This is a genomic window from Nocardioides glacieisoli (assembly GCF_004137245.1).
GTDB lineage: Bacteria > Actinomycetota > Actinomycetes > Propionibacteriales > Nocardioidaceae > Nocardioides > Nocardioides glacieisoli.
In genome coordinates this window covers 1-56,342 of the sequence record NZ_SDWS01000001.1, presented here as the reverse complement: position 1 = coordinate 56,342, position 56,342 = coordinate 1, and the positions used below count along the sequence as shown (strand labels likewise).

Annotated in this window: 54 protein-coding genes and 3 tRNA genes (1 of these 57 running past the window's edge); 28 read left to right on the top strand and 29 right to left on the bottom strand. The window is 69.7% G+C overall.

All coding sequences use genetic code 11. The features are described from left to right. The 4 genes from EUA06_RS00290 to EUA06_RS00275 all read right to left on the bottom strand — a co-directional run. Window positions 1-116, bottom strand: partial view of a single-stranded DNA-binding protein gene (locus tag EUA06_RS00290; protein ID WP_165354200.1) — the beginning only. Its footprint begins 286 nt before the window's first position; the window shows 116 of its 402 coding nt (coding positions 1-116); the start codon lies at window positions 114-116; its stop codon lies off the left edge, out of view. Between the two features lie 148 nt (window positions 117-264). Next, complete coding sequence (locus tag EUA06_RS00285; RefSeq protein WP_129473022.1) at window positions 265-1,920, bottom strand: YfjP family GTPase; 1,656 nt, start codon at window positions 1,918-1,920, stop codon at window positions 265-267. Window positions 1,921-1,962: 42 nt separating this feature from the next. After that, window positions 1,963-3,765 (bottom strand): dynamin family protein, encoded by a 1,803-nt coding sequence (locus EUA06_RS00280; protein WP_242497887.1) that lies wholly within the window; start codon window positions 3,763-3,765, stop codon window positions 1,963-1,965. Next, window positions 3,762-4,880 (bottom strand): PrsW family intramembrane metalloprotease, encoded by a 1,119-nt coding sequence (locus EUA06_RS00275; protein WP_129473021.1) that lies wholly within the window; start codon window positions 4,878-4,880, stop codon window positions 3,762-3,764. The genes EUA06_RS00280 and EUA06_RS00275 overlap by 4 nt, the downstream gene beginning before the upstream one ends. A gap of 104 nt (window positions 4,881-4,984) precedes the next feature. Here EUA06_RS00275 and EUA06_RS00270 point away from each other — a divergent pair, with 104 nt between their 5' ends. Then, window positions 4,985-6,385 carry an aminopeptidase P family protein gene (locus tag EUA06_RS00270; protein WP_242497886.1) on the top strand — a complete coding sequence of 467 codons (1,401 nt, stop codon included), beginning with the start codon at window positions 4,985-4,987 and terminating at the stop codon, window positions 6,383-6,385. Between the two features lie 53 nt (window positions 6,386-6,438). Next, window positions 6,439-7,509: a methyltransferase domain-containing protein gene (locus EUA06_RS00265; RefSeq protein ID WP_242497885.1), complete on the top strand. Its 1,071-nt coding sequence runs from the start codon at window positions 6,439-6,441 to the stop codon at window positions 7,507-7,509. A 10-nt stretch (window positions 7,510-7,519) separates the two neighbouring features. Here the strand turns inward: EUA06_RS00265 and EUA06_RS00260 are convergent, their stop codons facing one another. Together EUA06_RS00260 and EUA06_RS00255 are read right to left on the bottom strand one after the other, a co-directional pair. Further along, window positions 7,520-7,741, bottom strand: coding sequence for a hypothetical protein (locus EUA06_RS00260; RefSeq protein WP_129473019.1), 222 nt, complete (start codon window positions 7,739-7,741; stop codon window positions 7,520-7,522). Window positions 7,742-7,945: 204 nt separating this feature from the next. Then, window positions 7,946-8,545, bottom strand: coding sequence for a hypothetical protein (locus tag EUA06_RS00255; RefSeq protein WP_129473018.1), 600 nt, complete (start codon window positions 8,543-8,545; stop codon window positions 7,946-7,948). 271 nt (window positions 8,546-8,816) lie between these two features. On the opposite strand from EUA06_RS00255, the gene EUA06_RS00250 reads away from it, so the two are divergent. Both EUA06_RS00250 and EUA06_RS00245 read left to right on the top strand, forming a co-directional pair. After that, complete coding sequence (locus EUA06_RS00250) at window positions 8,817-10,226, top strand: dicarboxylate/amino acid:cation symporter (RefSeq protein ID WP_129473017.1); 1,410 nt, start codon at window positions 8,817-8,819, stop codon at window positions 10,224-10,226. Between the two features lie 84 nt (window positions 10,227-10,310). Next, window positions 10,311-10,386: transfer RNA gene (locus EUA06_RS00245), tRNA-Arg, on the top strand. Between the two features lie 279 nt (window positions 10,387-10,665). Here EUA06_RS00245 and EUA06_RS00240 read toward each other — a convergent pair. From EUA06_RS00240 to EUA06_RS00230, 3 genes are read right to left on the bottom strand one after another with little or no spacing between them, the layout of a single operon-like run. Further along, on the bottom strand, window positions 10,666-11,691 hold the full coding sequence (locus tag EUA06_RS00240; RefSeq protein ID WP_207208146.1) for an adenosine deaminase: 1,026 nt from the start codon (window positions 11,689-11,691) through the stop codon (window positions 10,666-10,668). Between the two features lie 25 nt (window positions 11,692-11,716). After that, window positions 11,717-12,496, bottom strand: a complete 780-nt coding sequence (locus EUA06_RS00235) for a DsbA family protein (protein WP_129473016.1) — start codon at window positions 12,494-12,496, stop codon at window positions 11,717-11,719. After that, window positions 12,462-13,025 (bottom strand): MauE/DoxX family redox-associated membrane protein, encoded by a 564-nt coding sequence (locus EUA06_RS00230; RefSeq protein ID WP_242497884.1) that lies wholly within the window; start codon window positions 13,023-13,025, stop codon window positions 12,462-12,464. The genes EUA06_RS00235 and EUA06_RS00230 overlap by 35 nt, the downstream gene beginning before the upstream one ends. Window positions 13,026-13,097: 72 nt before the next feature. Between EUA06_RS00230 and orn the strand changes: the two genes are divergently transcribed. Both orn and EUA06_RS00220 read left to right on the top strand, forming a co-directional pair. Next, window positions 13,098-13,742 carry an oligoribonuclease gene (gene orn, locus EUA06_RS00225; protein ID WP_129473015.1) on the top strand — a complete coding sequence of 215 codons (645 nt, stop codon included), beginning with the start codon at window positions 13,098-13,100 and terminating at the stop codon, window positions 13,740-13,742. 60 nt (window positions 13,743-13,802) lie between these two features. Next, window positions 13,803-13,878: transfer RNA gene (locus tag EUA06_RS00220), tRNA-His, on the top strand. A gap of 54 nt (window positions 13,879-13,932) precedes the next feature. Here EUA06_RS00220 and EUA06_RS00215 read toward each other — a convergent pair. From EUA06_RS00215 to EUA06_RS00200, 4 genes are all read right to left on the bottom strand, one after another. Next, on the bottom strand, window positions 13,933-15,003 hold the full coding sequence (locus EUA06_RS00215; protein ID WP_207208145.1) for a MerR family transcriptional regulator: 1,071 nt from the start codon (window positions 15,001-15,003) through the stop codon (window positions 13,933-13,935). Between the two features lie 70 nt (window positions 15,004-15,073). Continuing rightward, window positions 15,074-16,177 (bottom strand): FUSC family protein, encoded by a 1,104-nt coding sequence (locus EUA06_RS00210; RefSeq protein ID WP_129473013.1) that lies wholly within the window; start codon window positions 16,175-16,177, stop codon window positions 15,074-15,076. A gap of 52 nt (window positions 16,178-16,229) precedes the next feature. Beyond that, complete coding sequence (locus EUA06_RS00205) at window positions 16,230-16,496, bottom strand: metal-sensitive transcriptional regulator (protein ID WP_129473012.1); 267 nt, start codon at window positions 16,494-16,496, stop codon at window positions 16,230-16,232. After that, on the bottom strand, window positions 16,496-16,894 hold the full coding sequence (locus EUA06_RS00200) for a DUF302 domain-containing protein (RefSeq protein WP_129473011.1): 399 nt from the start codon (window positions 16,892-16,894) through the stop codon (window positions 16,496-16,498). The genes EUA06_RS00205 and EUA06_RS00200 overlap by 1 nt, the downstream gene beginning before the upstream one ends. A 98-nt stretch (window positions 16,895-16,992) precedes the next feature. Between EUA06_RS00200 and EUA06_RS00195 the strand changes: the two genes are divergently transcribed. Genes EUA06_RS00195 through EUA06_RS00175 form a run of 5 tightly spaced genes read left to right on the top strand, consistent with a single transcriptional unit; the run spans window position 16,993 to window position 21,949 of the window. Beyond that, the gene (locus tag EUA06_RS00195; protein ID WP_129473010.1) at window positions 16,993-17,307 is read left to right on the top strand and encodes a rhodanese-like domain-containing protein; all 315 of its coding nucleotides are present in this window, start codon (window positions 16,993-16,995) and stop codon (window positions 17,305-17,307) included. Continuing rightward, entirely contained in the window at window positions 17,307-18,674 is a 1,368-nt protein-coding gene (locus EUA06_RS00190; RefSeq protein ID WP_129473009.1) for an MBL fold metallo-hydrolase, read from the top strand. Before EUA06_RS00195 ends, EUA06_RS00190 begins: the two co-directional genes overlap by 1 nt. Then, window positions 18,671-19,498 (top strand): sulfite exporter TauE/SafE family protein, encoded by an 828-nt coding sequence (locus tag EUA06_RS00185; RefSeq protein WP_129473008.1) that lies wholly within the window; start codon window positions 18,671-18,673, stop codon window positions 19,496-19,498. The genes EUA06_RS00190 and EUA06_RS00185 overlap by 4 nt, the downstream gene beginning before the upstream one ends. Before the next feature lie 32 nt (window positions 19,499-19,530). Beyond that, a complete protein-coding gene (locus EUA06_RS00180) occupies window positions 19,531-21,711 on the top strand; it encodes an MMPL family transporter (protein WP_129473007.1) in 2,181 nt (726 codons plus the stop codon). A gap of 55 nt (window positions 21,712-21,766) precedes the next feature. Next, the gene (locus EUA06_RS00175; RefSeq protein ID WP_129473006.1) at window positions 21,767-21,949 is read left to right on the top strand and encodes a hypothetical protein; all 183 of its coding nucleotides are present in this window, start codon (window positions 21,767-21,769) and stop codon (window positions 21,947-21,949) included. Between the two features lie 20 nt (window positions 21,950-21,969). Here EUA06_RS00175 and EUA06_RS00170 read toward each other — a convergent pair whose 3' ends face one another. After that, window positions 21,970-22,371: a MerR family transcriptional regulator gene (locus EUA06_RS00170; RefSeq protein WP_207208144.1), complete on the bottom strand. Its 402-nt coding sequence runs from the start codon at window positions 22,369-22,371 to the stop codon at window positions 21,970-21,972. Between the two features lie 65 nt (window positions 22,372-22,436). On the opposite strand from EUA06_RS00170, the gene EUA06_RS00165 reads away from it, so the two are divergent. Continuing rightward, the gene (locus EUA06_RS00165; protein ID WP_242497883.1) at window positions 22,437-23,942 is read left to right on the top strand and encodes a SulP family inorganic anion transporter; all 1,506 of its coding nucleotides are present in this window, start codon (window positions 22,437-22,439) and stop codon (window positions 23,940-23,942) included. A gap of 18 nt (window positions 23,943-23,960) precedes the next feature. Here the strand turns inward: EUA06_RS00165 and EUA06_RS00160 are convergent, their stop codons facing one another. Then, window positions 23,961-24,887, bottom strand: a complete 927-nt coding sequence (locus tag EUA06_RS00160; protein ID WP_129473005.1) for a universal stress protein — start codon at window positions 24,885-24,887, stop codon at window positions 23,961-23,963. A 118-nt stretch (window positions 24,888-25,005) separates the two neighbouring features. Between EUA06_RS00160 and EUA06_RS00155 the strand changes: the two genes are divergently transcribed. Both EUA06_RS00155 and EUA06_RS00150 read left to right on the top strand, forming a co-directional pair. Further along, window positions 25,006-26,574: a phytoene desaturase family protein gene (locus EUA06_RS00155; RefSeq protein ID WP_129473004.1), complete on the top strand. Its 1,569-nt coding sequence runs from the start codon at window positions 25,006-25,008 to the stop codon at window positions 26,572-26,574. A 67-nt stretch (window positions 26,575-26,641) separates the two neighbouring features. Next, window positions 26,642-26,714 (top strand) — tRNA-Lys (locus EUA06_RS00150). A 122-nt stretch (window positions 26,715-26,836) separates the two neighbouring features. Here EUA06_RS00150 and EUA06_RS00145 read toward each other — a convergent pair. From EUA06_RS00145 to EUA06_RS00135, 3 genes are all read right to left on the bottom strand, one after another. Next, complete coding sequence (locus EUA06_RS00145) at window positions 26,837-27,982, bottom strand: site-specific integrase (protein ID WP_129473003.1); 1,146 nt, start codon at window positions 27,980-27,982, stop codon at window positions 26,837-26,839. A 158-nt stretch (window positions 27,983-28,140) separates the two neighbouring features. Then, complete coding sequence (locus tag EUA06_RS00140; protein ID WP_129473002.1) at window positions 28,141-28,386, bottom strand: helix-turn-helix transcriptional regulator; 246 nt, start codon at window positions 28,384-28,386, stop codon at window positions 28,141-28,143. Between the two features lie 110 nt (window positions 28,387-28,496). After that, the gene (locus EUA06_RS00135) at window positions 28,497-28,793 is read right to left on the bottom strand and encodes a hypothetical protein (protein WP_129473001.1); all 297 of its coding nucleotides are present in this window, start codon (window positions 28,791-28,793) and stop codon (window positions 28,497-28,499) included. A 149-nt stretch (window positions 28,794-28,942) separates the two neighbouring features. Here EUA06_RS00135 and EUA06_RS00130 point away from each other — a divergent pair, with 149 nt between their 5' ends. From EUA06_RS00130 to EUA06_RS00120, 3 genes are all read left to right on the top strand, one after another. Beyond that, window positions 28,943-29,164 carry a helix-turn-helix domain-containing protein gene (locus EUA06_RS00130; RefSeq protein ID WP_129473000.1) on the top strand — a complete coding sequence of 74 codons (222 nt, stop codon included), beginning with the start codon at window positions 28,943-28,945 and terminating at the stop codon, window positions 29,162-29,164. Between the two features lie 13 nt (window positions 29,165-29,177). After that, window positions 29,178-29,675, top strand: a complete 498-nt coding sequence (locus EUA06_RS00125; RefSeq protein WP_129473697.1) for a Clp protease N-terminal domain-containing protein — start codon at window positions 29,178-29,180, stop codon at window positions 29,673-29,675. A gap of 136 nt (window positions 29,676-29,811) precedes the next feature. Next, window positions 29,812-30,045: a hypothetical protein gene (locus EUA06_RS00120; protein ID WP_129472999.1), complete on the top strand. Its 234-nt coding sequence runs from the start codon at window positions 29,812-29,814 to the stop codon at window positions 30,043-30,045. Window positions 30,046-30,112: 67 nt separating this feature from the next. Here EUA06_RS00120 and EUA06_RS00115 read toward each other — a convergent pair whose 3' ends face one another. Continuing rightward, window positions 30,113-31,147 carry a metallophosphoesterase gene (locus EUA06_RS00115; protein WP_129472998.1) on the bottom strand — a complete coding sequence of 345 codons (1,035 nt, stop codon included), beginning with the start codon at window positions 31,145-31,147 and terminating at the stop codon, window positions 30,113-30,115. Window positions 31,148-31,313: 166 nt separating this feature from the next. On the opposite strand from EUA06_RS00115, the gene EUA06_RS00110 reads away from it, so the two are divergent. Further along, on the top strand, window positions 31,314-32,573 hold the full coding sequence (locus EUA06_RS00110; protein ID WP_207208143.1) for an esterase-like activity of phytase family protein: 1,260 nt from the start codon (window positions 31,314-31,316) through the stop codon (window positions 32,571-32,573). Between the two features lie 137 nt (window positions 32,574-32,710). After that, complete coding sequence (locus EUA06_RS23320) at window positions 32,711-32,956, top strand: helix-turn-helix domain-containing protein (protein WP_422879739.1); 246 nt, start codon at window positions 32,711-32,713, stop codon at window positions 32,954-32,956. 238 nt (window positions 32,957-33,194) lie between these two features. On the opposite strand, the gene EUA06_RS00100 is transcribed toward EUA06_RS23320, so the two are convergent. From EUA06_RS00100 to EUA06_RS00070, 6 genes are all read right to left on the bottom strand, one after another. Then, complete coding sequence (locus tag EUA06_RS00100) at window positions 33,195-33,899, bottom strand: arsenate reductase ArsC (protein WP_129472995.1); 705 nt, start codon at window positions 33,897-33,899, stop codon at window positions 33,195-33,197. An 11-nt stretch (window positions 33,900-33,910) separates the two neighbouring features. Next, window positions 33,911-34,627 carry an arsenate reductase/protein-tyrosine-phosphatase family protein gene (locus tag EUA06_RS00095; protein WP_129472994.1) on the bottom strand — a complete coding sequence of 239 codons (717 nt, stop codon included), beginning with the start codon at window positions 34,625-34,627 and terminating at the stop codon, window positions 33,911-33,913. A 47-nt stretch (window positions 34,628-34,674) separates the two neighbouring features. After that, a complete protein-coding gene (locus EUA06_RS00090) occupies window positions 34,675-35,148 on the bottom strand; it encodes a 4'-phosphopantetheinyl transferase family protein (RefSeq protein WP_129472993.1) in 474 nt (157 codons plus the stop codon). Further along, a complete protein-coding gene (locus EUA06_RS00085) occupies window positions 35,145-36,443 on the bottom strand; it encodes a M1 family metallopeptidase (protein ID WP_129472992.1) in 1,299 nt (432 codons plus the stop codon). Before EUA06_RS00085 ends, EUA06_RS00090 begins: the two co-directional genes overlap by 4 nt. Continuing rightward, window positions 36,440-40,333: a Pls/PosA family non-ribosomal peptide synthetase gene (locus tag EUA06_RS00080; RefSeq protein ID WP_129472991.1), complete on the bottom strand. Its 3,894-nt coding sequence runs from the start codon at window positions 40,331-40,333 to the stop codon at window positions 36,440-36,442. The genes EUA06_RS00085 and EUA06_RS00080 overlap by 4 nt, the downstream gene beginning before the upstream one ends. A gap of 314 nt (window positions 40,334-40,647) precedes the next feature. Then, window positions 40,648-40,983 (bottom strand): hypothetical protein, encoded by a 336-nt coding sequence (locus EUA06_RS00070; protein WP_129472990.1) that lies wholly within the window; start codon window positions 40,981-40,983, stop codon window positions 40,648-40,650. Window positions 40,984-41,205: 222 nt separating this feature from the next. On the opposite strand from EUA06_RS00070, the gene EUA06_RS00065 reads away from it, so the two are divergent. The 3 genes from EUA06_RS00065 (at window position 41,206) to EUA06_RS00055 (ending at window position 45,248) form a co-directional block, all read left to right on the top strand. Beyond that, a complete protein-coding gene (locus EUA06_RS00065; RefSeq protein WP_129472989.1) occupies window positions 41,206-41,529 on the top strand; it encodes an STAS domain-containing protein in 324 nt (107 codons plus the stop codon). Between the two features lie 162 nt (window positions 41,530-41,691). Then, on the top strand, window positions 41,692-44,226 hold the full coding sequence (locus tag EUA06_RS00060) for a glycerophosphodiester phosphodiesterase family protein (RefSeq protein ID WP_129472988.1): 2,535 nt from the start codon (window positions 41,692-41,694) through the stop codon (window positions 44,224-44,226). A gap of 98 nt (window positions 44,227-44,324) precedes the next feature. After that, the gene (locus EUA06_RS00055) at window positions 44,325-45,248 is read left to right on the top strand and encodes an endonuclease/exonuclease/phosphatase family protein (protein ID WP_129472987.1); all 924 of its coding nucleotides are present in this window, start codon (window positions 44,325-44,327) and stop codon (window positions 45,246-45,248) included. A gap of 81 nt (window positions 45,249-45,329) precedes the next feature. On the opposite strand, the gene EUA06_RS00050 is transcribed toward EUA06_RS00055, so the two are convergent. Then, the gene (locus EUA06_RS00050; protein ID WP_207208142.1) at window positions 45,330-45,962 is read right to left on the bottom strand and encodes a TetR/AcrR family transcriptional regulator C-terminal domain-containing protein; all 633 of its coding nucleotides are present in this window, start codon (window positions 45,960-45,962) and stop codon (window positions 45,330-45,332) included. A 126-nt stretch (window positions 45,963-46,088) separates the two neighbouring features. On the opposite strand from EUA06_RS00050, the gene EUA06_RS00045 reads away from it, so the two are divergent. Then, on the top strand, window positions 46,089-46,832 hold the full coding sequence (locus EUA06_RS00045) for a DUF4386 domain-containing protein (RefSeq protein WP_207208141.1): 744 nt from the start codon (window positions 46,089-46,091) through the stop codon (window positions 46,830-46,832). Window positions 46,833-47,006: 174 nt separating this feature from the next. Here the strand turns inward: EUA06_RS00045 and EUA06_RS22850 are convergent, their stop codons facing one another. Next, on the bottom strand, window positions 47,007-47,921 hold the full coding sequence (locus tag EUA06_RS22850; protein ID WP_129472986.1) for a DUF480 domain-containing protein: 915 nt from the start codon (window positions 47,919-47,921) through the stop codon (window positions 47,007-47,009). Window positions 47,922-47,945: 24 nt separating this feature from the next. Beyond that, entirely contained in the window at window positions 47,946-51,023 is a 3,078-nt protein-coding gene (locus tag EUA06_RS00035) for a lamin tail domain-containing protein (RefSeq protein WP_129472985.1), read from the bottom strand. Window positions 51,024-51,703: 680 nt separating this feature from the next. Here EUA06_RS00035 and EUA06_RS00030 point away from each other — a divergent pair. The 4 genes from EUA06_RS00030 (at window position 51,704) to EUA06_RS00015 (ending at window position 54,616) form a co-directional block, all read left to right on the top strand. Continuing rightward, on the top strand, window positions 51,704-52,504 hold the full coding sequence (locus tag EUA06_RS00030) for a helix-turn-helix transcriptional regulator (RefSeq protein WP_129472984.1): 801 nt from the start codon (window positions 51,704-51,706) through the stop codon (window positions 52,502-52,504). A 129-nt stretch (window positions 52,505-52,633) separates the two neighbouring features. Beyond that, window positions 52,634-52,846 (top strand): hypothetical protein, encoded by a 213-nt coding sequence (locus EUA06_RS00025; protein WP_129472983.1) that lies wholly within the window; start codon window positions 52,634-52,636, stop codon window positions 52,844-52,846. A gap of 94 nt (window positions 52,847-52,940) precedes the next feature. After that, window positions 52,941-54,212, top strand: coding sequence for an IS256 family transposase (locus tag EUA06_RS00020; protein ID WP_129472982.1), 1,272 nt, complete (start codon window positions 52,941-52,943; stop codon window positions 54,210-54,212). Next, a complete protein-coding gene (locus EUA06_RS00015) occupies window positions 54,209-54,616 on the top strand; it encodes a VOC family protein (protein WP_129472981.1) in 408 nt (135 codons plus the stop codon). The genes EUA06_RS00020 and EUA06_RS00015 overlap by 4 nt, the downstream gene beginning before the upstream one ends. Window positions 54,617-54,923: 307 nt before the next feature. Here EUA06_RS00015 and EUA06_RS00010 read toward each other — a convergent pair whose 3' ends face one another. Then, entirely contained in the window at window positions 54,924-55,304 is a 381-nt protein-coding gene (locus EUA06_RS00010; protein WP_129472980.1) for a DUF6281 family protein, read from the bottom strand. A 135-nt stretch (window positions 55,305-55,439) separates the two neighbouring features. Here EUA06_RS00010 and EUA06_RS00005 point away from each other — a divergent pair, with 135 nt between their 5' ends. After that, a complete protein-coding gene (locus EUA06_RS00005) occupies window positions 55,440-55,760 on the top strand; it encodes a hypothetical protein (protein WP_129472979.1) in 321 nt (106 codons plus the stop codon). Window positions 55,761-56,342: the final 582 nt, after the last annotated feature.

Genomic DNA, 56,342 nt, shown 5'->3' with positions numbered 1-56,342 from the left:
TAGCGGGTGGGGGTGCAAGCCATCCGGAAGGACGCGACGTGACGGCCCGCCGCGACCTCGCGGAGGGTGATCTCGCCGCCGATCCAGCCGGCGAGGGTGATCTGGGTGTCGTACATGGGAACGTCTCCTCGAGGAGGCGGCGGTGGGTCCGCCGCGATGACCTCAAGGCTCGGCACGACGACCGACATCCGCAGCCCGCACCGGGGTGGCGCTGTGGACGACGCCCGATCAGGCCCCGCTGTGGACGGTTCGTGGCCCGTGGTGTCAGCGCAGGGCCACGGCGAGCCCGTCGCGGACCTCGCCGTAGGACTCCAGCTCTGCCTGGATCGGCGCGACCACCATCTCCTGCGACACCGCGGAGATCGCGTCGCGCAACCGCTTGTCGGCCTTGCGCGCCCGCGACCGGGCGGTCAGGGCCACCAGCCACCGGCACACGAGCGCGAGCAGGAGACCCAGGCCGATCCCGCCGAGCAGCAGCAGGGTCGGGAGCGGGAAGCTCCCCACCTCCGGCGTCGGCGGCTCGGGCAGCCGGGCGTAGGAGCCGAACGCCAGCAGCGCGAGCCAACCCGCGCCGACGACCGCTGCGATGATGAGGACGTACTGCAGGACGCGGACGAGCCCCGCCCACGCCGGGATCTTCACGGCGCCGAGGTCGGTGGACGACACGGCCGTGTCGAGCCGGTCGCCGAGGTCGGGCAGCCGCGAGACGGACGCGGCGCGCACGGCCTGCGCCCACGACGGGGCCATCCCCTCGCCGACCTGGTCGGCCAGGGCGCGCACCTCGGTGTCGACGCGTGCCCGCTGCACGCCGGTCGCCTTCGGGACGGAGGTCCGCGAGGCGCCGGTCAGCTCCTTGCCGGCCGCACCCAGGTTGAGGTGGAGCCGCTTGAGCGGGTCGGGCTTGAGCCGGGAGAACCAGGCGGTCACCGGCCAGCCGGTGGCCCGGTTGGCGCGCATCCGCGTGGAGTCCTCGACGGCCCTGACGACCGTCGGCACGCCGGCGGCCTCGGCGAAGGCGTCGTCGAGCGCGGCGACGCGCTCCTTGGACAGGGTCGGCGTCTTCCCGCTGCCGGTGGCCTCCTGGAGGCGTTCGGCGGCAGCCCGCACGTCGGCCTCGAGCCGTGAGCGGGTCACCTTCTTCTCCGCGACGCGCTTGGCCACCAGCGCCCGCAGCTCGTCGACGCCCCAGCCGTGGCGTGCACTGATCGGCAGCACCGGCACCCCGGTCAGGCCGTCGGCCTCGAGCAGCCGGCGGACGTCCTCGACCATGCTGGCGCGGCGGTTCTCCGGCACCGTGTCGATGTGGTTGAGCACGACGAGCATCACCTCGTGGTGCCCGGCGAGCGGCCGGAGGAAGCGCTCGTGGATCGCGGCGTCGGCGTACTTCTGCGGGTCGAGCACCCACACCAGCATGTCGGCGAGCTGCACCAGCCGGTCGACCTCGAGGTGGTGCGAGACCTCGGTCGAGTCGTGGTCGGGCAGGTCGAGCAGCACGACGCCCCGCATCTCGGCGTCCTCGTCGGCCTGGGACAGCATCGAGTCGCGGGTGACCTGGTGGCGGGCCGGGATGCCGAGCCACTCGAGGAGCTCCTCGGCGCCCTCCTTGCCCCACACGCAGGCGGTCGCCCACGACGTGGTGGGACGGCGTACGCCGACCGCGGACAGCTCGAGCCCGGCCAGGGCGTTGAAGGTGGAGGACTTGCCGCTCCCGGTCGCGCCCGCGAGCGCGACGACGGTGTGGTCGGCGGAGAGCTTGAGGCGACCGGCGGCGCGCGCAGCGACCGCGGCGGCGTCGTCCACGATCGCGTCGTCGACCCTGCCGCGGGCACCCGCAGCGGCACGTTCGAGGCCGTCGACCCGTGCGCCGACGTCAGAGCTCCGGGTGACCAGCTTCTTGGCCCCTTCGAGCAACGACGTCATGACTCCCTCACGATTCCGGTGGTGCGGTTTGCGCCACCAACCCTAGGGGGCCGAGTCTCGCGAGTCCGACACCGACTCCTGCGGGGCCCGTGTCGCGGCGAACCTCAGGTCATCGACCTTGCGGGCGGTCTTGCGCAGCCGCTCGGGCGCCTCCGGCTCGATGCCGAGGCTGTCGAGCAGGTCGGTGTAGCGCCGGCGCTCGCTGTCGAGCAGCTCGCTGACGGAGGACTCGAGCCGCTGCCTGGCGCGCTCGGCGAGGGACCGCACGGCCTGGTCGCCGAAGACGGCCTCGAGGAGCTTCTGGCCGAGGAGGGCGGAACCGCCCGCGATACCCGCCTCGGCACCGGTGACGCCCGCGGTGTGCGCGAAGACCACGACCATCAGCGCGACCGAGAGGCCGTTGACGCCGAAGGCGAGGAAGCGCGCGGTCGAGCGCTTGTCGGCACCCTCGGTGCGCACCATGTCGAGCACGTCGGACTGCCAGTCACGTACGACGCGCTCGGCCCGCCGCCGGAAGTCGCGGGACGCCCGGCCGAGGTCCTCCCCTGCGTCACGCAGCAGGATCTGGCCGGCCGCGGTGCTGCGCCACGACGCCTCGGCGCGCTCGGCGGCCGCCTCGGCGTGCTCGAGGATGAGCGTCTCGAGCCCGGACTCGACGGCGACGGTGACCCGTTCGGCCTGCTGGGGCTTGCCCTTGACCGCGTTGACCACCCGGTCGCGCAGCCAGCCGACGCGGGTCTCCAGCGACTTGAGCAGCTCGCCGGTGCCGACGAACTCCTGCCAGCGCGCGAGCACCTCGCCGCGCAGCAGCGTGCCGTCGGCCGAGGCCTCGGCGATCGCGACGGCCGCGCGGTCGTAGGCCTCGTTGGCGTCCTCGCGCAGCCGGCGTACGGCGTCGGCCTGCTCGGTCGCGGCGTCCGCCACCTGGTGCGTACGACGTGCCAGCGTGCGCACGGCACCCTCGAGCGTCTGCTGCACGACGGCCGCGCGCGCCTCCTGGTCGTTGGCGAGCGCCTGCAGCCACTGCCGGATCTCGATCACGGCCGACGTCTTCAGCAGCCCCATCTCCGAGACCTCACCCTCCTCCACGGTGAAGAGCGGGGAGTCCTTGAGGCCGCGGCTGGCGAGCATCCGCGCGAGGTGCGTCGTGATCGTCTCGACGGCGTCGGGAGGCGTGCGGTCGAGCACGATGGCGACGGCTGCCGAGCGATCGGCCGCTTTGCGCAGGAAGTCCCACGGCACCTGGTCGGCGTACCTCGCCGCGGAGGTGACGAAGAGCCAGAGGTCGGCGGCGGCGAGCAGCTGCGAGGCGAGGACGCGGTTGCGCTCCTCGACGGAGTCGATGTCGGGCGCGTCGAGGATCGCGAGCCCGGGCGTCATCGCAGGCGACGCCACCAGCTGGAGCGCCGCGGGGTCGTTGGTCTGGCGGGTGACCCGCTCGAGGTCGGGCAGCAGGCCCTCCTGGCCGAACCACTGCGCGTCGTCGGGGTGGTGCACCAGCACCGGCGAGCGCGTCGTCGGGCGCAGCACGCCCGGGGTGGTGACGCGGGTGCCGACGAGGGAGTTGACCAGCGTCGACTTGCCGGCGCCGGTCGAGCCGCCGACCACCGCGAGGAGCGGGGCGTCGAGGGTCATCAGGCGAGGGATGACGTAGTCCTCGAGCTGGTCGACCATCTCCGCGCGCGACGTCCGCTGCTCGTCGGCACCGGGCAGCTCGAGGGGCAGCCTGGTCTCCTGGAGCGCGCCCCGCATCCGCACGAGGGCGGTCACCATGGCGGTCGTGGACTCGGCCAGCTGGCGATCCGAGCCGGCCTGCTTCGCCGGGTTGGTCGGGTCGGGGGTCATCGGGTCGGGACCACCTGTCCGGGGAAGGAGATGTAGGGGCGGATGCGCCGCAGCTCCTCGACGTGCTCCTGGCCACGCACGGAGAAGTCGTCGGGCGCGGTGCCACGGAGGTAGCGGTGGTGCAGGTAGGCCAGCTCGATCGCAGCCGCCTGGTACTCCCGCATCCCGCGCTCGGCCGGGGTGCCGCCCTGAGCCTTCGCCCAGCGGCGGGCGTGCCTGCGGGCGCGCAGGTCGATGAGCCACGGGATGTCGGTGGCCGGCAGGAGGCCGCGGTCGGCAGCGTCGTGCAGGGCCGCGGTGAGGAGGGGCCGCTCGGAGCGGCGACGGTAGATCGCGAAGGCCGCGACGCCGACCAGCGCCGGGAGCATCAGCGTGCCGTAGACGAGGAAGAAGTGGCCGGTCCCGGACAGGGTCGAGGCGTTCCACAGCCCGTGCAGCAGCGCCGCCACCAGGAACCCGACGACCGGCGCCAGCCACCGTACGACGGAGCGACGCGAGGTGATCGCGAGACCGACGCCGATGCCGGTGAAGACGGTGAAGAGCGGGTGGGCGAACGGGCTGACCAGGCAGCGGATGATGAACGTGCCGGTGAGGGCCTCGGTGCCGCCGGGACCGAGGCCGTCCGTGCCGTCGTAGGCCGCCGCGAGGTAGAGGATGTTCTCGGTGAAGGCGAAGCCGATGCCCACCATGCCGGCGTAGACGATGCCGTCGAGGACGCCGTCGAGCTCGTGGCGACGCCACCACAGCAGCAGGAGCAGGAAGGCGCCCTTGGTGGCCTCCTCCGTCAGTGGCGCGACGACGGCGAGGCTGTCGCGCTCGCTGGCGCCGCCCGCGATGCCGAGCCCCTGGAAGACGAGTGCCGCGGCGGTCGCGACGAACGCACCCCAGAGCAGGCCCGCGGCGAGCAGGTTGCGCGGCTCCGGCTCGTAGCGGTCGAGCCACATGAAGCAGCCCACCAGAGGACCGACGGGCACGGCCGCGAGGAGCGCCGCGATGGCGAGCGAGCCGGGCGCACCGGAGAGCCCGATGACCAGGGCCATGGCGAGGCCGCCGAGCAGGACGAGAATGCCCACCACGACGGTGAACGCGACACTGTCGCGACGACCTCGGTGCATGCTCAGACCCTAACGGAGCAGCCGCGTCCGACCGGTTTCGGCGCACCCCTACGGGCGCCCCCGGTCCGCGGTCGCAGGCCCGCGTCGCCGCGTACAGTGACCGCGTGAGCGAGCCGACTGCGGAGACCCCCGCCGCCAACCCTGTCACCAGCCCTGCCGACGAGCCGAAGACCGAGTCCCACGACCCGGCCGTGCCTGCCGCCTACGCCGCCTTCATGCGCGAGGGCTGGGGCGACCGCACCCTGGACGTGCCGCGTCACCCCGTCGCGGACGCCGCCGCCGCGCGTCGCGCGAAGCTCGCCGACGCCTTCCCCGGCGAGCGGCTCGTGCTCCCGGCCGGGACCTACAAGGTGCGCGCCAACGACACCGACTACCGCTTCCGGCCCGACACCGCGCACGCCTACTTCACCGGCAACCAGACCTCCGACGCCGTCCTCGTCATCGACGACGGCGAGTCGGTGCTCTACGCCCGGCCGCGGTCCGAGCGCGACACCGACGAGTTCTTCCGCGACCGTCAGTACGGCGAGCTGTGGGCCGGTCGGCGCCCGTCCGCGGAGGAGATCTCCGACTCGCTCGGCATCGAGGTCCGCCACGTCAAGGACCTGCCGTCCTTCGACGACGACCGCAAGAGCCGCGACGTGACGACCGACGAGGACCTCGGCCGCGTCGCCGACGAGCTGCGCCTGATCAAGGACGACTGGGAGGTCGGTGAGCTGCAGGAGGCCTGCGACATCACGGCCCTCGGCTTCGAGGACTCCGTGCGCGACTGGGACCGGGTGCTCGAGTTCGGCGAGCGCTGGATCGAGGGCACGTTCTTCCGTCGCGCGCGGGCGATGGGCAACGACATCGGCTACGACTCGATCTGCGCGGGCGGCTCGCACGCGACGACGCTGCACTGGATCGACAACACCGGCGCGATCGAGCCCGGCAAGCTGGTGCTGCTCGACATGGGCGTCGAGGGCGGCAACCTCTACACCGCCGACGTCACCCGCACGCTGCCCGTCGACGGCACCTTCACGCCGCTGCAGCGCGAGCTCTACGACCTGGTCCTCGCGGCGCAGCAGGCCGGCATCGACGCCGTACGTCCGGGCGTCCCGTTCCTCGCCGCGCACAACGCCGCGATGGCGGTGCTCGCCCACGGGCTCGAGGACATGAAGCTGCTGCCGGTGTCGGCGCAGGAGGCGCTCGACCCGGAGTCGAAGGTCTACGCCCGCTGGACCCTCCACGGCACCTCGCACATGCTCGGCATGGACGTCCACGACTGTGGTCGCACGTCGGTCGACATCTACCCCAAGGGTGACCTCGCCGAGGGCATGGTGCTGACCGTCGAGCCCGGTCTCTACTTCCAGGAGGACGACCTGCTCGTCCCCGAGGAGCTGCGCGGCATCGGCATCCGCATCGAGGACGACATCCTCGTGACGGCCGACGGCAACCGGAACCTCTCCGCCTCGCTCCCCCGCACGTCGGCCGACGTCGAGGAGTGGATGGGCCGGCTGCGCCGGTAGTGGACTGCCACCACTACGACGCGTACCGCTGCCGCTCCTGCACGCTGCTGGAGGTGCCGCGGGCCCGGCAGCTCTCCGACAAGGAGGAGCACGCCCGGTCGCTCGTCGACTCCCCGGTGTGGCTGCCGACGGTCGCGGGCGTCGAGTCGGGCTTCCGCAACAAGGCCAAGATGGCGGTGGGCGGGACGGTCGAGGCCCCGACGCTGGGGATCCTCGACCGCGACCTCGCCGGTGTCGACCTGCGTGACTGCGGCCTGCACTCCCCCGGGCTCACGACGGCGCTCGACCGCATCGCCTCCTGGATCAGCAGCACCGGTCTGACGCCGTACGACGTCGCGACGCGCAGCGGCGAGCTCAAGCACGTCCTCCTGACCGAGTCGCCCGACGGCGAGCTGCTGCTCCGGCTCGTGGTGCGCTCGACCGCCCTCGAGGCGCGGGTCCGCTCCCGGCTGCCAGCGCTGCTCGACGCCGTGCCGGGTATCCGGGTGGTGACGCTCAACGTCCAGCCCGAGCACAAGGCGGTGCTCGAGGGCGACCGCGAGGTCGTGCTGACGGAGTCGGCGGTGCTGCCGATGCGGCTGGCGACCGGCGTGACGCTGCAGCTCGGGCCGCGGTCCTTCTTCCAGACCAACACGTTCGTCGCGGAGGCGCTCTACGAGCAGGCCCGCACCTGGGTCGAGGGGCTGGACGTCCGCACGATCTGGGACCTCTACTGCGGCGTCGGCGGCTTCGCGCTCCACCTCGCCGGCCCCGGGCGCGAGGTCCTCGGCGTGGAGGTGTCGGCCGACGCGATCGACGCGGCCACCGCGACGGCGGCCGAGCTGGGCGTGGCGGCGTCGTTCGTCGCCGGGGACGCGACGGCGTACGCCCTGGGCTGGGACGCCGCGCCCGACCTCCCCGACCTGGTGGTCGTCAACCCGCCGCGACGCGGCATCGGTGCCGACCTCGCAGGCTGGCTGGAGACGTCGGGTGTGCACCACGTCGTCTACTCGTCGTGCAACGCCGAGTCGCTGGAGCGCGACCTCGCGCTCATGCCGTCTCTGCGGCCGGTCGAGGCACGGGTGCTCGACATGTTCCCGCACACCACCCACTACGAGGTGATCGTGCTGCTGTCGCGCCAGTGAGTGAGCTGAGTCAGCCGCGGCGGACCTTCGGGCCGAGGGTCACTCCGGCCTTGCGTACGTCGCCACGGCGGTGGGCGTCGTCGGCCAGGATCTCCAGGTCCGTGGGGTCGGCAGCAGTGGACTCGGCGGCGTAGGCACCGACACGGACCCGCACCCACTCCGGGGCGTCGAGGCACGACGTGGGGAGCGAGACCATGACCGTGCTGGTCTCGTCGTCGACGGACGCCCGCACGCCGCGGCACGGGAAGGGTCGGGTGCCACGCAGGACGAACTCCGGCTGGAGGCGGCCGCTGCCGGTCCGCCTGGCATGGATGCTGAACCTGGCGGCAGGCGCCGTTCGCGTCCGTCGTCGTCACCTTCTCGGCGTGCGCCGCAGCAGGCGCCAGGAACGCGACAGGCAGGGCGAGGGCGATCAGTCGCAGCCTTCGTCAGCGACTCATCCGCGGCGCACCTTGGGACCCGAGGCGATCCGCTCGCGGATCTCGCCGGCGCGGTGCGCGTCGTCGGCGTACACCGTGCCACCGTCGGGCTGCACGGCTTCGTCGTCGTCCAGCGCGACGGCACCCACGCCGACGCGCACCCACCGTGGGCTGACGAGGCAGGACGTGGGAAGGGACGTGGTCAGCACGCCGGCGCTCGTGTCGACCTGCGCCTTCAGGCTCCGGCACTCGACGTCCCCGCGACGGCGGCTGAGGCTGGCCACCGGCTTGCCGCCCAGCCGCTCGACGGAGATCTCGTACTTCGCGTCCGACGTGGCGATCTCGATGATCGTGAACTGGTAGGCCTGCGGCTCGAGCGCCCGGAACTGCACCCGCACCCGCAGCCGGCTGTCGCCGTGGGAGACGGCGGTCCGGACGACGTCGATGTTGGTCTGCTCCGGAGCCGGCAGGGCATCCTCGAAGGACTCCCCCTCGAACACCAGCACGTCCCCGACCGCGTCCTTGGTCACCACCTTCTCGGCGTGCGCGGCGGCGGGCACGAGGAGGGCGAGGGGAAGGACGACGGCGAGCAGGCGGAGCCCGGAGCGAGGAGTCATGGGCGAACCGTAGTCAGGCGACGCCTGACGTGTGACTCGAACCACGGAATCCTTTGTCACACATGTCGGTTGCGCCTCTACGTGACCACTTCCACGACCGCCCCCTCCACCGTGGGGGACCTGCTGACGCAGCGTCGTGCCGTCGACCTCCTCCGCACCGGGAGCGCTCTCTGTCGCCCCCACCGCGCTGTCGACTGACCCTCCGCCCCACTCGTGCGTCACCGGCACCTCGCGTTGACGAGGTGCCGCTCCGAAAGGTTATCTTTCCAGTATGAATACTTCAGTTACCGAGCCGGAGCAGCACACCCGCCGCCTCCGGCTCCCCTCGTTCGGCGTCCAGGTCCTGATCGGCCTGGTGCTCGGCGTGGCCCTCGGCCTGGTCGCCCGCTCCATCGGCGCCGACGGCGTCGACGCGTCCACCGGCGAGGTCGACCCCAACTGGCTCACCGAGACCCTCGACACCGTCGGCGGCACGTTCGTGACGCTGCTGCGCGCGGTCGTACCTCCCTTGGTCTTCCTCGCGATCGTCGCCTCGATCGCCAACCTCCGTGACGTCACCGGCGCGGCCCGCCTGGCGTGGAAGACGCTCACCTGGTTCGCCATCACCGCACTGATCGCAGTGTCGATCGGCATCGTGCTGGGCCTCGTGCTGCAGCCCGGCGACCACACCAGCGTGACGTCCGACGCCGCGTCCGCCCCGTCGTCGAGCGGGTCGTGGCTCGACTTCCTCACCGGTCTCGTGCCCGCCAACGTGCTCGGCCTCGAGGGGTACGACAACGGTGACGGCACCGTCGGCTTCTCGTTCAACGTGCTGCAGATCCTCGTCATCGCGATCGCCGTCGGCATCGCCACGCTGAAGGTCGGCGAGGCTGCCGACCCGTTCCTCGCCTTCGTCCGCTCGGCACTCACCGTCGTGCAGAAGGTGCTGTGGTGGATCATCCTGCTCGCGCCGATCGCGACGGTCGGCCTGCTCGGCAACGCGGTCGCCAGCTACGGCTGGGACGCGCTCAGCTCGCTGGGCACGTTCACCCTGGCCATCTACGCCGGCCTGCTGATCGTGCTGCTCGGCGTCTACCCGGTCCTGCTGCGCCTCAACGGGCTGTCGGTCAAGCAGTTCTTCTCCGGCGCCTGGCCCGCGATCTCGCTGGCCTTCGTGTCCCGCTCGTCGGTCGGCACGATGCCCGTCACCGAGTCGGTGACCGAGCGCAACCTCGGCGTGCCCCGGTCGTACGCCTCCTTCGCGGTGCCGCTCGGCGCGACCACCAAGATGGACGGCTGCGCCTCGATCTACCCGGCGATCTCGGCGATCTTCGTGGCGCAGTTCTTCGGCCTCGACCTGTCGGTCACCGACTACGTCCTGATCGCGTTCGTCTCAGTGATCGGCTCGGCCGCCACCGCCGGCGTCACCGGCGCGACCGTCATGCTGACGCTCACGCTGTCGACGCTCGGCCTGCCCCTCGAGGGCGTCGGCCTGCTGCTGGCGATCGACCCGATCCTCGACATGGGCCGCACCGCCGTCAACGTCGCCGGCCAGGCGCTCGTCCCGACCATCGTGGCCAAGCGCGAGGGCATCCTCGACCTGGCGACGTACGACGCGCCGCGCGGGCGCACGGCCTGGCGCGAGGACGCGACGACCGACAACGTGGCTCCGGGCCAGGAGCCCGTCACGGCCTCCGCCTGACCACATCTCGGAGGCGACGATCCGGCTGCCACCTGCGGCCGGATCGTCGCCTGCCCGGCCGCGCTGGGATACTGGTTGCCGCCGGCCCCCGTGGCGCAACGGATAGCGCGACGGATTTCTACTCCGTTGGTTGCAGGTTCGAATCCTGCCGGGGGTGCCATCGGCTCCGCGACACGCGGGGCCACCTCCCCGCCCCACGCGCAGCAAACCTTCAGGATGTGGTCAGGCCCCGCCACGTATGAGGTTGCGGGGCCGAATCAATTTCCGAGCCAGCCGCCGCGCGGGCCGCCGAAATAGGTGAAACCCCGGCAAGTATGAGTTGCCGGGGTTTCGGTGTCTTCCGGACCGAAGTCCTTCCAACACCCCCAGTTCTATCCCTGATGTGACCCGCACCACAACCCCTTCTGCGGGGGAAGTTCACGGGTCTCGGCGTGTCGCCTCAGACACGCCGCGCGGAGACGGCGTAGGCGTCGATCTCGGCACCGATGCGGGCCTTCACGTCGTCCGGCGCGAACGACGCGTCGACCGCGGAGCGGGCCAGCTCGGCGACGCCGGACTCGTCGAGGTCGAGCAGCCCGGCCGCGACCTCGTAGTCGTGGTTGAGGGACGTCGCAAACATCGGCGGGTCGTCGGAGTTGATCGTCACCGTGACGCCCGCATCGACGAAGGTCCGCAGCGGGTGGTCCTCGATCCGGTCCACGGCACGGGTCGCGATGTTGGAGGTCGGGCAGACCTCGAGGACGATCCCGGTCTCGGCGAGGTGCGCCAGCAGCTCGGGGTCCTGCGCGGCGGAGACACCGTGCCCGATCCGCTCGGCGCCCAGCAGATGCACCGACTCCCAGATCGTCTCCGGGCCGGTGGTCTCCCCGGCGTGGGGCACCGAGTGGAGCCCGGCAGCGCGCGCCCGGTCGAAGTGCTCGGCGAACTGCGCCCGCGGCACGCCGATCTCGGGCCCGCCCAGGCCGAAGCCCACCAGGGCGTCGGTCCGGTGCCGGAGGGCGTACTCCAGGGTCGCGTCGGCAGCGGGGACCCCGGACTCGCCCGGGATGTCGTAGATCCAGCGCAGCACCAGGCCGAAGTCGCGCTCCGCCGCGATGCGCGCGTCCTCGATCGCCTCGGTGTAGGCCTCGATCGCGATCCCGCGCACCACCGAGGTGTACGGCGTGCAGGTGAGCTCGGCGTAGCGGAGGTTCTGGCCCTCGGCCATCTCGCGCGCCACCTCGTAGGTCAGCAGCCGGAGGTCCTCGGGCGTGCGCACCAGGTCGACGACCGCGAGGTAGACGTCGATGAAGTGGGCGAAGTCGCGGAACGTGAAGAACTGCTTGAGGTCGCCGAGGTCGCTCGGCACCCCGGCATCAGGGTGGCGCGCCGCGAGCTCGGAGACGATCCGCGGCGACGCTGACCCGACGTGGTGCACGTGCAGCTCGGCCTTCGGCAGGCCGGCGATGAAGGGCTGGAGGCTCACGCCCGACAGTGTTTCAGGAGGGGTGTCAGCCGACCATCCGCTGGGCGATATCGGCGATCGTGAGCCCCTCACCCTCGATCTTCTCCCCGTCGACGAACACCGACGGCGTCGAGTTGATGCCAGCCTGGGACGCCGCCTCACCGGCCGCGTCGACCCAGCCCTCGAAGGCCATGTCCTCGATGCCGGGACGTACGTCGGCCTCGGTCGCACCCGCCTCGACGGCGAGGTCGACGAGGTCGTCGTCGCTGGGGAACGGGCCCCGCTCCGAGGGCTGGTTGTCGAAGAGCAGGTCGTGGAAGGTCTTGGCGACCTCCGGGCCGGACGCGTCGAGGACGACGGCGAAGGCGTTGGCGGACTCGGGCGAGTAGTCGTCGATCCCCTCGAGGAACGGCAGCGGCCGGTACTCGACGCTGACCTCGCCGGCCTCGACAGCGGCGTCCAGCTGGTCGCGCACCGTGGTCTCGAGGTCGCCGCAGAACGGGCAGAGGAAGTCCTCGTAGACCACGATCTCCTTCGGCGCGTCAGCGTCGCCGATCACCAGGCCGTAGTCCTCGCTGGCACCGGCCGGCGGGGTGTCGGGCTTGTCGGACCCCAGGTTGGTGATCAGGAAGTAGCCGCCCACGATCAGCACCAGCACACCGGCGACCAGCCCGAAGCGGGTCAGCTGCTCCTTGCGCTTGGCGGCCTTGCGGCGCTCCTCGGCCTGCTCGCGGGCGCGCTCGGTCCGGGCCCGCCGGGCGTCCCGCTTCGCCGCGGTCGCCGCCTTCTCCTCAGCGGTCCTGTGCGAGGTCTTCTTCTGCGCCATCGAGGCTTCCTTCGGTTTCGGGGTCGTCTTCGGGATCAGTGTCGGGGTCGGAGCCGGAGCTGAACAGGACGGAGTCGAGCGCCAGTCGCGAACGTGGCCGGACGACCAGCCACGCTGACAGGGCCAGAAGTCCCACGTCGCGGGCGATCTCGCCGGGGTACTTCGCCGAGGCGTCGGGGATGTAGCCCCCGCCGCCGAAGCAGCCGCAGTCGATCGACAGCCCGCGCGCCCACGCGCTGGCGATGCCGATGATGAACGCGACGAACAGCAGCGCCGACACCACGGACGTGCCGCGCACCAGGACGCCGACGACCAGGCAGAGCCCGATCACGACCTCGAGGACGGGCAGCAGGTGGCCGACTGCGGGGACGACCGCCTCCGGCAGGAGGTCGTACGCCCGGACCGCGCGCACGCTGTCGGCGGGATGCGGCAGCTTGAGGGCGCCGGCCACGATCCACACGCCACCGGTCACCAGGCGCGCGAGGAGGCCGAACCAGTCCTTCACGCCCTCGCTCACACCTCCGTTCACACCCCGAAGGTTAGGAGGTGAGCCTGAGTCGTCCCTGAGAGCGTCCGGGAGGGAGCAGTAGGGTTGCCCGTCGTGAGCGACAGACTGGTGTGGATCGACTGCGAGATGACCGGCCTCGACCTCGGCGCGGACGCGCTGATCGAGGTCGCCGCGCTCGTCACGGACTTCGAGCTCAACGTCCTCGGTGAGGGCATCGACGTGATCATCAAGCCGTCGCCGGAGGCCCTCGACCAGATGATCGACTTCGTGCGCAGCATGCACGAGAAGTCCGGCCTGCTCGAGGAGCTCGACGCGGGCACGACCCTCGCGGACGCCGAGGAGCAGGTGCTGGCCTACGTCCACGAGCACTGCCCCGAGGGCAGCCGGCCGCCGCTCGCCGGCAACACGGTCGCGACCGACCGGGCGTTCCTCGCGCGCGACATGCAGGCGCTCGAGTCCTTCCTCCACTACCGGATCGTCGACGTCTCCTCGATCAAGGAGCTGTCGCGCCGGTGGTATCCCCGCGCCTACTTCGCCGCGCCGACCAAGCGCGGCAACCACCGTGCCCTGGCCGACATCCAGGAGAGCATCGAGGAGCTGCGCTACTACCGCGAGGCCGTCTTCGTGCCCCATCCCGGCCCGGACAGCGCCCAGGCCAAGGAGATCGCGGCGCGCCACGGCGGGCAGCTGACCGGACTCCATGCCGACGGCGGACCGGATTCCAGCTCCGGCGCCTGATTGCCCTACACTTCACGTCGTCCTCGCCGACTGGGAAACCATGACGGGCGAGCAGACATGGTGGGTATAGCTCAGCTGGTAGAGCGCCGCCTTGTGGTGGCGGATGTCGCGGGTTCAAGTCCCGTTACTCACCCCAGGAGCTCGAGGCCCTGACCGTCAGGTCAGGGCCTCGAGCAATTTCGCGTCTGCGTCACACGTCCACGACCACGACGCCGTAGTTGTCGGGCGCGCCGGCCGCCAGGACCGCCTCCTCGACCGCGCGAGCCACGTCGTCCGGCGTGCCGGGAGTCAGCAGCACCTCGGCGAGGTGCCTCGGCTCGAGGACGCTGTGCACCCCGTCGGTGGTCAGGACGAACCGGTCACCCGGCAGCACCGGCCGCACCGACAGGTCCGGCGCGGCGGGTGAGCCCGGTGCGAGCGCCCGGTTGAGCAGCGCACGGTTCTCGTCGGCGCGCGCCTCGTCCTCGGTGAGCCTGCCCTCGTCGATGAGGGACTGGACGACCGTGTGGTCGCGGGTCAGCCGCTCGAGGCCGCCGTCGCGGACGACGTACGCCCGTGAGTCACCGACGTGGGCGACGAGGGCGCGGTCGCCCGAGAGCAACAGCGCGGTGAGGGTCGTGCCGCCGGCCTCTGCGTCGCGTCCGGCCACGGCCTCGGCGGCCCGGCTGACGGCCTCGTCGAGCGCGCCCAGCGGATCGGCGTACGCCTCGACGTCGTCGAGCGCCTCGAGCGCGTCGAGCGCCGCGTCGGCGGCCCCCTCGTAGCCGTAGCCGTCGGCCACCGCGAAGAGCCGCTGGCCCGTGACCTGCGCGGCGATGCGGTGCTCCCGGGGGTAGACCCGGTCGAGGTCGAGCGAGCGGCCGCCCTGCCCGGCGCGGTGGGCCGATCGGGCAGTGGGCCTGAGGGTCGTGCTCGTGGTCGGTTGCATGGTGTCGTGTCCTCTCATCTGCGACACGAGGGTGGCGACGACCTGGCGGGCCGAGGCGGTGTCCGCCTCGACCTGGCGCCAGTAGGACAGCAGCTCGGCCGCTGCGGCCTCGCGGTCGTCCAGCCCGACGATCGTGGCGATCCGCCGCAGCGGCACGCCCGCGGAACGCAGCCGGGCGACCAGCCTGGCGCGGTCCACCTGGTCGAGCGTGTAGCGCCGGTAGCCGGTGCGCTCGTCCACGTCGGCCGGGGCCAGCAGCCCCAGGTCGTCGTAGAGCCGCAGCGCCTTGGCCGTCAGGCCGGTCGCCTGCGCGAACTCGCCGATCGTCAGCATCGTCGTCCTCTCGTGACCGGGACCCTGTGTCGCCGGCGAGACGACCATCTGGCCTGTCCCAAGGTCAAGGTCAAGCGCGGCGGCGGGACGGGAGCCGGAGAGGCAGCGGGTTCCCCCCGATCGGGTTCGCCTCGGCGACGACGTCCATGGCGTCGACGATGTTGCGCAGGTTGATGATCAGCGCGCCGTAGATCGGCCACTCGGGTGACCGGTCGGTGGACCTCAGCTCCTCACTGAAGACCTCGAGGCGACGGCGTACGTCGAGCAGGGCGGCCGGGTCGGCAGCACGCGCGGCCTGCCCGGCGTCGCCGAGCATCGAGATCCACGGGACGGCGAACGCCTCGCCCCACGTCTCGCGGTGCGCGTGCTGGCCGCCGAGCGTGCGGGCCAGGCTGCGGGTCTCGGCGACGGCCTGCTCCATCCGGCGCAGGAGGTCGTGCCACTCCTTCGGGTCCTTCATCGGCCGCGCCGACCGGCGCGGGTTCATCCGGGCGCTCTCCTGGGCCTGCCGCACCAGGGCCGACGCCTGGTCGAGGTCCTCGTCGAGGTCTCGCGTGCGGTCGACCCACGTCGCGACGTCCTCGTCAGGTGCCGCGTCGCGCAGACCGGCCGCCATGTCGACGAGGAGGGCACCGATCCCGTCGTCGATCCGGTCGAGCGCCTTGGCAGCCGTACGTCGTCGCAGCGGGGGCCACACGATCACGTTGACCAGCAGGCCGACCCCGACGCCGATCGCGGTGTCGTAGAGCCGCGAGATCAGCATCACGTCGTCGTCGAACCCGGTGGTCAGCACGACCAGGCCGGTGGTGGCGATCGTCGTCGCCTCTGCGCCCAGCCACGGGACCGACCCCAGCACGAGCGCGAGGACCAGCAGCAGTGCGATCGCCTCCGTGGAGAGACCGAACGCCTCCCCCACGGCCGTGGCCAGCAGCACCGCGACGACCGTGGCGGCCACCTGCTGGGCGCCCTTGGAGAACGTCCGGTAGACGGTGGCGTGGACCACCAGCAGCGCGGCCCACGGCGCCAGGAAGGGTTGCGGCAGGTGTAGCACGCTCGCCGCGATCACCCACGCGGCGACCGCGGCCAGCACGGTCTTTGCTAGCTGCAGGACGTCGTTCCACCAGATCGGATCACCGAGCCGGTCGTCGATCCGCTCCCTCATGCTCCTGCTCATCCGACTGACACTAGTCAGTCGGCTGGGGTCGTCCAGGAGATCGCTCACCCCGTCAGGCGAGGGACAGGAACAGCTTCTCCATCTTCTTCACGTCGAGGGAGTCGACCTCGCCGTCACCGGCGAGGAGGCACTGCTGGAGGCCGCTGGCGACGATGGCGAAGCCGGCGCGGTCCAGTGCCTTGGACACCGCAGCGAGCTGGGTGACCACGTCCTCGCACTCGCGGCCCTCCTCGAGCATCTTCAGGACGCCGGCGAGCTGTCCCTGGGCGCGCTTGATGCGGTTGATGACCGGCACCATCTCCGTCGGGTCGAGCTCCATCAGTCCTCCTCGGGCAGTGCGGCCAGTGCCGCGGTCAGGCGTTGCTTGGCGTCGGCGGCCACGGTGTCGAGCGCGCCCGTGTCGGCCAGGCCCATCATCGCGTCCGGGTCGAAGGCCTCGACCAGGGTGGTGGTGGCGTCGAGGGAGCGCACCACCACGTTGCACGGGAGCACCGCGGCGATGGAGGGGTCGACCGTGATCGCCTCGTACGCCAGGGCCGGTCGGCAGGCACCGAGGATCGTCTGGGGCGGCAGGTCGACGTCGAGCTTGGCCTTCATGGTGGCGGCGAGGTCGATCTCGGTGAGGATCCCGAATCCCTGGTCGGACAGCGCCTCTCGCGTCGCGGCGAGCGCCTCGTCGTACGGCACCGCGAGCGTGCGGCTGATGGTGAAGCCCATGGGTGGGGTTCCTCTCGTGGCGTGGGTCTGCAGGATGCCCACAGCATACCCCCCGGGGTGTTTTGCATCCTCGGTGGATACCCCCTAGGGTATTTGTCATGAGCCACACACCCGAGATCTCGATCGAGACCTACGCCGCCGAACGCGACGCCGGCACGACCGTCGACGTCCGCGAGAAGGCCGAGTACGCCCAGGCCCACGTCCCGGGGGCGGTCCTGCTGCCCATGGGCCAGCTGGCCTCACGCCTCGGCGAGCTCGACCGCTCCACCCGGGTCCACGTGATCTGCGCCTCGGGCAACCGGTCGAGGGCGATGACCGACCTCCTGGTCGCGGCCGGCTTCGACGCAGTCTCGGTCGCCGGTGGCACGCAGGCCTGGATCCGGTCGGGCCGCGCCGTCGGAGTGGGGCTGTGATGGGCGAGCTGACCGTCATCCCCGTCGAGACGCCCACCCTGGGCGACCGCAGCTACCTGGTCCACGACGGAGAGGTGGCGCTGGTGGTCGACCCCCAGCGTGACATCGACCGGATCCTCACCCTGCTCGACGACCACGGCGTCCGCCTGACGCACGTCTTCGAGACCCACATCCACAACGACTACGTCACCGGTGGCCTCGCGCTCGCGCAGCGCACCGGTGCCCAGTACCTCGTCAACGGCGAGGACGACGTGTCCTTCGTCCGCACCCCCGTGGCGGACGGACACGTCGTCGAGGTGGGTGGACGGATGCGCATCACCGCGCTGGCGACCCCCGGCCACACGTTCACCCACCTCTCCTACGTCCTGACCGACGGCGACGAGCACGTCGGCGTCTTCTCGGGCGGCTCGCTGCTCTTCGGCGCGACCGGGCGCCCGGACCTCCTCGGGCCCGAGCACACCCACGACCTGGTCCACCACCAGCACGCCTCGGCGCACCGGCTCGCCGAGCTGCTGCCCGACGAGGCCGAGGTCTACCCGACCCACGGCTTCGGGTCCTTCTGCTCCGCCACCCAGTCCGACGCCACGTCCTCCACGATCGGTCGCGAGAAGCAGGCCAACCCGGTCCTGACCCAGGACGAGGAGACGTACGTCGAGGAGCTGCTGGCCGGCCTCGGCCCGTGGCCGGCGTACTACGCCCACATGGCACCGGCCAACAGCGCTGGGCCGAGCGAGCCCGACCTCTCTCCCCCGGCGGTCGCCGACGCGGCCGAGCTGCGGCGGCGCATCGAGGCCGGCGAGTGGGTCGTCGACCTGCGCACCCGCACCGCCTTCGCGGCGGGGCACGCGCCCGGCACGCTCAACTTCGGGCTCGACGGCGGGTTCGCGACCTACCTCGGCTGGCTCATCACGTGGGGCACCCCGCTCACGCTGCTGGGCGAGAGCGCCGAGGACGTCGCCGCGGCCCAGCGCGAGCTGGTGCGCATCGGGATCGACCGACCGGCTGCCCACGCCACCGGCACGCCCGAGGACTGGAGCGACCGCGGGCTCAGCTCCTTCCCTACGGCGACCTTTGCTGACCTCGCCCAGGTGCGCCACCACCGCGAGGTGGTCGTGCTCGACGTACGCCGGGCCGACGAGCACGACGCGGCCCGCATCGACGGGGCGGTCAACATCCCGCTCCACGAGCTGATGGAGCGCCTCGCAGACGTCCCTCCGGGCGAGGTCTGGGTGCACTGCGCCGGGGGTTACCGCGCCTCCGTCGCGGCCTCGATGCTCGACGCCGCAGGCCGATCGCTCGTCGCCGTCGACGACTCCTTCGACAACGCGGAGAAGGTGGGCCTGCACCTGGTCGGGCCGGAGGCGTGACCCTCGCCGTCGCGGTCGTCGCCGGCGCGCTCATCGGGCTCAGCCTCGGAGCGCTCGGCGGTGGTGGCTCGATCCTCGCCGTCCCGGTGCTGGTCTACGCGCTCGGACAGGGCCCGGCCCAGGCCACCACCGGGTCGCTGGTGGTCGTGGCCGTGACCTCGCTGGTCGGCGCGGTGGCGGCGCACCGTGCCGGCAACGTGCTGCTCGCCCGCGGTGCCGCCTTCGGGCTCGTCGCCATCGGCGGCGCGATCGCCGGGGCCCGGGCCTCGGCCGCCGTCGCCGAGCCGGTGCTGCTCGGTGCGTTCGCCGCACTCATGCTCGTCGTGGGCACCCTGCTGCCCGTACGCCAGTGGCGCGGTCGGCGCACCGACCCGGCTGACCGACCCGTCCGCCGGCCCGGGCTGGACGACCCGATCATCACCTTCAGCCCGACCTTCGCGTGCCAGTGCCCGCGCGCCCTCAAGGTGCTCGTCACGGCCACCGCGGTCGGTCTGCTCACCGGCTTCCTCGGCGTCGGCGGTGGCTTCCTCGTCGTCCCGGCGCTGCTCGTCGCCCTGAGCCTGCCGATGGAGTACGCCGCCGGCACCTCGCTCGTCGTCATCACGATCACCAGCACCGTGGCACTGCTCGCCCGCGCGGGCAGCGGCGTCGCTCCCGACTGGGGCTCGGTCGTGGCCCTGACCGTCGCGGCCGCCCTGGCCGCCGTCGTCGGCGCCCGGATCGCCGACCGGGCCGACACCCGACGACTGACCGCCGCCTTCACTGGGCTGGTCCTCGCCGTCGCGGCATACACCGCCGTTCAGGCCCTGCCTGCCCTCGTCTGACCCTCCGCACCCCCGACAGAGAGATCACTGCCATGACGTCGACGGCCACCCGCCGCCACGCTGCCCCCCGCGCCTCCTTCCGCGACCCCGACGGACTCGGCTACCGCCCAGGCCCCCTGGGCCGGCTGGGGGTGTGGGTCACGCACCACCGCCGGCTGACGGCCGGCGTGTGGCTGCTGCTGGTCGTCGGCCTCGGCGCCTTCGCGCCGAAGGTCGAGGCCAACCTGTCCGGCGCCGGCTGGCAGGCCGACGGTTCCGAGTCCGTCGCCGTGCGCGAGCTCGCGACGGAGAGCTTCGGCGGCAACGCCAGCTCGGCGATCCAGGTCGTCGTGCACAGCACCGACGGCCCCGTCACCGAGGGCCGGGGCCAGGAGGTCATCGATGAGGTGAGCGCGCTGCTCGGGGACGAGCCGCGCATCGCCGACGTGATCGCGCCCCAACCCGGAGCATCGCTGAGCGAGGACGGCTCGACGGCCGTGGTCCTCGCGGGCGCAGGCGCCGACCCCAACGATATGGTGCGTGTCGCCGACGAGCTCAAGGGCGAGCTCGAGGCGCTGTCGGGCAACGGCATCGAGGTCAACCCGACCGGTGCGTCGCTGCTCTGGTCGGACTTCAACGAGGCCAACCTCGAGGCGATGTTGAAGTCCGAGATGGTGTCGTGGCCGGTCACGCTGGCGATCCTCGTGATCGCATTCGGCGCCCTGGTCGCCGCCGGCCTCCCCCTCATCCTCACCCTGGCCGGGCTCGTCGCCTCCGCCGGTTCGCTGGTCCTCATCAACGAGCTCGTGCCGGTCTCCATCTGGGCGATGAACTTCGCCATGATGTTCGCCCTCGCCCTGGGCATCGACTACGCACTGTTCCTGGTCGTGCGGTTCCGCGCCGCGCGGATGGGGCACCACGAGACGCCTCGCCAGGCCATCGCCGAGACCATGGACACCGCCGGCAAGGCAGTGCTCCTCTCGGGCCTCACCGTGCTCGTCTCGCTCTCGGCCGTGATGCTGGTCCCCTCGCCGTCCTTCCGGTCGATGGCCGGCGGGATCATGCTCGCGGTGGTCTTCGTGCTGGCCGCGACGCTGACCCTGCTCCCCCTCGTGCTGTTCGTGCTCGACCACCGCATCAACAAGCTGGCGCTGAAGTGGGTCCACACCGGCGAGCACCGCTCCGCGCGGTTCGCCGCCTGGGGTGAGCGTCTCTGGAAGCACCCGGTCGCCTTCGGGCTCGCCTCCCTCGTGGTCCTGCTCGTCCTCGCCGCCCCGGTCCTCGGACTGCGGACCGCGATGCCGTCGATCCAGGTCCTGCCGGAGGAGGCCAGCGCCAGGGTCGGATACGACCAAGTCCAGGAGGCCTTCGGCGACGGTGCCCCCGGCACCCTCCAGGTCGTCGCCGACCGCACGGACGCCGAGGCGTCGTACGACGTCCTGAGCTCGGACGCCGGCATCGCCGGTGTCATGCCCGCCCAACCGGCGGCCGACGGCAGCGGGCTCGTCCTGCTCCAGGCGGTCCCGACCGTCGACCCGTCCGACCCGGCGCTGGGCACCACCGTCGACCGGCTGCGGGCAGACCTGCCCGCGTCCGCGCTCGTCGGCGGCGCAGCCGTGGAGAACCTCGACCTCAAGGCGCAGCTCGACGAGTCCACCCCGCTGGTGATCGGCGTCGTGCTGGCCCTGGGCTTCCTGCTCCTGCTGGTGGCGCTCCAGGCGCCGCTCATCTCTCTGCTGGGCACCCTGGCCAGCCTGCTGTCCACCGCCGCAGCGTTCGGTGTGGCGCGACTGGTCTTCCAGGAGGGCATCGGTGCCGACCTGCTCGGCTTCGAGTCGCAGGGCTTCCTCGACGCGTGGGCCCCGGTGTTCTTCTTCGCGATGATCTTCGCCATCGCCATGGACTACACGGTGTTCCTGCTCGCCTCGGCGAAGGAGCACTACGAGCGCTCCGGCGACCCGCGCGAGGCCATGGTGGGCTCGCTGGCCCACTCGGGTCGGGTGATCTTCGCCGCCGGCGCGGTCATGGTCGCGGTCTTCTTCACCTTCGCGCTGTCCGGTCCGCTCCCTCCCAAGGAGATGGGGATCGTGCTCGGCGTCGCCGTGCTGCTCGACGCCTTCCTGGTCCGGCTCGTGCTGCTGCCCGTGATGCTGCGACTCTCCGGGCGCGCTGCATGGTGGACTCCTCGCTGGCTCACCCGGGTCCTGCCGAGGATCACCTTCTCGCACGGCTGAGCCGAGCGAACCCACACGCCATCCCGTCACCTCCCCACACAGAACGGAGCACTCCATGTGCCGACCCACCCGATGCAAGACCTGCGGCAGGACCACCTGGGCCGGCTGCGGCCAGCACGTCGCCCAGGTGAAGGCCGGCGTCCCCGCCGCCCAGTGGTGCAACGGCAAGCACAGCGCGGAGGAGAAGGCGGCCGCCGGCTCCAGCGGTGGCTTCTTCACCAGGCTCTTCGGCCGCTGACCGTCCCCTGACCGGGCGGGTCAGTCCGCCTGGGCGTCGATCAGTGCGATGAACTCGTCGGCCATCTCGAGCTGGCGGACGAGGGCCACCCGACGCTCGGTCGCCTCACCGCGGATCTCCGCCAACCGCGTGCGTACGTCGGCGCGGTCGGTCGCGCTGGCGCCGGGAGCCTCGAGCACCTCGAGGTCGTCCATGACGTCCTTCATCTGCTCGAGGCTGAAGCCGAGGGGCTTCATCCGGCGGATCACGAGGATCTTCTCCACGTCCGCCTCGGTGTAGAGGCGGAACCCGCCGTCGGTGCGACCCGAGGGCCGGAGCAGGCCGACCTCCTCCCAGTGGCGCAGGCTGCGCAGCGACAGCTCGGTGCGCGTGGCGACCTCGCCGATGTGCATGACCTGCCCGGCCCGGATGCCGTCCTCCACGCGCGTGCCTCTCGTCGTCGTCCGGATTCCAACTCTACCCTTACGTGAGGTTAGAGTTCCCGACCGTGCCCCAGCCTGCCACCACCGACCACCTCGAGCCCACCGTCCGCAACGCGCTGCGCTCCCCGAAGATGCTGCGCACCGAGGTCCTCGCCGGCCTCGTCGTCGCGCTCGCACTCATCCCCGAGGCGATCTCGTTCTCGATCATCGCCGGGGTCGACCCGCGCATCGGTCTCTTCGCCTCGTTCACGATGGCGGTGTCGATCGCCTTCCTCGGCGGTCGTCCAGCGATGATTTCGGCCGCGACCGGCGCGGTCGCACTGGTGATCGCCCCGGTGATGCGCGACCACGGCTACGACTACCTCGTCGCCACGGTGCTGCTCGGCGGTGTCATCCAGATCGCCCTCGGTCTCGGCGGCTTCGGCAAGCTGATGCGCTTCATCCCGCGCTCGGTCATGGTCGGGTTCGTCAACGCCCTCGCGATCCTCATCTTCGTGGCGCAGATCCCCTACCTGGTCGACGTGCCGTGGCTGGTCTACCCGATGGTCGCCGCCGGTCTCGCGATCATGGTCGCGCTGCCGAGGGTCACCACCGTCGTACCCGCTCCGCTCGTCGCGATCGTCGCGCTCACCGGCTTCACCGTGCTGGCAGCGATCTCCGTGCCCGACGTCGGCGACGAGGGCGAGCTGCCCGACAGCCTGCCCGCCCTGTTCTTCCCCGATGTCCCGTGGACGCTCGAGACGCTGCAGGTCATCGCTCCCTACGCGCTGGCAATGGCGCTCGTCGGACTGCTCGAGTCACTGCTGACGGCCAAGCTGGTCGACGACATCACCGACACCCACTCCAACAAGACGCGCGAGTCGTGGGGCCAGGGTGCCGCCAACGTCATCACCGGCTTCTTCGGCGGAATGGGCGGCTGCGCCATGATCGGCCAGACCCTCATCAACGTGAACGTCTCCCGCGCCCGCACGCGGATCTCGACGTTCCTCGCCGGCGTCTTCCTGCTCATCCTCGTGGTCGGCCTCGGGGACGTCGTCGCGATCATCCCGATGGCCGCGCTGGTCGCGGTCATGATCCTGGTCTCGGTCGGCACCTTCGACTGGCACTCGATCCAGCCGGCCACCCTGCGCCGGATGCCGAAGTCGGAGACCACCGTGATGGTCGCGACCGTCGCCGTCACCGTGGCGACGCACAACCTCGCCATCGGCGTCGTGGTCGGCGTCCTCGTCGCGATGACCCTCTTCGCCCGCCGCGTCGCCCACCTCACCGAGGTCCAGCGCGAGGTGATCGAGGACCGCAAGGGTGTCTCGACCGCCGTCTACCGGGTGACCGGCCAGCTCTTCTTCGCCTCGTCGAACGACCTCTACACCCAGTTCGACTACGCCGAGGACCCCGACCAGGTCGTCATCGACCTCACCGACTCCCACGTCTGGGACGCCTCCACCGTGGCCTCGCTCGACGCGATCACCACGAAGTACGAGCGCAAGGGCAAGACCGTCGAGATCGTCGGGCTCAACCCCGCGAGTGCCGAGCGGCACGAGCGGCTCACCGGGTCACTGCCCTCGCACTGACCTGCGGCCGGGTGCTGCTCAGGAGCCGTGCCGGCCACTGATGCCGGCCGGTTGCGCCTTGTGGCGCGAGGCTTCCGGGCTGGCGAGCAGGACCGGGCAGGTGGCCTCGCGCAGCACTGCCCGGGCAACCGGGCCGATGTGCGAGCCGTAGGGCACGAGCGGGTCGTGGCGACCGATCACCAGCAGGTCGGCTCCCTCCGCGGCGCCGAGGATCGCCTCGATGGCACGCCCGGGGTGGACCACGACCTCGGCCTCGATGGCCACGGACTCGTCGCCCAACGCGTCGAGCGCCGCGCGAACCTCGGCCTTCGACCGGTCGGTCCAGCGCGCGTGCTCAGCGGGCTCGACGGGCACTCCCTCGTAGTGCACGGGCATCGCCCACGAGTGCACGACGGTCAGCATCGCGCCCCGCGCACGGGACTCGGCCACGGCCGCCGACAACACCTCCGCCGAGCGCTCGGGCACGTCGACACCGGCGACGACGACAGGTGAGCCTCCGGATCGCTTCCAGCCACTGGGCACGGCCACGACCGGCACGTGCACGCGGGCGGCGACACCACCGGCGATGGTGCGGTTGACGACGCGCGCCACCCGGGAGAGGTGCCGGTGCTCGAGCACGAGCGTGCGTGCCGTGGCGGCGATCTCCGTCAGCACCTCGACGGGCGTGCCGTGGCGCAGCTCGTGCGTCACCGGCACCGCGCCGGCCACGAGCTCCTCCGCCGTCTTCACGGCGCGGTCCAGCGTCTCGCGTCCCCACATGTCCAGGTCCGCCTGCGGGACGAGCGTGCCCCGCGGCCCGTCGGGCATCAGGTGGACGGCGTGCACCAGGTGCAGGCCGCACCCAGCACGCACGGCTTCCTCGGCGGCGTACTCGAGGGCGGAGTCCACCTCCGTCGTCCCCACTCCGACGACGACGGGACGCCCGTTGGTCTGCTGCTCGGTCATGACGTGCTCCTCCACTGGTCTGGTGGAACCACTGTCCGCCGGGGCGCCGCCGACGCGAAGGGTCCTTGGACCCGGTGGCGCCCGGCGAAGGACCCTGACGAGGGACTACGTTGTCCGGATGCTTTCCGGCTCCCAGTCCTATGACGTCGTCGTGGTCGGCGGCGGTCACAACGCGTTGGTCAGCGCCGCCTACCTCGCCCGCGCCGGCCTCTCGGTCGTGGTGCTCGAGCGGCTCGACCACACCGGCGGTGCGGCCGTCTCGGTCGAGCCCTTCTCCGGACATCCCGCGCGGCTGTCGCGCTACTCCTACCTCGTGAGCCTGATGCCGGAGCAGCTGATGGCCGACCTGGGCCTCGACGTCCGGCTCGCATCGCGCACCACTGCGTCGTACACCCCCTGGCTCCGCGGCGAGCGCTCCGGCGGCCTGCTCGTCGAGCGCCCGGAGGGCGAGGCGACGCGCGCCTCCTTCCGCGACCTCACCGGCAGTGACGAGGAGTACGCCGCCTGGCAGGCGTTCTACGCCGAGGTCGGCCGCGTCGCCGAGGCCGTGGCGCCGACCCTCATGCAGCCCCTCCCCCTCGAGCGCGAGGTCCGCTCGCTGGTCGACCCGACGACATGGGCCGATGTCGTGGAGCAGCCCCTGGGGCGGGCGATCACGTCGCGGTTCGCAGACGACACCGTGCGCGGGGTCGTCGCCACCGACGCCCTGATCGGCACGTTCGCGTCGATGGACGACCCGTCGCTGATCCAGAACCGCTGCTTCCTCTACCACCTGATCGGCAACGGCACCGGCGAGTGGCGCGTGCCGATCGGGGGCATGGGCGCGGTGACCGACGCCCTCGCGAAGGCGGCCGTCGAGGCCGGCGCCGAGATCATCACCGGGGCCGGCGTCAGCGCGATCACGCCCGGGCCCGACGGCGCCGAGGTCGACTGGCACGACGGCGACGGCCAGCACTCCGTGACCGGTCGGCGGGTGCTCGCGGGCGTGGCGCCGTGGGTGCTCCGGATCCTGCTCGGGGAGGGCGAGGAGGCCGAGACCAAGCCGTCCGGCTCGCAGCTCAAGATCAACTTCCTGCTCGACCGGCTCCCGGCGCTGAAGTCCGGCGCCGACCCGGAGGTCGCGTTCGCCGGCACGCTGCACCTCGCCGAGGACTACACCCAGCTCGAGCGGGCGTACGACGCCGCTGCCGGCGGGCAGGTGCCCGACCCGATGCCGGGCGAGGTCTACTGCCACAGCCTCACCGACCCCTCGATCCTCGGCGACCGAGCCGGCTCCGCGCACACGCTGACCTACTTCGGGCTGCACGTCCCCGCCGACCTGTTCGACGCCGATCCCGGCGCCCGCGACACCGCCGTCAGCCGTGCGCTCGCCTCGATCGACGCGGTGCTCGCCGAGCCGCTCGCGGACTGCCTCGCGAGGGACGCCGACGGCAAGCCGTGCATCGAGGCGAAGATCCCGCAGGACGTCGAGAAGGACCTCGCGATGCCGGGCGGGCACATCTTCCACGGCGACCTCGAGTGGCCCTGGGCACCCAACCGGTCGCGCCTCGACACCCCCGCCCAGCAGTGGGGCGTGCAGACCGAGCACGACGCCGTGCTGCTGTGCGGATCGGGCGCGCGTCGCGGCGGGGCAGTGTCCGGACTCGGCGGCCACAACGCCGCACAGGCGGTCCTCGCGGAACTCTGAGCCGGCCCGGGATCCCGATTTCGCCTGCCCGAGACCGGGCTGTAGAGTTCTACTCGCTTCACCGCATGCGCCATTAGCTCAATTGGCAGAGCAGCTGACTCTTAATCAGCGGGTTCGGGGTTCGAGTCCCTGATGGCGTACCGATCAAGCCCCTGACCAGCGGAAACGCAGGTCAGGGGCTCTTTCGTTGTCGGCGAAGTGCCCGAAAAGTGCCCGAAAAGTCCGCGGCCTTCGGGCGCCTCCCGACCGCATGCTCGCGGATTCAGACGTCGGCGCCAGCCGTCGGCCGGGCCAGGATCTCGGCCGCCGCAGCGACGGTCGTCTTGCGGCCCATGTAGACGTCGGTGGTCATCGACGGGTTGCGGTGACCGAGCTGGTCTGCGATCTGGCGGGCGCTGATGCCGGCCTCGTCGAGCCGGGTGGCGACCGTCTTGCGGAAGGTGTGAGAGGTGACCCAGTCGAACCCGATGCGGTCGAAGAGCCGGCGCAGCTCGCCCGTCGTGTTGGACCGGTTGCGGACCCTGCCGAGCGGTGAGGGGAAGAGCACCTCGTCGGTATTGATGGCCGGGTCGGCGATGCGACGCCTCAGCGTCGCGACCACGTGCGGCGGGAGGGCGAGGACCCGCCAGCCGGCGTCGGTCTTGGTCCATTCCTGGATGCCGCCGTCGGTGGCGGTGGCGGTGATCTCGACGACGCCTGCGTCGAGGTCGAGGTAGCGCGGGCGAACGGCGCTGGCCTCGCCGATGCGGCTGCCGGTCGCGGAAAGGAACTCGATGAGGTCCACGAGGTCCATCTCGCGTGCCTTGTGGTCGGCAGACGCCTTGGCGAGCAGCTCGGCGTGCTCGGCGACGGTGAGCGCCCGGGGTGACTGGCGTCGCGGAGCCTCCAGGCGGCGTGCCTGTCGGACCGGGTTGTCCCGCAGCGCGCCATGGTCGATGGCGAGCTGGACCATGCCGCTGAGCACCGAGCGGGTCAACTTTGCTGTGGCGTAGCCGTGCTTGCGGGCGATCGCGGCGAGGAATCGGTTGATGGCCGGGACGGTGATCTCACGGACCTGCAGGTCACCCATGCCGGGCCTGACGAGGTCGGCGGCAAGCTTGACGTAGCGCTCGCGGCTCGACGGGGCGAGGCTGGCGCGGGCGGCGACGTCCTCGAGGTACACCTCGATGAGGGCCGTGACGCGCATGTGACCGGTGACCGCAGATGCGGTGGGGTCCTGGCGCTCGGTGATGGCGAGCTTCAGCGCTGAGACCGCCTCGGTCTTGGTGGGACGAAATCGAGCGATCTGGGAGACGGTCCCGTCGTAGTCGCGGTACCGGCTGCGCGCACGCCAGCTCCCGTTCGGCATCCGCAGGGTGCTGATGTCGCCCCACGTGCCCACCGTCAGCGGTGGTCGTCCGCTCCGCATCGTCTCGCCTTCCCTCCTTGGTGGCCTCGAACCCGTGGCAGCTGTGTGTTGCAGATCCAACCTGTCGCGTCCGACCACCTCGTCATCGCAGGGCGGGAACTGTGGAGTACGCGAGCCATAGGCAGCCTGTGGATCGTTTGTGCGCACCAACGCGGGGGTCAGGCGATGTCAGGGTCGGCGCGACCCTTCTGCTCGTTGATCCACGTCCGGAGGTCGCCGATCGTGGTGAGGAGGTGGCGGCCGATCTTGAAGAAGCGCGGGCCGTCACCGCATTGGCGCCACCAGCGCAGGGTGTTGACGGGGACGCGGAGGATGGCGGCGACCTCGGCGAGGGTGAGGAAGTCCTCGTCCTTGCCGTCGGGAATGGAGACGGTGCTGATGGTGGTGGTGGTCGACGAGCTCATCGCAGGTCCTCTCAATGTGGTGGATGAGTTCAGTAGCAACACATGGCCAGCGGAATTCGGACATCGAGTCGGTGGTCTCCGGCGTCGTCCGGTGCTGCTCGGGTACGCGCCTACGGCCTGAGGTCGGCTGCACGGGCGTAGACGTCAGCCCGAACGATTAGCGCGATGTCCGTCCCGACGGCGAAGGGGCGGATGGTGCCGCCGATCTCGCGCCGCCAGGCGTCACTGCGTTCTGGCGAGGTGGCACCGAACGCAACTGACGTTGACGCGTGCCCCGTCTGACCGGCCATCCTGCTCACCACCTTGCTCACCACCTTGCTCACCACGTTGCTCACCATCTGTGGCTCGCTGCCGTCCATCGCCGCGGACCAGGCGAACGTCCCTTCGCGGCGCGCGCTGCCTGCCAAGTCAGGCGTTGCTCCGGAACTAGAAAGGGGGACGAACGTTCGTCATCGATTGCCGAAAAGGCCCCCAGCGACCTCGCGATCGTGGACGGCACTCCTCTCCGACATCAATTTTGGTTGACGAGCCTCCTCTATCAACCTATGTTGATGTCATGAAGGTTCGCGAGGCGCTTCCGCCGGCTCAGGAGCCGGCGGCCGCTCTGGCTGCAGTCACTGCTTTGCGCAGACTGGCCAACCAGCTCGAGCTGGATGCGGTGACTGAGGCAATCAGCGAGGGCTGGACGTGGGCGCAGGTCGGGCAGGCGCTCGACATCAGTGCACAAGCAGCACACAAGAAGTTTGCAGCCGAGGTCCGTGCCAGGCGCGGCTCGTGACGAGGAGGAAGCGATGAGGATCTTCGATGCCGGCCGAGACGTGCGCACGATCGGGCGACTGCTCACGGAGGCGGAGGCCGAGGCCCGCCGGGGCGGTGCAGACCGTCCTGGCCCGGAGCACCTGGTGCTGGCGGCAGCAGCCCTGCCAGACGGCACGGCCGCCGCTGCCCTCGCGCTTGTCGGCGTGGATTCGCAACAGCTGCGCGACGCGATCGGGTCCGTCCACCGCGATGCCCTGTCCGCTGTAGGTGTGGATGTGGGTGACGCTGCTCCAGGCACGTCCCGGCTACAGGCACCTGCGCGTGGAGCTCTGCGGTCGACGCCGCAGGCGCAGCAGGTCTTCCAGGACGCGGTGGCGCTGTCGAAGACGAGACGGCCGGCCCGCCTGCGTGGTGCTGACGTCCTGGTCGCCGCCTGCCGGCTCGAGCGAGGCACGTTCGCCCGCGCTCTCGAGTCGCTCGGAGTCGACCGGGAGGAACTGGCAGCGGTCTCGGAGTTCGGGGCCCGATGACCGACACGCGCCCGCAGCGCGAGACCGCGGCGGCGCTGCTGGTGATCGCGGGCTTCCAAGCGGCGCTGGCAGCCGGTGCTCCATGGGGGCGGGCGGCGTACGGGGGGGGTCGCACCACGGCCCGCTCCCTAGTCACTTGCGCGCCGCGAGCGCCTCGGCGAGCGTCGCCTACTGCGCCGGCGCCGTACTCGTGTGGCGCGATCCCGGCTCACCGCAGGCACGTCGGCGCGCCTTCACGGCCCTGAGCCTGTTCATGGCCGTCGGCGCACTGGTCAACGGCGCGTCCCGCTCGCCCGTCGAACGGGCACTGTGGACGCCGCTCAGCGCAGCAACCGCCGTCAGTTCATGGCGCTCACGCGGGCAGTGCTGACGGTTCGGTGCTGGACGACGAGGAGACGCGCCTTGGGGTTGGAATCTCCATCGGCCCGAGCGAGGCCTCAGGGCTGGTCTGCGTACGGCACTCGCGTCCACGCCAGCACCTGCGCGGCACCAGGGCGGTTGACGGTCACCTGGAGGAAGTTCGTGTTGTTCGCCTCCCCGTCCACAGTGACCCGCACCAGGTTGTCGGCCTGACCGGTCACCCCGTGAATGGCCAGCCAGCGCGACCCGGCCGCAAGCGGGCGGTCGACGTTGTAGACGTGGCTGTCGCCGTCGAACAGGTAGACCTCGCCGTCGTACGTCGACGCCTCGTCGACCAGCGCCTGCACCAAGGGCTGGAAGGCGCTCAGATCCCATCCCGGCTGGTACAACGGGTCGAACATGTCGGCCTGCTGGAAGAGCACGACGGCGCGCGCATTGGTCTGCCGGGCGCGGTCGAAGGTGTCCTCGACGGACTCGATGACTGCGCTCATCCGGTGGGCCTCCTCGACAAGCTGCCCATCCGTCGGTGTCGTGAGACCCAACCCGGTCCACGGTGCGCGATCGTTGTTGCTGCCGACCACGTGCAAGGTCGCCATCTCGATGCCGCGCACACGGAGCGACTGGTTCTCCGGGAGGCCGAGATCCGCCTGGCTGCTGACGCGCAGGGCCGGCGAGCCCAACGTCCGACCAGGCGTCTCGAAGAACGTGGCTCGTACGGCGTCGAGGCGTTCGAGCGGGTCGTACCCTCCGGCTGCCGGTCGGTGGCAGTCGGTCCACTCGTTGTCGCCGGGCGTGTAGAGCAGCGGCATCTCGAAGCGATCGAACTGCTCGCGGATCATCTGGTTGTACGCATCAGTGCAGGGCGACGAACCGTTCTTGATGTCGCCGACGTGGAACGCGAGGTCGAGCCCCGGCTGGGCGTTGATCCGGTCGATCCATCCGGGGAACGCAGCGATCTGGGCAGCGCCGTACGGGACGTCGCCGATCACGACGAACGTCACGTTCGAGGGCTTGTCCTGGCCCGTGGCGGCCCCGGAGGGCAGAGGACCTGCGATTGCGAGCGTCGCGGCGACCGTCAGGCAGCACGCGACCGAAGTGCGGAGAATGGTCATGGTCCTTTCCTCTCGCACGAGTCATGACGCGCGCGCCCTCCGGCGCGTGAACTCTGGGTGGACTCCGCCACCCGTACGCGTCGCGGACCAGCGGGACCACACGGCTTCCTCCGGCCGATGTGTGCCGTTCATCCTCACGTCATGAGGCTCCGATGTGGTGATGTGCATGACCCGGATCGGACTTCTCGCGGCCGTTGCCCTCACGCCCGTCGCCCTCGGCAGCGCCGGCCACGCGACCGCCCAAGCCGAGGTCGATCCGGCCCGCCCGACCCTCGTGGGCTGGGCGAGCCTGCCCGCAGAGACGTACGTCCCGGACAGTGCGGCCAGCGGCTACTGGACCACGGGCAGCGCAGCGGTGCTGGCCCCGTACCCCGGCCAGCCGGTGCAAGGGTTCTCGGCCACCCACGCCTACGCCGACGGCAGCTACCTCGTGATGAGCGACAACGGATTCGGCGCCAAAGGCAACAGCGCCGACTTCGAGCTCGCCGTGCACCGGATCAGGCCCGACGTCGCGACCGCCAGGACGGCGTACGAGGGTCTCGAGTTCAACCTGAGCGACCCGTCGCGCCACATCCCCTGGCCGATCTGGCGCGACGGCGGCTGCGTGTCGGCCGCGCAGCTCCCGGCCGGATACTCGTGCCCGGACCCCGACCGCATCCTCACCGGCTGGGACTTCGACCCGGAGTCGATGCAGATCGCCCAGGACGGGACCTTCTGGTTCGGCGAGGAGTTCGGTCCCTACCTGCTGCACACCGACGACCGAGGACGGCTGCTCGAGCCGCCGATCGCCACCCCCGGCGTGACGTCACCCTCGAACCCCACCCTTGGAAGCGACACTCCTAACCTGGCCAACAGCAAGGGGTACGAGGGGATGGCCATTGCGCCCGACGGCCGCACCCTGTACCCGATGCTCGAAGGGGCTGTCGCTGAGGACCAGGCCGACGGCTTGGCCGCGGACCTGCGGATCTACAGCGTGCGCAAGGGATCGTTCGAGGACGGATTCCTCCGCTACCGGATGGAGTCGCCCGCACACGCGCTCGGCGACTTCATCATGGTCAACAACCACGAGGCGCTGGTGATCGAGCGGGACAACCTCCAGGGCGCGGCCGCCGTGTTCAAGCGGATCTACCTCGTCGACCTGCGGGACCGTGATCGCGACGGCTACGTCGAGAAGACGCCGCTCGTGGACCTGATGGACGTCCACAACCCGAGCCGACTCGGCGGCTTCGGCGAGACGTTCACCTTCCCCTACTTCACGATCGAGGACGTCGAGATCCTCGATGGTCAGACCATCGCGGTAATGAACGACAACAACTTCCCGGCCACGGGCGGGCGAGGTGGCGACGTGGCGGACGTCAACGAGTACCTGCAGATCCGGCTCGCCCAGACAATCCGCGTGCATCCTCGGCTGCTGCCACAGCGATAGGTCGCTGTACCGCAGGACGGGGCCCGGTTGGTTCGAGGACATCCCTTGAGCCGATCTGCGACGAGTCCCGGAGTCGAGTGGCTTGCGCGTTCATCTCACGGTCGTAATCTCCCGGCGTGGCCTCCCCGCACAAGCTGATGAGCGACGCGATCTTCCTGTCCCTGTCAGGGGAAGGGCGCCGATTGCGAGAACGCGCGGACGTGTCGATTCCCGAGGTGGCGGCTGCGGCGGGTACCGATGTACTGACGCTTCTGCGGTGGGAGACGGGGCAGATCGTTCCCTCCGGTTCGCAGTCCGTGGACTGGGCCCGAGTAGTGCACGTGCTGCGCTGCCGCGACACAAGCTCACACTATGTGGTCGACGGCTGGTGTCCGTGCAGCTAGCGTCCGTCCCGCTGGCCTAGACCGGAGCGCGGGCCCGGGATTCGTTCCACCGAAGGGGCCTAGCGTTGGCCCCTCGATCATCCGCAAAGGCGGCGGAGTTGGGCTGCGAGGCATCGGTTCTTGCGTGCCCCGTCCCGTGCCAGCTGGGTCGCCGACCCCGTATCCGAGACCGGTTCGTTCGCGAGGCGGGCGATCGTGTCCACGAGTTTCGCGTCGCGGATGCTCGATCAGCCCCCGGTCAGGCGGTGAGGGCGCTGGTGACTGGAACGCCGAGCTCGGCGAGCAGGGCCACCACTCGGCGTTCGACCTCGTCTCGGATGGGTCGCACCGCGTCGACGCCCTGACCTGCGGGGTCCTCCAGGGTCCACTCCTCATAACGCTTGCCGGGGAAGATGGGGCAGGCGTCGCCGCAGCCCATGGTGATGACCACGTCGGCGGCCTGGACGATCTCGTCGGTCCACGGCTTGGGGTACTCCCCCGAGATGTCGATACCGACCTCAGCCATCGCGGCGACGGCGGCCGGGTTGATCTCGACACCCGGCTCGGACCCGCCGGACCAGGCGGTCGCAGCGTCGCCGGCGTGGTGGGTGAAGAATCCGAGCGCCATCTGGGAGCGGCCAGCGTTGTGGGTGCACAAGAAGAGCACCACCGGCTTTCCGTCGCTGACCTTGCCCTCGACCCGCGCGAGGGCCGTGAGGCGCTGCCTGGCGAACCGCTCGGCAAGCAGCGGCAGGAAGTTCGCGACCGTCGCCCGATTGGCGAACTGCTGGTAGCTGGTGGTCAGAAACCGCTCAATGGTCTCGGCGCCGAAGACGCCCTCGAAACTGCCGGACAGTCGGGTGGCAGCGGATCTCAGAGCCACCCGCTGGTCGAGAGTGATGTCGGTGCGGCTTGCATTCGCGGTCTCGATCGATGCATCAGCGGGCGGGGTTGTCTCGGACATGCGGCTTCTCCTCAGACGGCGGTGAGATGTGGGGCGAGATGGATGACGCGCTGGTTCAGTTCGTCGAACGCGGCGTCGAAGGCCGCAGCGGTGGCGACCCGGACCGGGTCGGGGATCGACCAGTGCAGCCCCATCGCGAGGGAGGGGAGGTCACTGGAAGTTTGGTGGAGCTCCTCGTGGGCGTTGTCGCACACGGTCACGAGGTAGTCGTCGGGCCGGACAACGTCGGCGAACGGCAGGGGCTGAGCCTGGCCCAGAGCGACGCCACGCCGGCCGGCGACCTCGAGGGCACCGGCCGCGATTCGACCGGCCGGGTGGGTACCGGCGGACGCCACGGGGACCGCGCTGACCCGCGCCCACAAGGCGGCGGCCAGCTGGGAACGTGCGGAGTTCGCCGTACAGACGAAGACGACCCGAGAAACCGTCGTCCCGTTCCGCGGGAGAAGGCCGTCCAAGGCGTCGGGCAGGAGCCGCACGTAGGAGCGGCGCCGGTCGGCCTCGGAGCGACGCCGGGTGACCACACCGGCCTCGCCGAGGACACCGAGATGATGGGCCAGCAGGTTCGAGGGGATGCCGAGCAACGCTTGTAGTTCGGTTGGCGATGCGTCGCCGTAGGCGAGATGGTCGGTGATGCGCAGCCGCGTGGAGTCCGCCAGAGCGGCGTGCACTCGTACCCGACGGTCCAGCTCACGGGAGCCGCCGCCACGCGTTGACTGGTCAGTGATCATTGACTCAACAGTTGCTGATCTAATCCGGTACGTCAACCCGGCCGTCGTCAGACCTTCGGCGGCGCAAATGCGACCGCCGCGACGAAACCTTCGGGTGCAGCCAGGTCTCGCCAGCGCTCACGGTCGAGGTGCACGTCCGCCATCGAGACCACCAACCCGGTCCCGTACGCCTTGAGGACCGCCTCCTTGCGCGCCCACGTCCGGGCAAGATCCTCGTCCTCACCGGCAGCCAGCACCAACGCGGGTGCGACGTCGATCACCGCCACCTCGACGTCGACACCCACCGGCGCCTGTGCGACCACCGTGACCAGATGGGGGCCCGAGCGGGCGAGAGAGACATGGACGACCACACCGTCATGACGCAGCCACGGACGCCCGTGGCGGTCGCTGCCGCAGGCTCCGCACAAGCGACCCGACGTCACAGCTCCGGAGCGGCCCATGAGTCGGTCGACGTGTCCGGCGAGCGCGACGCCTGCGTCCACCGACGCGTCGTGCCATGCGACGTCGACGTCGCTCGTCACCGAGGTAGGTCCGGCAGCTCCAACGAGCGGAGCCACGCGTCGAAGAGGTCGTCGAGTCGCTGGCCGCTCACCTCGGCCGCCACCGCCTCGAAGTCAGACGTCGTGACGTTGCGGCCGGTGTAACGGGTGACCCAGGTCTGGAGGATGTCGAAGAACGTACGGTCGCCCACGACCCGACGAAGCGCGTGCAGGGTGAGGGCGCCCCTCTTGTAGACCCGGTCGTCGAACATGAGCGCCGGTCCGGGGTCGATGAGCAGCAGGTCCTGATCCAGGTCAGCGAGCTTGCCGTAATGGTTCTCAGCCTGCTCGTCGGCAGACGCACGTCCTGATTCCTCCGACCAGAGCCACTCGGCGTAGCAGGCGAAGCCCTCGTGCAACCAGATGTCGCTCCAGCTGGTCAGCGTCACGGCGTTGCCGAACCACTGGTGGGCCATCTCGTGCGCGACGAGCCGGACGGCGCCCCAGTCGCTGGAGGCGAAGTTGCGGCCGAAGGTGGACAACGACTGTGACTCGAGCGGGATCTCGAGCGGGTCGTCAGTCACGACGGCGGTGTAGTGGTCGAACGGGTACGAGCCGAACACGGACTCGAAGTAGTCGAGCATCAGGGGCTGCTGGCCGAAGGAGGCGTGATACTCCTCGCCCTTGAGATCCGTCGGGGCGATGACGGTGACGTGCTCGCTGAGGGCGCGCACCTCGTAGCGTCCGATCTGCACCGTCGCGAGGTAGCTCGCCATCGGGTGGTTCATCTCCCAGGTCCACTCGGTCACTGACCCCCTGCGTCTGGTGCCGGCGAGCGTGCCGCACATGGCGACGTAGTAGTCGTTGGGCGCAGTCATCGTGACGGCGTACGTCGCCTTGTCGGACGGTCGATCGTTGCACGGGAACCAGGTCGGCGCGCCGTGCGGCTGGGCGGCCACGATGACGCCGTCGGTGAGCTCCTCCCAACCTGCGGGGTCCAGGTGACGTGCCTTGAGAGTGCTGGGCGAGCCGCCGTAGCTGACCCGGAGCTCGAACTCCTGACCGGCCGCGAAGGCTCCGCTCACCGTCAGCCGCGACCCTCGGTGGCTGAATCGGGCAGGCTTGCCGTCGAGGAACACCCGTGCGACGCGCAGTCCGGCGAGGTCGAGGGTGACCGAGGTCCCGTCGCTGCGTGAGACGCAGCTGAGAACGGCCTCGCCGTCGAGGCGGTTGTTGACCAGCTTGTAGGCGAGCCCCAGCGAGTAGTGCGTGACGTCGAAGCTCTCGTCACCGTGTCCGGGGATGTAGGGCGCAGGATGGTCTGACTCCGAACTCACGGTGCCTCCCAGGGGCCGATCGGGTTCCCGATCCAGCAGGTCCGGGAAGGCACACCCTCCCCGCGCATCACGAGAGATACCGGGCCCACGGTTGCGTGCCGACCAATCGTCGCAGCCGGAAGGATAACGCTGTTGGGACCGAGCGTCGCACCCTCCTTCAGGGTGACGGTGTCCATGCTGAGGACGCGGTCGTGGAACAGGTGCGTCTGCACGACGCAGCCGCGATTGACAGTGGCTCCGTCTTCGAGCGCCACGAGGTCGGTCTCGGGCAACCAGTAGGTGTCGCACCACACGCCGGTACCGATGCGGGCCCCCAGCATCCGCAGCCAGACGTTGAGCGCCACGGTGCCTTGCGCCGGTGCGGCGAACCACGGCGCCGCGAGCACCTCGGTGAACGTGTCGGCGAGCTCGTTGCGCCACACGAACGACGACCACAGTGCATGGTCATCGGCCCGGTGACGGCCCACGAGCAGCAGCTTGGCGGCGACCGTCAGCAACGCTGCTGCCATCCCCGCGATGATCAGGACGGGCCCGGCGAGCAAGACAGCCAGAAGCGCGTGGACCTCCAGCAGCGCGAGGAGGGTGACCCCGATGCCGACGTGGAGCAGCGCGAGGAGGAGCAGCGGGACGACTCGCAGGAGCTCGACGAATCCGCGGGCCACCCTGAGCCTGGTGGCGGGCGCGTACGTGAGACGGTCGTCGGTGACCGTCGCCGTGCGCCGGAGGCGGGTGGGCGGACTTCCCATCCAGCTCGATCCGGACTTCGCCACCTGTCGCGCGGGCGCCGCCGAGAGCACCGCGACGAGCGACTCCTTCGGCACCTTGCGGCCGGGCGCCGCCATGCCGGAGTTGCCGACAAAGGCACGCTTGCCGATCTTCACCTGGTCGACGCGGATCCAGCCACCGCCGAGCTCGTAGCAGCCGACGAGGGTGTCGTCGGCGAGAAACGCATCGTCGCCGACCGTGGTGAACTTCGGGATGAGCAGCACGGTCGACGCCTCGACCCCGCGGCCGACACGGGCACCCAGCAGCCGGAGCCACGTCGGCGTGAGCGAGCTGGCGTACAGCGGGAACAGCCAGGTGCGGGCTTCGTCGAGCACTCGCAGGGTGCTCCAGATGCGGACCCCGGTGGCCGATCGCACGCGGTGGAACCCCGGCTGCATGCCAGCACCCAGTGAGCGGACCAGCACCACGATCATGAGCGCCAGCGAGGCGTACCCCACGACCACGGCAAGCGGGAGCCACGGGAGTCCACGCCTGATGGCCTCGCTCAGTCCTTCGGCCTCGCGCACGGCCGGCAGCAGTACGCCCGCTCCAAGCAGCACGGACGCCACTGGGAGCGCGGCGATGAGGACGGCCAGCAATCCGTAGACCCCCAGCCATGCGCTCTCGGTCGATGCCTGTCGACCCACGGGTGGGTCCTGCCACGGGCCTCGGGCCTCGATGCGTCGCTGGGTGGCCGGTGACCCGGCCCAGAACTCGCCGCTGGGCACCGCACCGAGGACCAGTGAACCGGGGGCGACCTCCGCGTCCTTGCCCACGGACGAGCCGGGACCCAGCATGCATCGGGCCCCTACTCGCGCTCGCGCCCCGACCTTCATCGCACCGACGTGCAGGACGTCCCCATCGATCCAGTGCCCGGCAAGGTCGACCTCAGGTTCGATGGCGGCGCTGTTGCCCACGCTCAGCATCCCGGTCACCGGGGGCACGGAGTGCAGGTCGACCCCTTGTCCGATCGTGTTGCCCAGAAGCCTTGCGTACAGCGGGAACCACGGGGCGCCCGCCAGTGACGTGGCAGCGAGCTCGTCCTGGATCCTTTCGGCGAGCCAGATGCGCAGGTGGATCTTGCCGCCTCGTGGGTGTTCGCCGGGGGTGACGGGACCGAGCACGCTGCGAGCCAGCAGCGCGGCCAGCGCCATGCGCCCCGGCGGGACGAGGAAGATGCACGTCGTGAGAATGATGACCCACAGCGGCGCTTGCGGAAGTCCTTCGAGCTCGAGGGCCGGGCCGGCGAGGGCGGAGCCGAGCAACAGCCAGCTGAGCCACCGCAGTCCGGCGAGAGACCGGAGCGGAACCAGTGCGATCAGCTGGCCGGCCTGTGTCTTGAGTGGGAGGGGTCGCACCTGGCGGTTGCTGACGGGTTGAGTGCGGGTAAGTGCGGGCAGGATGTCGGCGAGTGCCGCGAGGGTGTGATGGGCGTAGACGTCGCCGACGACGATGTCCGGATAGCGCTCACGGATCCGGCTCACGACCTGGGCAGCGGTGAGCGACCCTCCCCCGAAGTCGAAGAAGTCGTCGCGAGGGCTGGTCACGTCCGCGCCCAGGACGTCGGCCCAGATGTCGGCCAGAAACTGTTGCGTCTCGCTCAGTCGTGCCGTTCTCACCGCAGACGGTCGGAGCGGCCACGGCAGCGCATCACGATCGATCTTGCCGCTGGTGCGGGTCGGCATCTCCTCGACGACGGCGAGCCGCGGCACGAGAGCCGCCGGCAGTCGACCGCGGAGCAGCTCCTGAGCAGTCCGTGCGTCGTAGGACGCATCCACCGTCAGGTAGCCGACGAGGAGCCGGTTCCCGCTCGCGGTCGACTTCACAGCAGCGGCTGCTTGCTGTACGCCAGGTAGCCGCAGGAGGTGCTCGTCGACCTCCCCCAGTTCGATGCGGCGTCCACCCAGCTTGACCTGGTCATCGGCCCGCCCGACGAACACCAGGCCTTGCGGGTCGTTACGGACGACATCACCCGAGCGGTACGCCCGGGGCCAGCCCAAGGTCGGCATGGCCGCGTACTTCTCGGCGTCCTTCGCCTCGTCGAGGTAGCGGGCCAGGCCGACACCACCGATGATCAGCTCCCCGGTGCCGCCCTCCGCGACCGGGTGGCCCTCCGAGTCGACAACCGCCAGGTCCCACCCGTCGAGCGGCAGTCCGATGCGGACGGGTTCCGAGCCGTCGAGCAGCGCAGCGCACGCCACGACGGTCGCTTCCGTCGGGCCGTACGTGTTCCACACCTCCCTGCCCGGACGCTGCAGTCGCACGGCGAGCTCCGGTGGGCACGCCTCTCCGCCCATGATGAGCAGCCTCACCCGGTCGAGCGATGACGGCGGCCACAGAGCCACCAAGGTCGGCACCGTCGAGACGACAGTGATGGCGTTGGCCACGAGCCACGGACCGACATCGACACCGCTGCGGACCAGAGACCTCGGAGCCGGCACGAGGCACGCGCCGTACGCCCAGGCCAGCCACATCTCCTCGCAACTGGCATCGAAGGCGACCGACAGGCCCGCCATCACGCGATCGCCCGGACCGATCGGCTCGTCGACGAGGAACAGGCGGGACTCCGCATCGACGAAGGCCGCAGCGTTGCGGTGCGTGACTGCGACGCCCTTCGGCTTCCCGCTCGACCCGCTCGTGAAGATCACCCACGCGTCAATGTCCGCCGACGGACCCGAGTCGCCCTGAACAGCAGGCGCGGACGTGGCCAGCGGCTGGCGGCGCTCGATCTGTAGGTCGCTCCCCACCACGGCGACGGCGCCGGATTCGTCGAAGACGACCCGTGCCCGGTCGTCTGGGTCGTCTGCGTCGACGGGAACGTAGGCAGCCCCGGCGCAGAGGATGCCGAGGATGGCCACGTAGAGATCGGTCGTGCCCGAGTTGATCCTCACTCCCACCTTGTCGCCGACCTGGACGCCGGCCTGGCGGAGCTCTGCCGCGACGCGGTCAGCTGCCTCCGCGAGCTCGTCGTAGGTGAGCACGGTGACGCCGCTGTCGATCGCAGGAGCCTGCGGGGCGAACTCCGCGACCTCGCGGAAGATGTCGACGAGCGTGCGCGCTCGTGGTGCGCGGTCTGCCGCGCACAGTGAAGGGAGAAGGGGCTGGACCCCGGCGTCGTCGGCCATGTCAGTCGCCGACAGCCATCCGGGCGTCACGAGGTCTCAGGTGCGCATCCAACAGGACGGGATCGTCAGCGTGGCCCTCCCCGATGGAGTGTCCGTATGGGTGCAGGCGATCGATATAGGCACGGACGTCCTGGAGCAACATTCATCCTCTGGCTGGGTGCGACGGGATGCGCACCGTGGCAGACCCCGGTGAACAGTTCCTGAACACCCTTGATGGCACAGGAATCGGACATCTGCCTCGCGCGTACTCCGGATCAAGCCGCGCCTCACCGGCCTCCGTCAGGGCTCGCGCGGACGCCGCAATCCCGTACGCATCACGTGACGCTGCGCCAGCGGCGCCGTACGTCGACCTCGAAGTTCACGTGGTCGACGAACTCCTGTGCGGCTGCGAGCGAGCCGCTCTGCAGCTTGACCGAGAAGGGGTCGTCGCGGTGGTGCTCGGCCGCCTCGTGACCGTCGACGGCGAGCCGGACGACGGGCCGCCCACTGCGAGACTTGAGCATCGAGGCGCCCACGACCCGGTCCCAGCCGACCAGCTCCACACGCTCCACTTCGTGGCGGCGGGAGCGCGACTTCGAGCGGCTCAGGACCACACCGTCGAGCGTGGCGTCGATGCGCGTGTGGCGGCCCGACACCTGGGTTGCTGGCATGCGGCGAGTGGACCACACGCAGATGAACGAATCCGTCCCAGTCCCGAGTCCCGAGCACCCGGCCGCCACGTCGAGATCGGCCGAATCCCCGTCTCGCCGGGCCTCTTGGGTTACGGCCGCATGAACAATTACAACTGGGCTTCGCACTCCAGCGACCCGCTCCTACAGTTGGTCCTCAGAGCACGCCACCGTGCAACACCTCGAGCACAGCGGAGACCGGGGATGCACCACATCACCTCGTTCGCAGTCGCGGGAGCGACATCGATCGTGGTCGACGGCAGTCTTGATGTCGTCGCCGCGTACGACCTGCGGTGCTGTGTGGACGCTGCGCTTCGCCAGCGTGCCCGCTTCGTCGGACTCGACCTCACGAGGGTTACCCACGCGGACCTGGACGGCGCGGAGGGCCTGAGACGCTGCTGTGCCGCCGCAGTGGCGTCGGGCGTGGCCCTCACCATCACCGGGTGCAGTCGCCCCTTGCGGGCTGACCTTGCCGTCCTCGAGCTGAAGACGCGGCGCGCCCGGTCCCGAGCACACACGTCCTTCTGAACTTCACCAGTCGGGGTCGACTCGGCGTAGCAGTCGCAACCATCAGCGAATGCCCTTGGCTCCGGAGGCAGCTGTCCTGGAGCACGCAGAGTTCATCCAGCCTCGTCACAAGGCCGGCGGTTCCGACACCCGCCGTTCGTATCCCGCCGGTCGGGTGGACTCATGTCTCGGATCTCCCGCCTGGCCCTCGCGCCGCTTCTCGCCCTCCCCCTCATGGCCTTTGTCCCGGCCCCCGCCACCGCCGCTCCTCCTGAACGAAGTTTCGACCTTCAGGCCCACCGCGGCGGCCTCGGGTTGACGGTGGAAAGCACCGTTCCCGCGTTCGCCAAAGCGCTGGAGCTCGGGGTCAGCACCCTCGAGCTCGACGTGCAGATCACCGAGGATCGCGTCGCCGTGGTCACCCACGATCGCCGGGTCAGCGGCCAGAAGTGCCGCGACACGTCGCCGGCAGTGCCGGATGACCACGAGTTCCCCTACGTGGGCAAGTACGTCAACACGCTCACCCTTGCCCAGGTGAAGACCCTCGACTGCGGCAGCCAGCGCCTCACCGCCCACCCCGGCCAGGAGCTCCAACCGGGTGAGCGGATGCCGACCCTGGCCCAGGTGCTCGATCTGGTGAACGCCCATAAGGCGAAGCAGGTCGGCCTCAACATCGAGACCAAGGTCGAGGCCGGCGCCCCTGCGGAGACCGCTCCGCGCGAGCAGTTCGTGCAGGAGGTCGTCGCCGACGTCCGGGCAGCCGACCTGGTCGACCAGGTCACCATCCAGTCCTTCGACTGGGGCTCGCTGATGCGAATGGCCGAGGTCGAGCCCCGGTTCCCGCTCATCGCGTTGACCAACCGCGACTTCCTGCAGGTCGACCAGCCGGGCGCCTCACCCTGGCTCGGGGGCCTCGACATCGACGACTACGACGACTCCCTGGTCGCCGCCGCCGCGTCGTTCGGCGCCGCCGCGATCTCTCCTGTCCACGGCTTCCCCCAGGACGGCACGGTGAACGACCCGGGCTACCAGCCCTACGTGACGACCGCGATGGTCGACGAGGCCCACGCCGCCGGCCTGGCGGTCGTTCCGTGGACCGTCGACGACAAGCCGACCATGGCGGCACTCATGGACAAGGGAGTCGACGGCCTGATCACCGACTACCCCGACCGGCTGCGTGAGCTCATGGCCGAGCGCGGGCTGAGGCTGCCCCGCGCCTACGACGCCCCACGTCGTACGTCGGTCCAGCCGCTGCCGCAGGCCCACGCGCACAACGACTACGAGCACGGTCGGCCGTTGCACGATGCCCTGTCCCACGGCTTCACCAGCGTCGAGGCCGACGTCTGGCTCGTCGACGGTGAGCTGCTCGTCGCGCACGACCTCGCCGACGTCGACCCCTCCCGCACCCTCGAGTCCCTCTACCTCGACCCTCTCGTCGACCGCGTGCGGCGCGAGGGCGGCCAGGTCTACCGCGGCCACGACGACGTCTTCCAGCTGCTCATCGACGTCAAGAGCACGGCCGGAGCGACGTACGCAGCCGTGCACGACGAGCTTGCCGAGCACCGCCGGATCATGACGACCTTCAGCAGGGGCGCGGTGAAGCCCGACGCCGTCACCGCCGTGATCAGCGGCAATCGCGACCTGACTGCCATGCAGTCCCAGCGCACGCGGTACGCCGGGTACGACGGCCGCATCGGCGACCTCGCATCGGGGCTGCCCGCCTCCGACCTCCCGCTGCTCAGCGACAACTGGACCAAGCTCTTCACCTGGCAGGGCGTCGGCCCGATGCCCGAGGCAGAGCGGACCAGGCTCCACGACATCGTCGACCAGGCTCACGCAGCCGGCTACCGGATCCGGTTCTGGGCCACGCCGGACACAGCCGGCCCGGCGCGCGACGCGGTGTGGAGCGAGCTCCTCGACGCGGGCGTCGACCACTTCAACACCGACGACCTCGCCGGCCTCGAGGCCTTCCTTCGGGCCATGCCTGTCACTTCCACCCGACTGGGCGTCGGCGCGCCGTACACGATGCTCCAGATGAACCTCTGCCTCTCTGGCCTCGCCGGCTGCTACGGGAGGACCGCCTACCCGGCCGTCGTCGACGAGGCGGTCGTGACCATCCAGCAGCAGGACGCCGAAGCGGTCTCGCTCAACGAAGCGTGCAGTGGCGACGTCGCCGAGATCGCCCGCCGAACCGGCTACCAGCTACGGTTCGCTCCCGTCATCTACCGCGGTGCCGAGCTGCCGTGCGTCAAGCCCGAGGGACGCGGCGTGTTCGGCAACGCAGTCCTGACCAAGGAGCGGATCGTCAGCGGTCGGGACCAGGCTTTCGCCGCCCAGTCCGGGGTCGAGGAGCGCCGTTGGATATGCGCGACCACCGTCCGAGGAGTGACCGCGTGTTCGGCCCACCTCAGCACACGCGGCACCGTCGACGCGCAGGCCGCCAACGAGGCACAGTGCGCGGAGCTGACCACCGTCCTGGAGGCGTACGACGGCGCAGTGGTCTTCGGCGGAGACGTCAACCGACGTGAGTCCTGCGCCCCGGATGCCTGGTGGACCCTCACTGACGCCGCCGCGTCGCAGGCTCCCGGCATCCAGCACGTCTACGGCAACGAGCGCCTGACCTCGCCCACCGGCACCGTGGTCCCGGCTACTTACACCGACCACGACTTCCTTCGCGCGGACTCCCGCCTGACACCTGCTTCGCAACGAGTCGACTGACGACCGGTTGCGTATGAAGTAGTCAGCGATAACCGCGCGTGAGAACGCCTTCACGTCAGGTTCATTGCCGACTTATCAGCAGTTCCCAGCCTGAGGACATGAGCATCCACTGGAGAACCGGGACCGCGACAGCGACTACGCGCACCATCAGGCGTACGGCCGCGTTGGGTGTCTTGGTCACCTTGCTCGCTGTCTCCGTGACGATGGGTCCTACCGCCGCGTCGGGTGTGGCGTTGCCCGGTCCCACCAAAATCGAAACCACCTCGACCGCGGTGACAGCGTCACACGTCGGTCCACCGTTCAAGGTGGCCACCTACAACGCCTTGTTCGCCTCCCACACCGACGGGCGCAACCCCAGACGTGCCCAGTTCCCACACTCGACGGTGCGCACCAAACGGACCGTGAGGCTGTTCCGCAGAAGCGGCGTGGACGTCGCCGGTATCCAGGAGCTCGAGCACTCCGCGCGCCGGAAGCTCAGAAGCCTCGCACCTGAATACCGCACCTTCGGTGCGAGCAACAAGGCAGTTGTCTGGCGCAGCGATGACTTCGCATTCATCGAGGGACACACGATCCGAACCCGCACGTACCACCGCCGGATGACGAGGACCCCCGTCGTCACGCTGCGCCAACGCGCCACAGGACAGCATCTGGTGGTCATGTCAGTGCACAACCCAGCCGACGTCAGAGGCCCCGCCGGGGCGCTGCGCGACGAAGCCACGCAACAAGAGCTCGCCGAGGTGCTGCGCTACCGCCGCACCGCCGACCCTGTCCCGCTCGTCGTTCTCGGTGACATGAACGCCAAGGCCAAGTTCTTCTGCGCCTTCACCGCGTCCGGTGACATGCACGCAGCAGCCGGTGGTTCCCACGTCGACGGTGTGTGCAATCCACCGTCGTTCAACAAGGGCATCGACTGGATCATGGGCTCCCCAGACGTGGCCTTCTCCAGGTTCAAGGACGACTACAACACGCGGCTCGCGACCGACCACCCTTTGATCACCGCTGTAGCCCGAATCACCTCTTGAAGCAGCTGTTCCGAGCCGTGATCCGCGACCCGCGATACAACGTTCTTGCGCGGCTACTTGGGGGGCGAGGTCGGCCGGTGCTCACAGCTGGCGGGCGAAGCCGTCCAGGAGCAGGTCGAGGGTGAACTCGAACTCGGTCTGGCTGTCGCACCAGCCCAGAACCGCGTCGGCGGCGTCGTGGACCTCGGCCGCGACCATCGCTGTCAGATGCGGGAACGCTTCGGCCATCGCCTCGAGGTCGTCGTCCGCCTCATCGGCGCCGGCCGCGGCCGGGCTGAAGAGCTCCTGGACGAATCCCAGCGGCATGCTTCCGAAGGTGTGCAGTGCTCGATGGGCGACGTGATAGGAGAAGCCGGCGCCCACCATGGTGGCGAGCAGCGCCTCGTACAGGCCGTAGATGCTGGCCGGGACCGCGGACCTGGTACCGATGAGTCCTGGCGCCCAGGGATGGCGCAGCATCACCGTCCGGGCGGTGAGGAATCGTTGTCGCAGCGTGACACGCCAGTCGTCTGCAGCGGGAGCGGAGACTTCCGCCTCGAGTCGTTCGTGGATCTCCCCCACCACGGTGTCGACCACGCCGTCGAGCAACGCTTCCTTGTTGGGCAGGTGGTGGTAGAGCGACATCGCCTCGACGCCGACGGCGGAGGCAACCCGCCGCATCGTGAGGGCGCTCACCCCTTCGGCGTCAGCGATCGCGACCGCCACGTTCAGCACGCGGTCCCTGGTTAATGGCTCGCGCTGGTCCCGTTCCAATCTGCACCTCCGTCCCTTGCGCGGACCTTACAACGTATGGTTCGATGGCTTCGCCTTACAACGTAAGGCATATCGAGGGAGCTAAACATGACCCAGCCAACCGTCATGAAGGTGCTCGAACCACACGCGGCAGACAAGCGGACCGCTCGAGTGACGGGCGTGCTTTACCTCGGGCTGGCACTGACCGGGATGGTCGGCTTTCTGCTGGTCCGCCCGATGATCTTCGAGCCAGGAGACCCCGGCGCCACAGTGCAGCAACTGGTCGACCACGAGGCGCTGGCCAGGACGGGCATTGTCCTGGAGATGGCGATCGCGGCTACCCAGGCGCTGGCCGCGCTCTGGTTCTTTCGCCTCTTCCGCGCCGTTGACGCCTTCGCGGCCGGAGCGATCGCGGTCTTCGGGATCGTCAACGCGGTCGTCATCCTCATCAGCGCCGCCTGCATGGCGACAGCACTCGACGTCGCGCTCGATCCGGTCGGCGCCCCGGAGGCGGCCCAGCTGGCCTACCTCGTCAGCGAGAACCTATGGGTGGTCGGCACGCTCTTCTTCGGCCTGTGGCTCGTGCCGATGGGATGGTGCGTGATCGAGTCGAGGTGGATGCCCCGCGCCCTCGGTTGGATCCTCGTAGCCGGCGGCGTCGGCTACGTCATCAGCGGATTCGTGGACTACCTCGCGCCTGATGCCGACATGCTGGTCGAGATCCTCACCGTCCCAGCGAGCGTCGGGGAGTTCTGGATGATCGGCTACCTCCTGGTCCGGGGAGTCCGACGGTCCTCATCAGCGTCGCCGCTTCCAGCGGAGACGCTCAGTCCCGCACCTACCCGCGCTTGACCGACGCCTTGTCGACTGGAAGTTGACCGAGAATGCGAGCAGGGCCGGTGGCGAACCACCGAGCCCGCGCGCAAGCCCCTCATGACCCGACGACGCCGCCGTCCTTACGCATGCTTGGCACCGCCCGAGGCGGAGAAACGCACTCCTGCATAGAACCAAGGACTCTCCAGACCCTCAGCTTGCGTGCTGCTGAACGACGTTGAGCACGTTGCCATCGGGAGCACGGACGAAGAAGCGAGTCACGCCCCATGCCTCGGTCGTCAGGGGATGCACGATCTCGTACCCACGCTCCTGTGCCTGGCGGTAGGCGAGCTCGACGTCGTCGACCATGACCGAGACCACGGGGTCCACGGGCGCGGTGGCATCACTGGTCATCACCTGGAGCGTCGCCCTGGATGCAGGAGACGTGTGGCGGGCCACCCAGCCCAGGTTGAACTCCTCCTCGGCCAACCCCAGGTACTCGCTGTAGAAGCTCTTGGCGGCGGCGAGGTCGGGTACGTGGAGGTCGGCGATGATCTGCGTGACGCGGATGCGCGACGGGTCGGCACTCGCAGCCGGTCCGGTTTCGCCCGAGGCCTGCGCCGGCGCGGCGCCCAGGAGGTGGATCCAGCGCGGATCCTGCTGGCCCGACCGGCGCTCGAGCTCGCAGACCAGCGGTTGCGGGCGGCTCGCCATCCCGCGCAAGCACTCCTCGACCTCGCGCCGGTCGGCGAACCCGTGCAACCGCTCGGTGCGGGTGCGCAGCTCGCCCGGCGCCTGCGGGCCACGGAGGAGCAGCACCGTGAGCAGCGCCCGCTCGTCGGGCTCGAGGGCGAGATACTCATCGAGGATCTGGTGGTACTTCAGCGTCCGGCGCCCGGTGTCGGACCACACGATCCGCAACAGCCCGCGCTCCTTGAGCGACTTCGCAGTCCGCTCGACGATCTGCTGGTCGAGGTCAGTGACGGGGTCGCGGCTGCTCGACTGATTGCACGCCGACACCAGTGCGTTCGCGGAGAGGGGATAGGTGGCCGGCACGGTGGTCTGCTTCTCCAGCAGGCTGCCGAGGATTCGCTGTTCAGTCGCATCGAGGACGGGGAGCTCTGTCACGTCACGACCTTAGGTCTGTTTTGCCTACGCCTTACCCTTGGCCCTCGCCACCTTCTTGGTCTCCGCGGACTGGAGAGTGCGGGTCTCGTAGTACTGAGCGCCGACGGTCGCCGTGACCGAGATCCGCTGGCCGAGGTGGCTCGGCTGGAGGACGAGGGTCGAGCCTGTCGCACCGGCAATGGCGCTACCGTCGGCAAACCAGGTGTAGGTGATCTCCTCGGCGGCAGGGTCGAGCTGTGGAGCAACCGCGGTCAGGGTCTGGCCCACGACAGCGGAGCCGCTGATCTCGGGCAGTGCCGCGACCAGGAACTCGTCCACGCACGGCAGGGTGCCTGCCCGCAGGGAGAAGCCGTCGGTGTCGCCGTCGTCTGCCCAGATGACCTCTTTCGTCCCGGCAGCGCAGGTCGAGTCGGGGGCGATCGCCATGCCCTCGTTGTTGAGGTTCGACATTCCGGCGGGACGTGCGTACGACGTCTCGACCGTGAAGTCTCCGTCTACGACCGAGAGGACGTTGTAGATCCCGCCGCAGCTGTCGTCGCACAGTGACCAGAGGACGCCCCTGTCGGCGTCGTAGGTCACATCCATCGAGAAGGGGAAGCCGGACGACTCCACCTTCACCTCCATCGGCGCACGCCCAGAGCGCAGCGAGAAGAAGTGCAGGTCCCCTGTGCCCTCGACTGCGGTCACGAAGAGCCCCGAAGTCGGGTAGGTGCTCGCCCGGTACAACGAGCCACCGACCTCCCACTTGGCGGCGACCAGGAACGCGTCGGGCACATAGGTGATGCCCTCCAGGCCGAGGTTGGTGCCGGTGACGACGAACCCGTTGACGTCCCACTCCTCGACGGCGGTCAGGTCGGTGGTCGCCTGGGTCACGTCGCTGACGATGAAGCGGGCGATCTTGTTGTACGACACGTCGCTGTTGTCGTTGTCGCGCTCGGAGGTGATGTACAGCGACCCGTCAGGTGCGACGGTGACGCCCTCGGAGTCGAGCGCGCCCGTGCCGTCGGCGAAGTGCAGCTTCTTGCCCCCGACCCAGCCGTCGACCGCGACGTACACGTCACCGACCTTGTGCATCTTGTGCAAGGTGTTCTTGTTCTGCACGACCCACAGGATGCCCGGATGCTTCGGGTCGAACGTCGCGCCGGACACGTCGCCTTCGCCGTTGCCGTCGCCATCGCCGAAGCCGTTCACCTCATCGACGGTGACGACGTCCGCGCCCCCCAACCACGGCTGGGGGTCCAGGCTCGGGCAGGAGTTGGCAGCCCCCCAGGTCGCTAGCGGAGTCTCGACGTAGGCGATGTCTCCGAACAGCTCACAGCGGCTGTACGACGCGATGCCGTCCTCGAACCAGGTGTGCGCAACCACGGCGGCGCCGTCGGTGGCGCGGCGGAGGGTCACCGAGTCGGCGCTGTCCAGTCCGACGATGCCTTCGGCGAGGTAGAACGCGCCGGGCTCGATCGACGTACCGTCCGGAACCGTGTGGACGACGTTCCCGTCGGCGTCGACGAGCTGCCACCCGGCAATGTCGACCGCGGCGTCGCCGGTGTTGAGCAGCTCGGCCTTGCCTGCGCTGTTGGACACCTCGTTGAGCACGACCGAGGAGTCGAGACGACGCGACTTGGTGGCGCACGATGCAGTGTTGTCCTGGCCGAAGCTGTTCTCGGTGACTCGCCAGAACTCGTCGGAGCCGTCTGGGCAGGCCGCGAACGCGACCGAGTCGGACTCGTAGTTGTCCGAGACACCCGCATCGCCGTCGCCGTACGACGCCTGGTCGACGAGCTGGCGTACGCCGGCTTCGGCGCCCGGGCCATAGATCTTGACCGAGTCGCCCTCGCCCGAGAGGCCCTTTGTCGAGGTGAACGCGACGTAGCCACCGGCAGGGACCACGAAGTCCGCGGCCGGCTCGAGGCTGTCGCCGTCCCAGACTTTGAGCTCAGCGAGGGGCAGTGGCTCTGCACCAGAGGCAGCCCCGCTGTCGGTCTGGTACCAGCCCTCGATGGTGACGGCCGTGTCACCGGTGTTGACGAGCTCGACGGCGTCACCGAACCCGGGGTTGCCCTCGTCGTCGGCATTGAGCGAAGCGATCTCGTTGATCTCGATGTCGTCCCAATTCGGGTCCAGCGGCGGCGTCTCGACTCCTCCCCCGGGGAAGGTGTTGATCGCACCCGGCGTCTGGTCGGCGCCGTTCTTCCACAGGCCGGTGCCTGACGTCACTCTCGACCAGGTGTTGGCGTGCTCGTCGGGGAGCACGCCCTTGAACGTCGTCGCGACCAGCGTCCCGTCAGGCTTGTACAAGAACACCCAATCGAGCTTGTTGAGTCCGAAGCCGGACTTGGTCCCGTTGCTCACCGGCAGGTAGGTGAAACCGGCGGGAATCTCGGCGTCGGTCAGTTCGGTCTCGACGGCGAGGTAGCGGGCGGCCGGAAGGACGGCGGTCGCGCCCCCCAGGGTGACCCGGTCAGCCGGCGTCGGGGTGCCGGCGCCGTCGGTGACGTACCAACCGCTGAGGTCGATCGGCGTCGAGCCGCCGTTGTAGATCTCGACGTAGTCGTGCAGGCCTGGGGCACTCGTGCCGGCACCGTCTGTGAACACCTCGTTGATGGTGACCTGAGCCTCGGCAGTACTGCCCAGCGTGTTGGGGCCGCCCGGTGTCGGGGACGTCGTCGCCGCGAACTCGCCTGTCGCGTCCGGTGTACGGCCCCAGCTCGGGGTGCGGTGCGACGTCCAGCCGTAGGAGTCGACCGTGGTCAGCCCGTCGGGAGAGATCAGGTTGGCCTCATCCGCGCTGCCCAGCCCGAACGACTTGGGGCCCGAGGACGGGGAGCTGGTGTAGATGACGACGTAGCCCTGCGGAGGGATCTTCCCGACGAGCGGGATGTCGTCCTCGACGAGGGGCGCGTTGTCCTTGAGGTGGTAGCCGGTCAGGTCGATCGTCGTGCTGCTCTTGTTGTAGAGCTCAATGAAGTCACCCCCGGCGAACCCGTTCGAGCTGACCTCGTTGATGACGACGGTGCCGGCTGCGCCGGCCGGGTCGGCGGCGGAAGCAGGCGCAGTGAGGGAGAGGGAGGCGATCCCAAGGGTGGTGACCACAGCAGCGGCCACGGCACGACGTTGGAGAGACACTTTCGACAGTCCTTGAGTCGGCGACCGGGCCCGAGCCAGCCAAGGATTGCGCGACCTTCACCGGCCGCGGGAATACATAGGAAGCCAACGGGGCGGGCGAGAACCTCACGTGAACTCCGCGCCAACGAGGCGGCAACACCCCGGGGCGAGCATGGGTCCGAAGCGGCTGGCAGACGTTCGGGCAACTGCTAGGGATGTCGCGAACTCCAGCCGCTCGGCCGATGCTCGGCGGCTCATCGCGACCACTCGAGGGGAAGCGCAGCATGACCAGCACGTCGTGACGCTCGCCCTGCCAGACACTGTGAGCACGAATCGTGCCCTCGTGGGTGTATGCGGCTCGACGAGCTACCTCGATCGGCCGCCCTTCCATGCAATCAGCACGCACATACAGGTTCTCCAACCGCTCACCAAGTACCTCGCACCCCATGCATTCTCGGTTCTGGCGTAACGTTTCGTAACGCGCCAGGCGTAGCATCCAGAGGCATGTCGAATCGGAACCAGCGCCTCGAGCGGGCTGCGCGGGCTCGTGACGACCGCCTGGGACTGGCGTGGCTGGAGGCGAATCCACCGGCGCCGTGTCCGGGCTGCGGGCGACCTCTCGCTACACGAGTGCCCGGAGCCGGCCCACGCGGTCGCCGACGGATCTGGTGCTCCAACGCATGTCGCCAGCGCGCCTACCGCGCGCGCTTGTTGGCGTCCGACGATACGGCCTCTCCCCCACCGAGCCCGCCCGAGTCAAGCAAGTCGGCCGAGCCGAGCAAGCCACTGCCGCAGACGCACGACCTGGACGCGTGCATCGTTGCCGTCCTGGAGGACCCAACCGCCATCGCATCGGTGCTCGATGTCGTCCGGAGGGCCTCGCGCGATGGCGTCCTGGATCGACCCGCGTACGCAGACGTGCAGACCGCGCTCCTCGCAGTCAGGAACGGCGAAGGCTGAGATGTCGGCTAGTCGTTGAACCTCGATCTCGGCGGAGATTGTCCGTTGTCAGCCAGAGGCGGTGGCTGTCTGTCAGTGACCGGACGATCGCGCCAAGGCGTCGTCCTAGACGTGAGGGGATCCCTGTGGCCAGCGAACGAGACGACAGCGATCAACTCGAGCTGTGGCCATTCGAGGCAATCGAAGGCGACGGCGACACCCGCGAGACCAGCAGCTCGTCAGCCAGCACGCGAGCGCGAGCGGCCTACGAAAGACATGGTCCTCAAGGCAGCGACCCAGTTCACACTCCCGAGTCGGGTCCGAGAACAGTTCCGGCAACCTCCAACGACAACGAACGCCTATGGTCCATCGCCGAGGTCGCTCACTACCTCGGCGTCTCCAAGGACACGGTCTACGGATGGCGGAAGTCCGGGTACGGACCACCGGCGAGCAAGGTCGGCAAACACCTTCGGTGGCGACCGGTCGATGTCACAGAATGGATCGGCCGCCTGCGGCAGACCGAGCTCTCAGCTGTCGAGTGACGCGTGGAACGAACCGCACCGGAGACACGCCCGAAGCGCCGCCTGTCGGCGCGCGTGCGACTTACCGCATCTGCCGATGAGCGTGTGTGTAGGGTCCCTAGGATCGTGACCGGACGAAGGGTGGAACACGTGAGGCATGTCGCGATTGCCCTAACGGGTTTTGGGGTGGTTATTGCTCTCACCGCTTGCGGCAGCGGCGACTCGGCGAGCGATGGAGACTGCAATGCGCGGATCGAATATCAGGGCTCGACATACCGCACTCACAACCTGGTGAAGGCTTCCGCCGAGGCGGAGGAGACAAGGAGCAATGATCAGAACCTGTGGATGGCCCTCGGCGGGTGAACGCGATGAAGCGCACCTTCCCGAGGAAGATCTCGTAGTCACAGAACTCTGATCAGGAACCGGCGTTGGCGCGCTGGTTCGGGAAGGTGCGCTCATGCTCAAGGTAGTCCACGACGTCGAGGCGTCCAACGAGTCGGCCGGTGGGTCGCTGCTTGATGAGATCGTCCGCGACGGCGCTCGGCAGATGCTTGCCGTCGCGTTGCAGGCCGAGGTCGCCGCCTACGTCGAGGCGTTCGCCGATGAGGTCGACGAGGCGGGTCGGCGGCTGGTGGTTCGTAACGGTCATCACGAGCCGCGGGAGGTGACCACGGCGGCGGGCGCGATCCCGGTGCGTGCGCCGCGGGTGAACGACAAGCGCGTCGACCCGACCACCGGGCAGCGGGAGCGGTTCGCTTCGGCGATCCTGCCGGCTTGGGCGAGGAAGTCACCGAAGGTCGCCGAGGTGTTGCCGCTGCTGTACCTGCACGGCTTGTCCAGCGGCGACTTCGGTCCCGCGCTGACCCAGTTCCTCGGCTCCGGCGCGGGCCTGTCCGCAGCCACGATCACTCGCTTGACGAAGGACTGGCAAGACGAGGCAGTCGCGTTCAACAAGCGCTCGCTGGCCGAGACCGACTACGTGTACGTGTGGGTCGACGGGATCCACCTCAAGGTCCGCCTGGAGCAGGACAAGGTGTGCCTGCTGGTGATGATCGGCGTGCGGGCCGACGGTTCGAAGGAACTGATCGCGCTCGACGACGGACACCGCGAGTCGACCGAATCCTGGCTCGACCTGCTCCGGTCTTGCAAGCGACGTGGGATGCGCGCCCCGGTCCTCGCGGTCGGCGACGGAGCGCTCGGGTTCTGGGCCGCGGTCCGCGAGGTGTTCCCCGAGGCCCGGGAGCAGCGGTGTTGGTTCCACAAGATCGCCAACGTCCTCAACGCTCTGCCCAAGTCGGCCCAGCCCGGAGCGAAGGCCGCACTGGCCGAGATCTGGAACGCCGAGGACAAGGACCACGCGAAGGCAGCGGCGAAGGCGTTCGCAGCCGAGTACGGCACCAAGTGGCCCAAGGTGGCCGCGAAGATCACCGACGACCTCGACGTGCTCCTGGCGTTCTACGACTACCCGGCCGAGCACTGGATCCACCTCCGCACGACCAACCCGATTGAGTCGACCTTCGCAACGGTCCGGCTTCGTCAGCGGGTCACCAAGGGCCCCGGATCCCGGGCCGCCGGGGTGGCCATGGCGTTCAAGCTCATCGAGTCCGCGCAAGCCCGGTGGCGCGCAGTCAACGCACCGCACCTGGTCGCGCTGGTCCGCGCGGGCGCGACCTTCAAGAAAGGCAAACTCGTCGAACGTGACGACGACGAGAAGGGAGCGGCCGCGTGAGCCAGGCACCGACCGGAGGCATCCACCACATCGAGTTGTGGGTCCCCGACATCGACCGCGCCGCCGCGGAGTGGGGATGGCTGCTCACCGAGCTGGGCTACCAGCCCTTTCAAGAATGGACCGGCGGACGCAGTTGGCGGCTCACGGGCACCTACATCGTGATCGAGCAGTCGCCCGACATGCTCGAGGAACCTCACGACCGGAAGCGCCCCGGACTCAACCACCTGGCCTTCCACGCCGGCGACCAGCACCGCGTCGACGCACTCACCGCGGCAGCCGCCGAGAACGGTTGGGCACTCATGTTCGCCGACAAGCACCCCCACGCCGGCGGCCCGCAGACCTACGCCGCCTACCTATCGAACACCGACGGCTACGAGGTCGAGCTCACCGCGAGCAACCCGTAGAACTCACCGATCCACAGGTCTTGACGATTCCTCGGAGACAAGTCTCGGTGGCGGTGATGTGGTTGGCTGCGATGGCGATGCCGTGGATCAGGTGTCGGTCTACCGGGTCGTCGGGGTAGAGCCAGACGTGGCGATTGCGGTCACGGGCTCTGAGTGGCGCGGAACTTACGTGCTTGAAGGAACGGGACCCGGCGACTGGGAGACAATCCGGAAGCCAACGACATAGTCCTGCTACACGACTGGGCGCGGCGCGTGACAACGCCCTGATCTGCCACGACGAGGGCACGCTCATGCCGAGATGAGTTCGTCAGGGTTGCGCGCCGGACAGGTCTTCGTAGATGCGCTCGCGTTCCTCGACCGGCACGGTGTCGGCGATGAAGACCCCAAGAGCGTTGGTGTCGTACCGGATGCCAAGGACCATCTCAGGGGGATACCCCTCGAAAGTCCAAGTCCGGACCTGGACGGGGTCGTCCGGAAACACTGAACCGTTGGGGCTCTCTCCTGCGTCGTCACACTCGGCCTGATCCGCCTTGGCGTGTGAGTTTGCCGGTCGTTCGGTCTGCCCCCACGACGTGTAGACGACGTCCTCGACTCGAACCTGATCGGGACAATCCGCCGACGACTGCGTACCAGCCTGGGAACAGCCAGTCGCCACGACGCTGACGAGCAGGAGCAGACTGGTCCTCACCCGGTCAGTATGCGGTCGCTCCATGCCACTGAGACGACGCCGACACACAACCGGCTCCGCTGCGACGAGACGCCCGGATCTGCCGCGATGAGTGCACGCATTCTCTCGTTCGGCGATCCGCACTAGCCTCAGTTCGTGTCCCAGAAGTCAGATCGCCAGCAAGCTCGCGAGGCGGTGGCGGCCTACCACGAGGCGGAGCTCGCCGAACTCGTGGCGCACGTAGCAGAGGCGATTGACCGGTTCCGCAGCGACGAACTCAAGGTCTTCGGCGTCGACGAGGTCCTGTTCCAGTACTCACGCGCCGCGAAAGAACTCTGGAAGTTCTGCAACGTCGGCAACGTCCAGGTGACCGCGGGCCAGCTGCATGGAGCTCCGCCGATCGACTGGTGGGAACGCGGGACACCGAGACGCACAAGACGTCCCGTCGAGGAAGTACCGACCAGCGAACTTGAGTGACAGCGACGCGGCCGAACGTGCCACATTCCGCCGCGTTCCGGGCGGGCTCTGCGCCTAGCTCAGAAGGCGTCAGGCACCCGCACGGCCCCCCTGCCCGGCGATGGGCCGCGGACAGGACTTGTGGGACCAGATCGCACAGTTCCTCGGTCCCAGCTGGTCGTTTCCCAGTCGGGGTTCCCCTTCCGACGCACGCCTCAGGCGCCATGGAGGGGCGCTGGCTGCGTGGCGAAGGGGCTTGGGCTCAGTCAACGGACCGGATTCAAACGCGATGCAGTCGTCGGTGCTCAGCACGTCCATGAACTCGTCGATCGGCAGGTCAAGGATTCGGGCATCGACAACACGGACCTCCAGTCTGTTGTCGTTGCTCGACCTAAAGGGGTGTAGCCACACGTCCACCGGCCGTGGTTTGTTTACGACGTAAGCCACGGGTGTGGTCTTACCCGAACCGGTCGCGACTGCTGGTCGGTTCGTGCACTTCTGGAAGGGAAAACTCATGGGAGAGACACTGAAGGACGGCCTGAAAGACGGCCTGAGCACGATCACGGAGTTCTTGCCGAAGCTGTTGTTGTTCCTGATCATTCT

Excerpts from the sequence above, each read along its gene's own strand:
- EUA06_RS00215 (WP_207208145.1), bottom strand. The coding sequence starts at position 15,003 with ATGCTGACGATCGGCGAGTTCGCGCAGGCGACCGGCCTGACGGCCAAG.
- EUA06_RS00140 (WP_129473002.1), bottom strand. The coding sequence starts at position 28,386 with ATGAGCTCGTCGACCACCACCACCATCAGCACCGTCTCCATTCCCGAC.
- EUA06_RS00190 (WP_129473009.1), top strand. The coding sequence starts at position 17,307 with ATGGGCGAGCTGACCGTCATCCCCGTCGAGACGCCCACCCTGGGCGAC.
- EUA06_RS00160 (WP_129473005.1), bottom strand. The coding sequence starts at position 24,887 with ATGACCGAGCAGCAGACCAACGGGCGTCCCGTCGTCGTCGGAGTGGGG.
- EUA06_RS00065 (WP_129472989.1), top strand. The coding sequence starts at position 41,206 with ATGCACCACATCACCTCGTTCGCAGTCGCGGGAGCGACATCGATCGTG.
- EUA06_RS00045 (WP_207208141.1), top strand. The coding sequence starts at position 46,089 with ATGACCCAGCCAACCGTCATGAAGGTGCTCGAACCACACGCGGCAGAC.
- EUA06_RS23320 (WP_422879739.1), top strand. The coding sequence starts at position 32,711 with ATGAGCGACGCGATCTTCCTGTCCCTGTCAGGGGAAGGGCGCCGATTG.
- EUA06_RS00280 (WP_242497887.1), bottom strand. The coding sequence starts at position 3,765 with ATGACCCCCGACCCGACCAACCCGGCGAAGCAGGCCGGCTCGGATCGC.
- EUA06_RS00250 (WP_129473017.1), top strand. The coding sequence starts at position 8,817 with ATGAATACTTCAGTTACCGAGCCGGAGCAGCACACCCGCCGCCTCCGG.
- EUA06_RS00175 (WP_129473006.1), top strand. The coding sequence starts at position 21,767 with ATGTGCCGACCCACCCGATGCAAGACCTGCGGCAGGACCACCTGGGCC.
- EUA06_RS00255 (WP_129473018.1), bottom strand. The coding sequence starts at position 8,545 with ATGACTCCTCGCTCCGGGCTCCGCCTGCTCGCCGTCGTCCTTCCCCTC.
- EUA06_RS00020 (WP_129472982.1), top strand. The coding sequence starts at position 52,941 with ATGCTCAAGGTAGTCCACGACGTCGAGGCGTCCAACGAGTCGGCCGGT.
- EUA06_RS00145 (WP_129473003.1), bottom strand. The coding sequence starts at position 27,982 with ATGCGGAGCGGACGACCACCGCTGACGGTGGGCACGTGGGGCGACATC.
- EUA06_RS00210 (WP_129473013.1), bottom strand. The coding sequence starts at position 16,177 with ATGAGCAGGAGCATGAGGGAGCGGATCGACGACCGGCTCGGTGATCCG.
- EUA06_RS00195 (WP_129473010.1), top strand. The coding sequence starts at position 16,993 with ATGAGCCACACACCCGAGATCTCGATCGAGACCTACGCCGCCGAACGC.
- EUA06_RS00030 (WP_129472984.1), top strand. The coding sequence starts at position 51,704 with ATGTCGCCAGCGCGCCTACCGCGCGCGCTTGTTGGCGTCCGACGATAC.
- EUA06_RS00095 (WP_129472994.1), bottom strand. The coding sequence starts at position 34,627 with ATGATCACTGACCAGTCAACGCGTGGCGGCGGCTCCCGTGAGCTGGAC.
- EUA06_RS00285 (WP_129473022.1), bottom strand. The coding sequence starts at position 1,920 with ATGACGTCGTTGCTCGAAGGGGCCAAGAAGCTGGTCACCCGGAGCTCT.
- EUA06_RS00200 (WP_129473011.1), bottom strand. The coding sequence starts at position 16,894 with ATGGGCTTCACCATCAGCCGCACGCTCGCGGTGCCGTACGACGAGGCG.
- EUA06_RS00235 (WP_129473016.1), bottom strand. The coding sequence starts at position 12,496 with ATGGCGCAGAAGAAGACCTCGCACAGGACCGCTGAGGAGAAGGCGGCG.
- EUA06_RS00070 (WP_129472990.1), bottom strand. The coding sequence starts at position 40,983 with ATGCCAGCAACCCAGGTGTCGGGCCGCCACACGCGCATCGACGCCACG.
- EUA06_RS00125 (WP_129473697.1), top strand. The coding sequence starts at position 29,178 with ATGAGGATCTTCGATGCCGGCCGAGACGTGCGCACGATCGGGCGACTG.
- EUA06_RS00110 (WP_207208143.1), top strand. The coding sequence starts at position 31,314 with ATGACCCGGATCGGACTTCTCGCGGCCGTTGCCCTCACGCCCGTCGCC.
- EUA06_RS00155 (WP_129473004.1), top strand. The coding sequence starts at position 25,006 with ATGCTTTCCGGCTCCCAGTCCTATGACGTCGTCGTGGTCGGCGGCGGT.
- EUA06_RS00080 (WP_129472991.1), bottom strand. The coding sequence starts at position 40,333 with ATGGCCGACGACGCCGGGGTCCAGCCCCTTCTCCCTTCACTGTGCGCG.
- EUA06_RS00275 (WP_129473021.1), bottom strand. The coding sequence starts at position 4,880 with ATGCACCGAGGTCGTCGCGACAGTGTCGCGTTCACCGTCGTGGTGGGC.
- EUA06_RS00205 (WP_129473012.1), bottom strand. The coding sequence starts at position 16,496 with ATGGAGCTCGACCCGACGGAGATGGTGCCGGTCATCAACCGCATCAAG.
- EUA06_RS00060 (WP_129472988.1), top strand. The coding sequence starts at position 41,692 with ATGTCTCGGATCTCCCGCCTGGCCCTCGCGCCGCTTCTCGCCCTCCCC.
- EUA06_RS00115 (WP_129472998.1), bottom strand. The coding sequence starts at position 31,147 with ATGACCATTCTCCGCACTTCGGTCGCGTGCTGCCTGACGGTCGCCGCG.
- EUA06_RS00130 (WP_129473000.1), top strand. The coding sequence starts at position 28,943 with ATGAAGGTTCGCGAGGCGCTTCCGCCGGCTCAGGAGCCGGCGGCCGCT.
- EUA06_RS00055 (WP_129472987.1), top strand. The coding sequence starts at position 44,325 with ATGAGCATCCACTGGAGAACCGGGACCGCGACAGCGACTACGCGCACC.
- EUA06_RS00100 (WP_129472995.1), bottom strand. The coding sequence starts at position 33,899 with ATGTCCGAGACAACCCCGCCCGCTGATGCATCGATCGAGACCGCGAAT.
- EUA06_RS00180 (WP_129473007.1), top strand. The coding sequence starts at position 19,531 with ATGACGTCGACGGCCACCCGCCGCCACGCTGCCCCCCGCGCCTCCTTC.